We start from the raw sequence: 52,254 nt of genomic DNA on the forward strand, positions 1-52,254 counted from the left end.
ATCGGCTTCACGATGAGCGCCCACACCGCCGGCATGTACGCCCTCTCGCCCGTCTTCGGATGGCTCACCGATCGCGTCGGGGCGCGGGCGACCGTGCTCGCGGGCGCGGGCATCCTGCTGCTGTCGGTGCTCGCCAACCTGCTGCTGCCCGTCGCGCTCGCGCCCGTCGGGCTCGCGCTGCTCGGCCTCGGCTGGAGCGCCTCGACCGTCGCCGGCTCGACGCTCGTCGCCGCCGCCGTCGAGCCGCGCCTGCGGCCCGCGCTCCAGGGGCGCAGCGACCTCGTGATGGGGCTCTCGGGCGCCGCCGCCGGCGCCGCCGCCGGCCCGCTGCTGGGCCTCGCGGGCTACGGCGGGCTCAACCTCGCGATGCTCCCGGTGATCGCGACGGTCGCCGTCGCGGCGGTGCTCGCCACCCGCTCAGCACGAGCAGATAGCGTGACCGGGGCGACAGCCCCCACGACCGACTGAAGGAGCGCCGCGTGTCCAATGCAGTCCCCGGCAGGGACCCGATCACGCCCGAGGAGCTCGAGCGCGCCAAGGCCATCGTGCGGTCGATCGAGCAGTCGTTCCAGTCGACCGTCGTCGGCCAGCACCAGCTGCTGCGCTCCCTGCTCGTCGCGCTCCTGACTGGCGGCCACGTGCTCATGGAGTCGGTGCCGGGCCTCGCGAAGACGACCGCGGCCGCGACCCTCGCGCGCTCGGTCTCGGCCTCCTTCCACCGCATCCAGTGCACGCCCGACCTGCTGCCGAGCGACATCGTCGGCACGCAGATCTACGACCAGCACTCGGGGGACTTCCGCACGCAGCTCGGCCCCGTGCACGCGAACTTCGTGCTGCTCGACGAGATCAACCGCTCGAGCGCGAAGACGCAGTCGGCGATGCTCGAGGCGATGCAGGAGCGGCAGACGTCGATCGGCGGCGAGACGCACGCGCTGCCGGAGCCGTTCCTCGTGCTCGCGACCCAGAACCCCATCGAGCAGGAGGGCACGTACACCCTGCCCGAGGCGCAGCTCGACCGCTTCCTGCTCAAGGAGGTGCTCACCTACCCGTCGCCGACGGAGGAGGCCGAGATCGTGCGTCGCGCCGAGACCGGCGTGTTCGAGCGCGGCCACGACGGGCCGGTCGCCTCGCTCGACGACGTGCGGTTCCTGCAGTCGCTCGTGAAGCGCGTCTACGTCGACCAGGCGATCACGAACTACGTCGTGCAGCTCATGTACGTCACGCGGCACGCCGAGGAGTACATCGGGGCGCAGCTCGCGGGCTACATCGAGTACGGGGCGAGCCCACGCGGCTCGCTGTCGTTCTCGATGGCGTCGCGCGCGCTCGCGCTCGTGCAGGGCCGCGACTGGGTGATCCCGGAGGACGTCAAGGACCTTCGCCACGCCGTGCTGCGCCACCGCCTCATCCTCGGCTACGAGGCCGAGGCCGACGGGGTCGCGAGCGAGCAGATCATCGACGCCGTCTTCGGCGCCGTGCGCACGCCGTAGGAGCGGTCGATGGAGCGACGTCTGCGCAAGGTGAAGACCACCATGTCGATCCACGCGCACCGCCGCACCCTCGAGCTGCTCGACGGCGAGTACGCCTCGATCCACCACGGCCGCAGCCACGACTTCGACGACCTGCGCGAGTACCAGCCGGGCGACGAGGTCAAGGACATCGACTGGAAGGCGACGGCGCGCAGCCACGTGCCGCTCATCAAGCGCTACATCGCGTCGCGCCAGCACACGCTGCTGCTGGTGGTCGACTCCGGCCGCAATATGGCCGCGACCGCCGAGTCGGGGGAGTCGAAGCGCGAGATCGCCATCCTCGTCGCCGGCGTGCTCGGCTACCTCGCGACCCGGCATGGCGACCGCGTCGGGCTGCTCATGGGCGATGCGTCGCGCACCGAGAGCATGCAGGAGGGCGGCTCGGAGGCGCACCTGGAGCGCATGCTCCGCCGCGTCGACGACGCGATCGGCCTCGACGGCCCGCACTCGCACCTCGAGGTCGTGCTCGAGCACGCCGTGCGGCGCATGCGCCGGCGCTCGCTCATCGTCGTCGTCGCCGACGACCTCGCGTACACGCACGACCTCGACGTGCACCTCGGCAGGCTGCACGCCCGCCACGAGGTGCTGTGGGTGTCGATCGGCGACGCCGACCTCATGGCGCGCGCCGGCGACCACCGCGACCTCGTCGGCGTCGACTCCGGCGTCGGGCTGCCGCCGTTCCTCCGCCGCGACCGGGGGCTCCGGCGCGCGTTCGACGAGCAGACCGCGCTCCGCCGCGAGCGCCTCGAGGCGGGCCTGCGCTCGCTCGGCATCGCGTCGGTGCGCGTCGGCTCCTCGGCGTCGGCGATCGGGAGCCTCTTCCGCCTGCTCGAGAGGCACCGCCGTGCGCGCCGCTGACGCGCAGGCGCTCGCGCTGCTGCCGGCGCCCGACACGTACGGCCCCTTCGGCTACGGGCCGTGGTGGGTGCTCGGCGGCGTGCTGCTGCTGCTCGTGCTCGCCGCCTACGCCTTCGCCTGGCTCTGGACCCGGCCGCGCGGCCTGCTCGAGCCGCCGCCGCCCCCGCCGGTGCCGATCGACGTGCGGAGCGTCAAGGAGAAGTACCTGGGCCTCATCGACGAGGTGGCCAAGGAGCACGCCGACGGCGAGCTCGACCCGCGGGCGCTCGCGCAGCGGCTCAGCCTCGTGCTGCGGTTCTTCGCCCACGAGTCGACGGGCGTCGTGGCCGAGGTCATGACGCTGCGCGACCTGCGCTCGGCCGATCTGCCGACCGTGCAGGGCGCGGTCGAGCAGTACTACCCGTCGTCGTTCCGGCGCGCGGCGAAGCACGACCCCGACGCGGCGATCGCCGCCGCGCGCCAGGTGGTGGCGACGTGGATGTGACGCTGCTGTGGCCGTGGGTGCTGCCGGTCGTGCTCGTGGTCGGCATCGCCCTCGTGGTGGTGGGGCTCGTGCTGCCGCGGCGCCGTCGCGACCGCGGCCTGCCCGTCGCGCACGTCGACCGGATGACGGGGCTCGCGGCCTTCCGCGGCGCGCTCCTGCGCTACCGGCTCTGGATCGCCGGCGCCCTCGTCGCCACGATCGCCGGGCTCGCGGTCGCGGGCACGGTCGCGTCGCGGCCGTCGGGCGTGCACGCGAACCAGGAGGACGACTACAAGCGCGACATCGTGCTGTGCCTCGACGTGTCGGGCTCGATGGTCGACGTCGACGCCGAGATCCTGGGCGTCTACCAGCAGATCGCCGCGGAGCTCGACGGCGAGCGCGTCGGCATGCGCATCTTCGACGCGTCGAGCGTGATGGCGTTCCCGCTCACGAGCGACTACGACTACATCCAGGAGCAGCTGGGCCGCTACGTGCGGGCGCTGAACGGCACGCTCGGGCCCGACGAGCAGTTCAACTACCTCGCGGGCACCGCGAGCGGGCTCGGGGCGTCGCTCGTCGGCGACGGCCTCGCGTCCTGCGTGCTCGACTTCGCCGACCTGGAGGCGAGCGACCGGCCGCGGTCGATCATCCTCGCCACCGACAACGTCGTGAACGGCCAGCAGATCTACTCGCTGCCGCAGGCCGGCCAGCTCGCGGTCGACAACGAGGTGCGCGTCTACGCGATCAACCCGTTCGACTTCGGCGGCGACCAGTACTCGCAGGAGCTGCGCGAGACGGCCGAGGGCACCGGCGGCGCGTACTTCGCGCTCGACTTCGCGCAGACGGTGCCGCAGATCGTCGACCGGGTGAACGCGATCGAGGCCGGCTACATCGAGACGCCGCCGCAGATCCAGGTCGTCGACCGGCCGGGCGCCCTGCCGCTCGTCGTGCTCGTGCTCGTCGCAGGCGTCTGCCTGATCGCCTGGAGGGTGCGGCTGTGATCACGTTCCACCCGACCCTGCCGGTGCTCGTCGCCGTCGTCGGCGTCGCGCTGCTGGCGCTGTGCGCGTGGCAGCTCGTCGCGGCGCGGGGCAGGCGCATGGCGTGGCTGCGCCGCACGCTGCTCGTGGCGCTCGCGGTCGCGATGGCCTTCCGGCCCGCGCTCCCGGGCGGCGAGGTGCCGACCGCGTCGATCCAGGCGCGCGTGTTCGTGATGGTCGACACGTCGCAGTCGGTCGCCGCCGAGGACTGGGGGAGCGAGCCGCGGCTCGTCGGCATGCAGGAGGACGTCGTCGAGATCGCGCGCTCCTTCGCGGGCGCCGACATCTCGGTGATCTCGTTCGACTCGACCGCGTCCCTGCGCGTGCCGCTCACCGACGACGGCTCGGCGGTGATCGAGATGGTGCGGGCGCTGCGGCCCGAGATCGCGCAGCAGTCGCGCGGCACGTCGGTCGCGGCCGCGCACGACCTGCTGCTCGCCGAGCTCGAGCGCAGCGCCGCCGAGGAGCCCGACTCGCCCGCGATCGTCTTCTACCTCGGCGACGGCGAGCACACCGCCGAGGAGCCGCCGCAGTCGTTCGACGACGTCGCCGGGCTCGTCGACCGCGGCTTCGTGCTCGGCTACGGCACCGAGGAGGGCGGGCGGATGCGCGTGTCGAGCTTCGACCCGACCGACGAGGCGTACCTGCAGGATCCGGCGGGCGGCGACGCGATCAGCCGCATCGACGAGCAGCAGCTGCAGTCGATCGCCGATGAGCTGGGCATCAGCTACCTCCACCGGCAGCCGGGCCTGCCGCTCGCCGACGCGCTCGGCCCCATGGCCGTGCTCGACGGGGAGGCCGACCTCGACCGCACGGAGGAGGCGCGGCTCGAGGTGGCGTGGGTGCTCGCCGTGCCCATCGCGCTGCTGCTCGCCTGGGAGGGGCTCAGCCTCGCCCGCTCGCTGCGCTCGACGCGCGGCATCCTGCGGGAGGAGGCGCGATGAGGCTCCCGGGGATCCGCCGCCGCGTGCTCACCGACCGGCAGCGCCGCACCCTGCGGTGGTGGCTCATGCTCGGGCTCATCCCCGTGGCGCTCGCCGTGCTCGTGCTGTCGACGAAGCTCATCAGCGTCAACGCGCTCTCGCAGACGGCGATCGACCGCTTCGAGGGCCGCGCCTACGGCCAGGCCGCGGAGGCCGCCCGCGGGCTCGAGCTGTGGAACTGGATCGAGCCGTGGAAGGCGCCGTTCGACCTGGGCGTCTCGCTCGTGATGGGCGGCTCGCTCGAGGAGGGCAGGGCCGAGATCGAGGAGTCGCTGCAGCTGCACGGCGAGCCGGAGACGCCCGTCCAGCTGCACGAGCACTGCATCATCGTCGCGTCGCTCGTCACGGCGATCGAGAAGCAGGGCGATGTCGCCCGGGAGGCCGTCGACACGCAGGCCGCGAACGGCTTCTACGGCGAGGCGCTCGCCCTCATCGACGGCCTCCCCGAGGGGTGCCTCGACGAGCCGCGCGAGGGCGAGGCCGACACCCAGGCGCAGTTCGAGGCCGCGCAGCCGCGCATCGAGGAGAAGATCGAGGACGAGTCGTCCGACGAGGGCGACGGCGACGGCGAGGGCGAGGGCGAGGGCGAGCAGGAGCCGCAGACGCCCGAGGAGCAGCTCGAGGAGCAGAACCAGGACGCCCAGACCGAGCAGCAGCAGCAGGACCAGTACGACGAGGGCGGCGAGCAGGAGGGCGGCGGCTCGGGCGTCGAGCGGCCCTGGTGAGCCTCGCGCGCCGCCTAGACTCGCAAGGGTGATCCGCCTCTCCGAGCTCTTCTTCACCACGCTGCGCGAGGACCCGGCCGAAGCCGAGGTCGCGAGCCACCGCCTGCTGCTGCGCGCCGGCTACATCCGCCGCGCGGGTGCCGGGCTGTACTCGTGGCTGCCGCTGGGCCTGCGCGTGCGCCGCAACATCGAGCGCGTCATCCGCGAGGAGATGACGGCCGCGGGCGCCCAGGAGGTGCTGTTCCCGGGGCTGCTGCCGCGCGAGCCGTACGAGCGCACCGGCCGCTGGACGGAGTACGGCGACGGCATCTTCCGCCTCCAGGACCGCAAGGGCGCCGACCACCTGCTCGCGCCGACGCACGAGGAGGTCTTCACGCTGCTCGTGCAGGACCTCGTGTCGAGCTACAAGTCGCTGCCGCTGACGATCTACCAGATCCAGGACAAGTACCGCGACGAGGCGCGGCCGCGCGCGGGGCTCCTGCGCGCGCGCGAGTTCACGATGAAGGACGCCTACTCGTTCGACGTCGACGACGCCGGCCTCGACGCCTCGTACCAGCGCCAGCGCGACGCCTACGAGCGCATCTTCCAGCGGCTCGGGCTCGAGTACGTCATCGTCTCGGCTGACGCGGGCGCCATGGGGGGCTCGAAGTCGGAGGAGTTCCTGCACCCGACGCCCGTGGGCGAGGACACCATCGTGCGCTCGGCGGGCGGCTACGCGGCCAACGTCGAGGCGTTCGAGACCGTCGCCCCCGACCCGCTACCCGTCGAGGGCCTGCCCGCCGCCGTCGTGCACGACACCCCGGAGACGCCCACGATCGAGACGCTCGTCGCCGACGCGAACGCGCGCTTCCCGCGCGAGGACGGCCGCCCGTGGACGGCCGCCGACACGCTGAAGAACGTCGTGCTGCGCCTCACGCACCTCGACGGCTCGAAGGAGCTCGTCGTCGTCGGGCTCCCCGGCGACCGCGAGGTCGACGACAAGCGCGCCGAGGTGGCGTTCCAGCCCGCCGAGGTGACCGCCGCGGACGAGACCGACTTCGCCGCCAACCCGGGCCTCGTGAAGGGCTACATCGGCCCGTGGTCGGCCTCCGGAGCCGTGCTCGGCGAGCAGGGCTCCACGCGCATCCGCTACCTGCTCGACCGTCGCGTCGTCGACGGCACCGCCTGGATCACGGGCGCGAACGAGCCCGGCCGGCACGTGTTCGGCCTCGTCGCGGGCCGCGACTTCGCGGGCGACGGATGGGTCGAGGCGGCCGACGTGCGCGAGGGCGACCCCGCGCCCGACGGCTCCGGCCCCGTCACCCTCGAGCGGGGCATGGAGATCGGCCACGTCTTCCAGCTCGGCCGCAAGTACGCCGAGGCCCTCGGGCTCAAGGTGCTCGACCAGAACGGCAAGCTCGTCACGGTGACGATGGGCTCGTACGGCATCGGCGTGACGCGCAACCTCGCGGCCATCGTCGAGAAGTCTCACGACGAGAAGGGCATCATCTGGCCCCGGGAGATCGCGCCGTTCGACGTGCACGTGGTCGCCACCGGCAAGGACCAGGCCGCGTTCCGGGTCGCCGAGACGGTCGGGGCCGACCTCGAGGCGCGCGGGCTCGAGGTGCTCCTCGACGACCGGCCGAAGGTCTCGCCCGGCGTGAAGTTCGGCGATGCCGAGATCATCGGCGTGCCGCAGATCGTGATCGTCGGCCGCGACGCCGCCGCAGGCCTCGTCGACGTCTGGGACCGCGCGACGGGCGACCGGCAGCAGGTGCGGATCGAGGAGCTCGAGGCGGCGCTCGGCCGCTGACGGGCTAGCGGCGCGGCCGTCGGTCGGCCTCGTCGGCCGGCAGCGCCTCCCACTGGCCGGTGACCGACTCCACGCTCTCCCACACCTCGACGCCCTGCACCTCGGGGAGCATGTCGCGGGTGAAGACGGGGTCCTTGCCGGCCCGTCGCTGCTCGTCGAAGTTCTTGAGCAGCTTGAACGCGACGCCCGAGAGCAGGCCGATCGCGATCAGGTTCACGATGGCCATGACGCCCATGAGCATGTCGGCCGTGCTCCAGATGGTCGCGGTCGCCACGACCGAGCCGCCGAGCACCGCCGCCACCGCGAGCACGCGATAGGCGGTGAGGGCCGCGCGGCGCTCGGTGATGAACTCGATGTTCGACTCGCCGTAGTAGTAGTTGCCGATGATCGACGAGAACGCCAGCAGGAAGACGATCACCGAGAGCGCGACGCCCGCCCACGCGCCCAGCTGGCCGGTCACCGCGTCGAAGGTGAGCGCGATGCCGCCCTCGGCGCCGGTGAGGTCAGGGGTCGAGACGAGGATGATGAAGGCCGTGATCGAGCAGACCAGGAAGGTGTCGAAGTAGACGCCGAGCGTCTGCACGAGCCCCTGCTTGACCGGGTGGGTGACGGCGGCGGAGGCGCCCGCGTTCGGGGCGGAGCCGAGACCCGCCTCGTTCGAGAACATGCCGCGCTTGACGCCCTGCATGATGATCGTGCCGAGCGCGCCGCCCGCGACCTGCTGGAAGCCGAAGGCGCCGGCGTAGATCTCGCCGAGCACCCGCGGCACCTCGGAGATGTTCATCGCGACGATGATGATGCCGAGGATCAGGTACAGCAGCGCCATCGCGGGCACGAGCGACTCGGTCACCTTCGCGATGCGGCGCACGCCGCCGAAGACGATGAGGCCCGTGAGGGCGGCGACGAGGATGCCGACCACCCAGGGGAGCCACTCGGCCTCGGTGCCGATCGTGGACGAGACCGTCGCGACGATCGTGTTGGCCTGCAGCGACGAGAAGGCGAAGGGGAAGCAGATGATGAGGATGACGGCGAAGAGGACGCCCATCCACCGCTTCCCGAGGCCGCGCTGCATGTAGTACGCGGGGCCGCCGCGGAAGCCGTCGGCGTCGCGGTGCTTGTAGAGCTGCGCGAGCGACGACTCGATGAAGGCGGATGCGCCCCCGACGAACGCCATCGTCCACATCCAGAAGACGGCGCCGGGGCCGCCGAACGCGATGGCGGTCGCGACGCCGGCGATGTTGCCGACGCCGACGCGGCTCGCGGCCGAGATCGTGAACGCCTGGAAGGAGGAGACCGACTGCGCGTTGCCGTCGCGGTCCTTCGGCGTCCTGTCGGTCAGCACGCGGAACATCGCCGGGAGCAGCCGCAGCTGCACGACGCCCGAGCGGACGGTGAAGTAGATGCCGAGCACCGCCAGCACGGGGAGGACGATCCACGTCCACCAGAAGTCGCCGGCCGTCACGATCAGTTCGTCGAGTGCTTCCACGGGCGACCACACTAGCCGCCGGCGCGGTAGGATGGCCGGTCGGCATCCCGTGCCGTGAGCGAGCAGCAGAACAAGGAGTCCACAAGTGAAGATCGATCTGAGCGTGCTGAAGACCGTCGAGCGCGAGCGGGAGATCTCGTCGGACGACCTGATCCGCATCATCGAGCAGGCGATCCTCCAGGCCCACGTCCGCTCGGGCGAGAAGCACGACGCGACGGCGCCGCAGCCGCGCGTCGAGGTCGACCGGAAGACCGGCGAGGTCACCCTGTACGAGCCCGAGCTCGACGAGGACGGCAACCGCATCGGCGAGTCGATCGCCACGACCGACGACTTCAGCCGCATCGCCGCGACCGCCGCGAAGCAGGTCATCTTCCAGGCGCTGCGCGACAAGAGCGACGAGTCGGTGCTGGGCGCGTACAAGGATCGCGAGGGCGACATCATCGCCGGCGTCGTCCAGCAGGGCACGAACCCGCGCATGGTGCACGTCAAGCTCGGCGACGACATGGAGGCGCTGCTGCCGCCCGAGGAGCAGGTCCCGGGCGCCGAGTACAAGCACGGCCAGCGCCTGCGCGTCTACATCACGAAGGTCGAGCGAGGCCAGCGCGGCCCGCAGGTGACGGTGAGCCGCACGCATCCGTCGCTCGTCCGCCGACTGTTCGCGCTGGAGGTGCCCGAGATCGCCTCGGGCGCTGTCGAGATCGTCGCCATCGCGCGCGAGGCCGGCCACCGCTCGAAGATCGCGGTGCGCGCGACGCAGCCCGGCATCAACGCCAAGGGCGCCTGCATCGGCGAGCTCGGCGCCCGCGTGCGCGCCGTGCAGGCCGAGCTCGGCGACGAGAAGATCGACATCGTCGACTTCTCCGAGGACCTTCCCGCGTTCGTCGCGAGCGCGCTGAGCCCGGCACGGGTGTCGGATGCGTTCATGCTCGACGAGAAGACGAAGGCCGTGCGGGCGCTCGTGCCCGACTTCCAGCTCTCGCTCGCCATCGGCCGGGAGGGCCAGAACGCGCGCCTCGCGGCGAAGCTGACGGGGGCGAAGATCGACATCCAGCCCGACTCCGTCATGGAGGACTGAGCGATCTCCCTGCGTCCCGGGCGTGTCGTGCGGTACGATGGGGACATCCGAACGTGTCTTGGCTGTCGCGCGCGCACTGAACCCGCACATCTCGTGCGGATCGTCGCGCAGGGCGACGCGGCGGTCGTCGATCCCGATCGACGGCTTCCCGGCCGAGGCGCGTGGGTGCATCCGACGCAGCAGTGCGCGGAACGCGCGCTCCGCGCGCTTCCCCGGGCGCTGCGCCATCCGCACCTGGACACCTCGCCCATCGCACGATGGGCACAGGACGGGCTCGACCCGAGCCCCGACCGAAGGAATGAACGGCACATGGACAACTGATGAGCAGCTCGAAATGAGACCCGTCAGCTAATCGTCCGCCCTGTCCTGGGCGGACCAGGACAGGAGAGAAGTGGCAAACCCACGCGTGCATGAGATCGCCGCCGAGATCGGCGTCGAGAGCAAGGTCGCCATGGCCAAGCTCAAGGAGATGGGCGAGTTCGTCAAGGGACCCGCCTCGGCGATCGCACCCCCGGTCGCCCGCAAGCTCAAGGCCGCCCTCGAGGCGGAGGGGCACACCGCTGCCCCCGCGGAGCCCGCGAAGGCGCCCGCAGCCAAGGCCCCGGCGACGAAGGCTCCGGCCGCGAAGCCGGCGGCAGCTGCTCCGGCACCCGCGCCGGCGCCCGCCGAGCCCAAGGCCGACGCCGCCCCGGCGCCGTCGCCCGCCCCCGCAGCTGCGCCCGCGCCGCGCGCCGAGACGCCCGCACCTGCGGCGCCGGCAGCACCCGCGGCGCCTGCCGCGCCCGCTGAGGCCGCCCCCGGCGGCGATGCGTCGGGCAGCAGCATCCCGCGCCCGATGGCGCGCCCGGGCGCTCCCCGCCCCGGCAACAACCCGTTCGCCTCGAACCAGGGCATGGGCCGCCCCCGCGGCGGCAACAACCCGTTCACGAGCAAGCAGGGCGCCCCGCGCCCCGCGGCTCCGCGCCCCGGGGCACCTCGTCCCGGCGCACCGCGTCCCGGCGCCCCGCGCCCGGGCTCGCCCCGTCCGGGCGGCGCAGGCCGTCCCGGTGCCGGCGGCGGCGGCGCGTTCCAGCGTCCCGGTCAGGGCGCGCCCGGTCGTGGCGCTCCCGGTCGCGGCGGTCCGGCGTTCGCGGGTCGTCCCGGCCCCGGCGGCCGCGGCCGCGGCGGCACCGCCGGCGCGTTCGGCAAGGGCGGCGCCAAGGGCAAGTCCCGCAAGTCGAAGCGCACGAAGCGCCTCGAGTTCGAGATGCGCGAGGCGCCGTCGATCGGCGGCGTCAAGGTCCGGCGCGGCGACGGCACGACCGTCATCCGCATGCGTCGCGGCGCATCCATCGCCGACTTCGCCGAGAAGATCGACGCGAGCCCCGGCGACCTCGTCACCGTGCTGTTCCACCTCGGCGAGATGGCGACGGCGACGGAGTCGCTGGACGAGACCACGTTCGAGCTGCTCGGCGCCGAGCTGGGCTACAAGATCCAGATCGTCAGCCCCGAGGACGAGGACAAGGAGCTCCTGGAGGGCTTCGACATCGACCTCGAGCAGGAGCTCGAGGACGAGAGCGACGAGGACCTCGAGTACCGCTCGCCCGTCGTCACCGTCATGGGCCACGTCGACCACGGCAAGACGCGCCTGCTCGACGCGATCCGCGGCGCGAACGTCATCGACGGCGAGGCCGGCGGCATCACCCAGCACATCGGCGCCTACCAGGTCTGGCAGGAGCACGAGGGCGAGGACCGCGCGATCACGTTCATCGACACCCCGGGCCACGAGGCGTTCACCGCCATGCGCGCCCGAGGCGCTCGCGTCACCGACATCGCGATCCTCGTGGTCGCGGCGGACGACGGCATCATGCCGCAGACGATCGAGGCGCTGAACCACGCCCAGGCGGCCGACGTGCCGATCGTGGTCGCGGTGAACAAGGTCGACAAGGAGGGCGCGAACCCGGCGAAGGTCCGGCAGCAGCTCACCGAGTACGGCCTGGTGGCAGAGGAGTACGGCGGCGACACCATGTTCGTCGACGTCTCGGCGCTGGCCCGCACGGGCATCGAGGACCTCCTCGAGGCCGTGCTGCTCACGGCCGACGCCGGCCTCGACCTGCGCGCCAACCCGCACAAGGAGGCCCGCGGCGTCGCCATCGAGGCGAAGCTCGACAAGGGCCGCGGCTCGGTCGCGACCGTGCTCATCCAGTCCGGCACGCTCCGCGTCGGCGACGCGATCGTCGCGGGCACGGCCTACGGCCGCGTCCGTGCGATGGTCGACGACCGCGGCGAGCTGGTCGAGGAGGCCGGCCCGTCGATGCCCGTCCAGGTGCAGGGCCTCTCGAGCGTCCCGCGCGCCGGCGACACCTTCATCGTCACCGAGGAGGACCGCACGGCCCGGCAGATCGCCGAGAAGCGCGAGGCCGTCGAGCGCAACGCCATGCTGGCCAAGGCCCGCAAGCGCCTGTCGCTCGAGGACTTCAAGCTCGCCATGGAGCAGGGCAAGGTCGAGACGCTCAACCTCATCATCAAGGGCGACGTCTCGGGTGCCGTGGAGGCGCTCGAGGAGTCGCTGCTGAAGATCGAGATCGACGACACCGTCGACCTGCGCATCATCCACCGCGGCGTCGGCGCGATCACCGAGTCGGACGTGAACCTGGCGACGGTCGACTCGGCCGTCATCATCGGCTTCAACGTGCGCCCCGACACGAAGGCCCGCGAGCGCGCCGCCCGAGAGGGTGTCGACGTGCGGTTCTACAACGTGATCTACGCGGCGATCGAGGATGTCGAGAACTCGCTCAAGGGCATGCTGAAGCCCGAGTACGAGGAGATCCAGTCGGGCGTGGCCGAGATCCGCGAGGTGTTCCGCTCCTCGAAGTTCGGCAACATCGCGGGCTGCATCGTCCGCTCCGGCACGATCACCCGCAACGCCAAGGCTCGCGTCATCCGCGACGGCGTCGTGCTGGCCGATGGCCTCGCCATCGAGTCGCTGCGACGCTTCAAGGACGACGTCACCGAGGTCCGCACCGACTTCGAGTGCGGCATCGGCCTCGGCAGGTTCAACGACCTGCAGATCGGCGACGAGATCGAGACCACCGAGATGGTGGAGAAGCCGCGCGTCTGACGTGCGGAACGAGGTGTGGGGCGGCTGCGGTCGCCCCACACCCGTCTGAAGCGAGAGGAAGTCCCATGGCCGAGAACCCCAGGGCGAGGAAGATCGCCGACCGCATCCGCGAGATCACCGTGCGCGCGCTCGAGCGCGAGGTGAAGGACCCGCGGCTCGGGTTCGTGACGATCACGGATGTGCGCGTCACCGGAGACCTGCAGCACGCGTCGATCTTCTACACGGTGTACGGCACCGACGAGGAGCGGGCCGACACCGAGACCGCGCTCGCGAGCGCCAAGGGCGTCGTGCGCCGCGAGATCGGCAAGGGCATCAGCCTGCGGCTGACGCCGTCGATCGAGTTCATCCTCGACGCGCTGCCCGAGAGCGCGGCGTCGATCGAGCACCTGCTCGACGAGGCGCGCCAGCGCGACCTCGCCGCCCAGCAGGCGGCCGCGGCGGCGCAGTTCGCCGGCGAGCCCGACCCGTACCGCAAGCCGCGCGAGGAGGACGAGGAGGCCTAGCGGGCCTCCTCGAAGCGCAGCCGCCGCGCCGCCAGGTCGGCTTCGACCAGGCGGGCGCGGATGCGCTCGCCCGGCTCCGCCGAGGTCGCGCACGCGGCCTCGGCGGGCGGGTCGAGCAGCTGCACCGTGGCGCCGTCCTTCCGGGTCTCGACGACGACCGCATCGAAGTCCTCGCCGACCCGGTGCCGCAGCATCGCGATCTCGACCGCGTCGATCGACTCCCGCTCGAGCCGGCTCGCGACCTGCCCCGACTCCTGCATGATCTCCGGCAGCCCGACGAGGCCCTCCGACGCCCACGCCGGGATGTCGCGGCCGTTCGCGATCGCCTCGCAGTGCGCGAGCACGTACCGGTCGACGAGGCGCCGCAGCGGCGCCGTCGTGTGCGCGTACGGCGCGCCGATGGCCGCCTGGATCAGCGACGCATCCGATCCGCCGCCGGGCGCCGCCGTGCCGTCGAGCACGGTGTAGCCCGCGCCGCGGAACAGCCGCCGCGCGACCTGCAGGATCGCGAGCGTCGTCGGCTTCGAGCGGTCGAGGCGGCGCAGGAACGCGCCGTAGTGCTCGCCCTCGGCCCACTCCTCGCCGATCGCGCGCACCTCCTTGCGGAAGCGCCGCACGTCGCCCTTCGGGGGCCGCGGCATCGTGCGGAGGATGCCCCGCCCCGCGCCGAGCATGAGGTTCGCCGCCTCCATGCCCGTCATGAGCGAGACCTGCGCGTTCCAGCGCTCGACGGGCAGCAGCTCGCGGCGCTCGAGCCGGTAGTCGTCGCCGTGGCGGGCGATCTCCTCCTCGGGCATGTCGAGGCTCGCGCCGTCGCGCGCCTCCTCGAGCGCGATGCGCAGCTCGCCCGCCTCGCGAAGCAGCCCCAGCATCGCGTCGCCGCCGTCGATGCGCGCCTGCGCCTCGCGGTAGGTGAGCTGCTCGCGCGAGCGCACCCGGGCGCGCTCGAGCGTCGTCCCCGTGACGTCGCCCGACGCATCCAGCCGCATCGTCCACACGTACGCGGCGCGCTCCTGCCCCTCGAGCAGGCTCGCGGCGCCCTCGCTCACGACGGGCGGGTGCAGCGGCACCCGGCCGTCGGGCGCGTACATCGTCTGGCCGCGGCGGCGCGCCTCGGCGTCGATCGCGCCGCCGGGCTCGACGAACGCTGCGACGTCGGCGATCGCGTAGTGCACGACGAAGCCGTCGCCGTCGCGCTCGAGGTGCAGCGCCTGGTCGAGGTCGGTCGAGCCCTCGGGGTCGATCGTCACGAACGGCACCTGCGTACGGTCTGGCTCCGGCAGCCGCGGGTCGGCGGCGTACGCCGCGGCCTCGGCCTCGGCGGCGGGCGGGAACTCGGCGTCGAGGCCGAGCTCCTCGCGGATCGCGGCGAGGGCGGCGGCGAGCTCGTCGCTCGCGGCGGGACGGTCGATGAGGCGCTGGTGTCGTGCCGGCATGGCGCACAACCTAGTCGGGCAGCCTGACCGCCCCGTGCTCGCGCAGCACCAGGCCGTCGGCGGCGAGCGAGGCGACGGCGCGCTCGAGCTGCGCCGCGTCGGGCCAGAGCGGCGCGAGGTCGGCCTCGGCGAGCGGCACGTCGACGGCCCGGAGCGCCCGCAGCACCGTGCCGCGCGCCTGCCGGTCGCTGCCCGCGAACGCCGCCTGCCGAGGCGCGCGCCGGCCCTCGTAGGGCGGGTAGCCCGCCGCGCGCCACGCGCACGCGTCGGCGATGGGGCACGCGTCGCACCTCGGCGCCCGCGCGGTGCACACCAGCGCCCCGAGCTCCATGAGCGCGATGGAGACGACGGATGCGTCGGCGGGGGAGGCGGGCAGCAGGGCCTCGACGTCGGCCAGGTCGCGCTTCGCCGCCGGCGCCGCCTCGCCGCGGCCGTGCACCGCGCGGGCGACGACGCGGCGCACGTTCGTGTCGACGACCGGGTGGCGGTCGCCGAAGTGGAAGACGGCGACGGCCCGCGCCGTGTAGTCGCCGATCCCCGGGAGCGCGAGCAGCGCATCCACGTCCCTCGGCACCTCGCCGCCGTGCCGCTCGACGATGGCGCGCGCGGTGTCCTGCAGGCGCAGCGCCCGCCTGGGGTAGCCGAGCGTGCCCCACTGCCGCAGCACCTCGTGGGTGGGCGCATCGGCGAGGTCGGCGGGCGTCGGCCAGCGCTCGAGCCAGCGGTCGATCTCGACCGCGACGCGCGCCGCCTGCGTCTGCTGCAGCATGATCTCGCTCACGAGCGTGCCCCACGCGTCGAACTCCGGCCGCCGCCACGGCAGGTCGCGGGCGCTCGCGCGATACCAGGCGGCGAGCGCGGGCAGCGAGCGGCCGTCGAGCATCCCGCCAGCGTACCCAGCGCCTAGGCTGGCGGCATGGTCGACCGCGCGCTCCTCATGAAGGCGGCCTCCTGGACGCCCGAGCAGAAGGCCCTATATACGAGCCTCGTCGAGCAGCTGCTGCGGCGGAACCCGCGCGGGCGGCGGCTCATCGCGGTCGAGGGGCGCGACGGCGTCGGCAAGACGCGGTTCGCGGATGCGCTCCAGGTGGCGTTCGCGCGCGCCGGCGTCGAGGCGTTCCGCGCGAGCGTCGACGACTTCCACCGGCCGCAGGCGTTCCGCTACCGCCAGGGGCGCGACTCGTCGAAGGGCTACTACGAGGACGCCTTCGACATCGAGCTGCTCGACCGCGTGCTGCTGCAGCCGTTCCGCATGGGCGGCTCGACCGGCTTCCAGACGGCCGCCTTCGACCTCGCGACCGACCGCAGCATCGAGATGGAGTGGCAGACGGCGGGGCCGGATGCGGTGCTCATCGTCGACGGCGTCTTCCTGCAGCGGCCCGCGCTCGCGGGCAAGTGGCACGCGGTGCTGCTGCTCGAGGCCGACGACCGCGTGCGGGGAGAGCGGATGCGCGCGCGGGACGGCGCGCACCCCGACGTCGCGCACGAGTCGCACCGCCGCTACCGGGAGGCGCACGAGCACTACGAGCGCACGGTCGTGCCGCGCAGGCGAGCCGCGTTCATCGTCGACAACACCGACTGGCGGGTGCCCCGGCAGAGCTTCGCCGACAGCTGCTAGGCGAGCCGGCGCACCGCCGACGCGGGCAGGAAGCGGCCCGTCCGCTCGACCTCGTGCACGAGCTCGACGAGCGCGGCGTTGACGGGAGCCTCCCGCCCCAGGCGCGCCGCCGCATCCACCACCGCGCCGTTGATCAGGTCGACCTCGGTCGGCTGCCCGCGGCGGATCGACTGCTGCGTCGAGCCGAGGTTCGGCACGTCGCCGAGCCGGTCCCTGATGCGCAGCGGCACCTGCTGCGCGATGCGCCGCGGCGCGAAGGCCACGAGCCGCACGAGCAGCGGCGTGAGCCCCTGGAGCGGCTGGAAGCGCACGCCCGACGCGAGCCCGATGCGCGCCGTCTCGCGCATCGACGCGAGCATCACGCGCCGCAGCCCCGGGTCGCGGATGACGTCCTGCACCGAGTGGCCGACGATCGCCGGCAGGGCGTTGACCATGTTGATGAGCAGCTTCGTCCACTGCGCGCCCTCGATCGAGGGGGTGAGCGACGTGGGCAGCGCCTCGCCGAGCAGCGCCGCGAAGCGCTCGCCCTCGGCGCCGCCGACGATCGTGTCGCCGGCGGCGGTGACGGTGACGACGCCGGGCTCCATGGAGTTCGCGGCCATGAGCGCGATGCCGCCGGCGACCCGGTCGTGCCCGAGCAGGCGCGCGGCGGCCCGCTCGCCGCCGAGGCCGTTCTGCACGACGAGCAGCGGCACGTCCGCGAGCGCCGCCCGGCTCGCCTCGAGCGCCGCCGCCGTGCCCGTCGCCTTGGTGGCGAGGATCGCGACGTCCGGCGCCTCGGCGAGCGACTCGAGCGCCGTCACGCGCGCCGTGTGCGCGCCGTACGCGCCGCGCAGGCGCAGCCCGTGCTCGCGGATCGCGGCGAGGTTCTCGCCGCGCGCCGTGACCGTCACGTCGTGCCCGATCGCGTCGAGCCGCGCGGCGATCGTGCCGCCGATCGCGCCCGCGCCGATCACCGCGACGCGCTGCCGCGCCGTCGCATCCGCCGTGCCCGCAACCGCCATGTCGAGGAGGCTATCGGCGGCTAGGCTCGTCGGGTGCCCGACGCCCCACCCGCCCCCGACGGCATCCTGCTCGTCGACAAGCCGCAGGGCATCACGAGCCACACCGCCGTGAGCCGCGCGCGCCGCGCCCTCGGCACCCGCAAGGTCGGCCACGCCGGCACGCTCGACCCGATGGCGACGGGCCTGCTCATCCTGGGCGTCGGGCCTTCTACTCGCCTGCTCACCCACATGGTCGGCCTCGACAAGACCTACACCGCCACCATCGCGCTCGGCGCCGCCACGAGCACCGACGACGCCGAGGGCGACGTCACGAGCACGGCGGATGCGTCGCACCTGTCGGGCGACGACCTCGCGGCGCCGATGGCGCGCCTCACGGGCGACATCGAGCAGGTGCCGTCGAGCGTGAGCGCCATCAAGGTCGACGGCGAGCGCGCGTACGCCCGGGTGCGGGCGGGGGAGCAGGTCGAGCTGCGGGCCCGCCCGGTCACCGTCGCGCGCTTCGAAGCGCTCGCCTTCCGGCCGGGCCCCCTCGCCGAGGTCGACGTGGTCGTCGACTGCTCGAGCGGCACGTACATCCGCGCGCTCGCGCGCGACCTCGGCGCCGCGCTCGGCGTCGGCGGGCACCTGACGGCGCTGCGCCGCACGCGCATCGGGCCGTTCGACGTGGAGGGGGCGCCGATCGCCGACGCCCTGCCCGAGCAGGGCGCGAGCGCGCTGCTGCTGACCCCGGCCGAGGCGGCGTCCCGCATCCTGCCGGTCGCGCGGCTCGACGACGAGCGCGCCGCGAACCTCGCGAGCGGCCGCCGCACCGTCGCGCTCGAGGGGGAGGCCGGCATCGTCGCCGCCGTCCACGGCGACCGCCTCGTCGGCATCGCGCGCATCGACGGCCGGCGCATGCTGCCGGTGACCAACTTCCCGACGGGCGCCGCGGCCGAGGCGGCACGATGATCAGCTGGGTGATGCTCGCGCAGGCGATCGGCCTGGGCGTGATCGGCGGCGTCGTCGCGATCGTCGGCCTCACGAGGCGGCCGTTCGGCGACGGGGTCCTCGCTGCCGCGGCGCTCACGCTCCTCACCCTCGTCGTGCAGACCGTCGCATCCGTCGTCGCCCCGATCATGGGCGCGGGCCCCACCGGCGACCTGCTCGAGTACTGGACCTACCTCATCACCGCGCTCGTCATCCCGCCGGCGGCGGTCATGTGGGCGCTCGTCGACAAGAAGGGGGAGTGGTCGACCCTCGTCGTGGGCGTCGGCATCCTCGCGGTCGCGGTGATGGTCTACCGGATGCACCAGATCTGGTTCGTGCAGCTGGCCTGATCGCGGCGATTAGACTCGCTTCCGATGAGCGAGCGCAAGCATGCCGGGATCGGGCGGGTCCTCATCGCGGTGTACGCGGTGCTGGCGATGGCGGCGACCGGTCGCTCGTTCGTGCAGATCGTGCAGCGCTTCGACGAAGCGCCGCTCGCCTACTCGCTGAGCGCCGTCGCCGCGGTCGTCTACCTGCTCGCGACGGTCGCGCTCGCGATGCGGGCGGATGCATGGCGGCGCGTCGCGCTCGCGGCCGTCTGCTTCGAGCTCGTCGGGGTGCTGGTCGTCGGCACCCTCTCGCTCGTGGCGCCCGAGCTCTTCGCGCACGACACCGTCTGGAGCCGCTTCGGGATGGGCTACCTCTTCATCCCCGCCGTGCTGCCGTTCCTGGGCCTGTGGTGGCTGCGCGCGAGCCGCGAGCGGGTGGCGGCGTGAGCGGCGACGGCGGGGCCGGCATGGACTGGATCGACGCGCTCGAGGCCGTGCCGAGCGCGGTCACGATCGGCAAGTTCGACGGCGTGCACATCGGCCACCAGCGCATCATCGAGCAGCTGCGCGCGCTCGCCGAGCCCGAGGGCCTCGCGACCACCGTCGTCACCTTCGACCGCAACCCGCTCGAGATCGTGCGGCCCGACCGCGCGCCGCTGCCGCTCGTGTCGCTGCCGCACAAGGTGGAGCTGCTGCGCGCCGCGGGGGCCGACCGGGTCGTGGTGGTGCCGTTCACGGCCGAGACGGCGGCGCAGCCCGCCAAGGAGTTCGCCGAGCGCGTGCTGCTCGACGGGCTGGGCGCGCGCGTGCTGCTCGTCGGCGACGACTTCCGCTTCGGCCACCGCGGCGCCGGCGACGCGGCCATGCTGCGCGCGCTCGCCGAGCCGCGCGGCGCCCGCGTCGAGTCGATCGACGACATCTGCTTCGCCGACGGCCGGCGCGTGTCCTCCACGTGGATCCGCGAGGCGCTCGAGCTCGGCCGCGTGCAGGAGGCCAACGGCATGCTCGGCCGCCGGCACGTGCTGCGCGGAGACGTCGTGCGCGGCTTCCAGCGGGGGCGGGCGCTCGGCTTCCCGACCGCCAACCTCGGCGCGCCCGTCGAGGGCTTCGTGCCCGCCGACGGCGTCTACGCGGCCCTCGCCCACGTCGACGCCGGCACGTTCCCCGCCGCCGTCTCGATCGGCGACAACCCCACCTTCGACGGCGTCGCCGCGAAGACCGTCGAGGCGTACCTCCTCGACGTCGACCTCGACCTCTACGACCGGCCCATCAGCCTCGAGCTCGTCGACTTCGTGCGGCCCATGCACCGCTTCGAGAGCCTCGACCAGCTCATCGCTCAGATGTCGCGCGATGTGGACCGCACGCGCGAGCTCGTCGCGACCGCCACGGCCTGACCTGTCCGGACAGGGCTCCCGCGGCCGGTAGACTGCCCAGCACGCCGTACGCCGCGACACACCTGGCGGACGACCGCACCGCGGCGGGAAGAAGGATCAGCGTGACCACACCCAGCGCAGCGCTCGCGCCCGCAGAGCGCGCCGTCCAGCTGCTCGGCGGCGACCTCTCCGAGGTCGCACTCCGCCGACACCTCGAGGGCCTGCCGGCCGTCGACGCCGTGGGCCTCGAGGCCCGCGCCGCATCGCTCGGCACCCGCTCCATCAAGACGAGCTCCAAGCAGGCGGCGCTCGACCTCACGATCCGCATGATCGACCTCACGACCCTCCAGGGCAACGACACCCGGGGCAAGGTGCACTCGCTCGTCGCGAAGGCGCTCGTGCCCGACGCATCCGACCCCTCGACGCCGCGCCCCGCGGCCGTCTGCGTCTACGGCGACATGGTCGGCAACGCGGTCGAGGCGCTCGGCTCGGCCTGGAGCAACGGCCGCGACGACGGCATCAACGTCGCTGCCGTCGCAACCGCGTTCCCGTCCGGGCGCGCGAGCCTGCCGGTCAAGCTGCAGGACACCCGCGACGCGGTCGCTGCCGGCGCCGACGAGATCGACATGGTCATCGACCGCGGCGCGTTCCTCGAGGGCAACTACGGCAAGGTCTTCGACGAGATCGTCGCCACCAAGGAGGCGTGCCGCCGCACCGACGGCACCTTCGCGCACCTCAAGGTCATCCTCGAGACGGGCGAGCTCGTGACGTACGACAACGTGCGCCGCGCCTCGTGGCTGTCGATCCTCGCCGGCGGCGACTTCATCAAGACCTCCACCGGCAAGGTGCAGCCCGCGGCCACGCTGCCGGTGACGCTGCTCATGCTGCAGGTCGTGCGCGACTGGGAGCGGCTGACGGGCGAGCGCATCGGCGTGAAGCCCGCGGGCGGCATCGCCACCGCGAAGGACGCCATGAAGTACCTCGTCACGGTCGCCGAGACCTGCGGCGAGGCGTGGCTCGACCCGCACCTGTTCCGCTTCGGCGCCTCGAGCCTGCTGAACGACGTGCTGCTGCAGCGCCAGAAGCTCACCACCGGCCGCTACTCCGGCCCCGACTACGTCACGATCGACTGAGGCTCCCCATGGCATTCCTCGACTACGCGCCGGCTCCCGAGTCGACGTCCATCCTCAACCTCCGCGACGAGTACCGGCTCTGGATCGGCGGCGAGTGGGTCGCGGGCGGCGGCGCGAGCTTCGCCTCCGTCTCGCCCTCGACCGAGCAGCCCATCGCCACGTTCGCGACCGCCGACGAGGGCGACGTGGATGCGGCGGTCCGGGCCGCGCGCACCGCGTTCCGCACCGTCTGGGGCCCGATGTCGGGCCGCGACCGCGGCAAGTTCCTCTTCCGCATCGCGCGCATCCTGCAGGAGCGCGCGCGCGAGCTCGCCGTCGCCGAGTCGCTCGACAACGGCAAGCCGATCAAGGAGACGCGCGACGCCGACGTGCCGCTCGTCGCCCAGTGGTTCTTCCACTGCGCCGGATGGGCCGACAAGCTCGACTACGTCGGCCTCGGCGCCGCGCCGCAGCCGCACGGCGTCGCCGCGCAGGTCATCCCGTGGAACTTCCCGCTGCTCATGCTCGCGTGGAAGGTCGCGCCGGCGCTCGCCGCCGGCAACACCGTCGTGCTGAAGCCGGCCGAGACGACGCCGCTCACGGCGATGCTCTTCGCCGAGGTGTGCGAGCAGGCGGGCCTGCCCGCCGGCGTCGTCAACCTCATCACGGGAGCGGGCGAGACGGGCGCGGCGCTCGTGCGCCACCCCGACGTCGACAAGGTCGCCTTCACGGGCTCCACCGCGGTCGGCCGCGAGATCGCGAAGGCGCTCGCCGGCACGCCGAAGCGGCTGACGCTCGAGCTGGGCGGCAAGGGCGCGAACATCGTCTTCGACGACGCGCCCCTCGACCAGGCGATCGAGGGCATCGTCAACGGCATCTTCTTCAACCAGGGCCAGGTGTGCTGCGCGGGCAGCCGCCTGCTCGTGCAGGAGAACGTGCACGACGCGGTGCTCGAGCGCCTCAAGGAGCGCATGGCGACGCTGCGCCTCGGCGACCCGCTCGACAAGAACACCGACATCGGCGCGATCAACTCCTCCGAGCAGCTCGCGCGCATCACGCGCCTCGTCGACCAGGGCGAGGCCGAGGGCGGCGAGCGCTGGGCGCCCGACTGCGAGCTGCCGGCGAAGGGCTACTGGTTCCCGCCGACCGTCGTCTCGGGCGTCGAGGCGTCGTCGACGATCGCCCGCGAGGAGATCTTCGGACCCGTGCTGTCGGTGCTCACCTTCCGCACGCCCGACGAGGCGATCGCGAAGGCGAACAACACCCCCTACGGCCTCTCGGCCGGCATCTGGAGCGACAAGGGCTCCCGCGTGCTCGCGGTCGCCGACAAGCTGCGCGCCGGCGTCGTCTGGGCGAACACGTTCAACAAGTTCGACCCCGCGAGCCCGTTCGGCGGCTACAAGGAGTCCGGCTACGGCCGCGAGGGCGGCGTGCAGGGCATGCAGGCGTACCTGAAGGCAGGCAAGTGATGGCGACCACGACGAAGACCCCGGCCCGCACGGCGACGCGCCTCGACGTGCCCAAGACCTACAAGCTCTTCATCGGCGGCGCGTTCCCGCGCAGCGAGTCCGGGCGCGTGACCGAGGTGCTCGACAAGCGCGGCGCGTTCGTCGCGAACGTCGCGAAGGCCTCCAGGAAGGATGCGCGCGACGCCGTCCGCGCGGCCCGCAAGGCCCAGCCCGGCTGGGCGGGCGCGACCGCGTACAACCGCGGCCAGGTGCTGTACCGGGTCGCCGAGGTGCTCGAGGGCCGCAAGGCGCAGTTCGTCGACGAGCTGCAGCGCACCGAGGGCCTGACCGCCGCGCGGGCGCAGCAGCAGGTCGAGGCCGCGATCGACCTGTGGGTGCTGCATGCCGGCTGGACCGACAAGGTCGCCCAGATCGGCGGCCACGCCAACCCCGTCGCCGGCCCCTACTTCAACCTGTCGGTGCCCGAGCCGACCGGTGTCGTCGCGATCATCGCGCCGCAGGAGCAGGGCCTCCTGGGCCTCACGTCGGTCGTCGCGCCGGCGCTCGTGACGGGCAACGCGGTCGTCGTGGTGCCCGCCGCGGCCTCGCCGCTCGTCGCGATCTCGCTCGCCGAGGTGCTCGCGACGAGCGACCTGCCTGGCGGCGTCGTGAACGTGCTCACGGGCGACCCGGCCGAGCTCGCGCCGTGGCTCGCGGGCCACGCCGACATCAACGCGCTCGACCTCACCGGCGCCGGCGACCTCGACTGGGTCGAGCTCGAGGTGATCGCGGCCGACACGCTGAAGCGCGTGCTGCGTCCCGAGCCGGGCCTCGCGCCCGAGACGCCGCAGCGCATCCTCGCCCTCACCGAGACGAAGACGGTCTGGCACACGAAGTCCCGCCTCTGACCGCCTGAGCGGCGCCCTGCGCAGGGCGCCGCTCGGCCGTCTGCGCCTCAGCCGAGCGCCGCGACGAACCCGGCCCACGGCATCCGCTCCACGACGCCCTCGGCGGCGGCCGCGAGCTCGGGGTCGTCGGTGACGAGCGCGTCGGCCTGCAGCGACGCGACCGCGAGCGGCTCCGCCCGCGTCGCGTCGTCCCAGCCGAGCCGCGCGGCGTGCCGCCAGGCGACCGAGCGCGAGACGCGGTCGGCGAGCAGCCGCACCTTGAGCGACGCGAGCGCCTCGAGCTGCGCGCGCCCCTCGGGCTCCGGCAGGTCGCCCGCGCGCACCTCGGCCCACAGCAGCGGCATGACCTGCGAGCGCAGCGCCCCCGCGCCGACCAGCTGGTGCTCGCCCACGTCGACGCGCTCGCGCACGATCCGCAGCGCGGTGGGAGCGTCGATCGCGAACCGCGCCATCAGCAGCTCGACTCGATGAGGTCGGCGTACCAGCGGCAGCCGCCCAGCCACGTGTCGACGCGGATGCGCTCGTCGCGCGCATGCAGGGTGAGGCGCTCGTCGCGGGTCATCGCGAAGGGCGCGAAGCGGTAGACGCGGTCGGTGATGCGATGCGTGTGCCGGCCGTCGGTGCCGCCGAGCATCACGTACGGCACGGTGAGCACGTCGGGCCGCAGCCGCGCGATCGCCGCCGCGACGTCGTCCCAGCCGGGGCCCGCCGAGGGGCTCTCGGGGCTCGGTCCGTGGCCGTGCAGCACCTCGAGCGACACCTGCGGGTCGGCGACCGCCCGCCGCACGTGCGCGACCGTCTCGTCGACGCTCGAGCCGAGCGCGATCCGCGCGTTCACGACCGCGACCGCCTCCTCCGCGAGCGCGTTGGGCGCGGCCGCGCCCGAGAGCTGCGTGACGACCGCGGTGGTCGAGAGCATCGCCCGCGTCTCGTCGCCGCGCGCCAGGATGCGCTCCACGAGCGGCCGCGCGCGCCGCACCCGCCGCAGCACCGCGCCCTGCGGCCCCGACGCATCCGCCCCCAGCAGCTCGAGCATGCGCAGCGCCGGCTCCGGCAGCGAGCGCGGGAAGGGGGCGCGGTCGAGCCGCCGGATCGCGCGCGCGAGCCGCGACGTCGCCGGCAGCCTCGGCGGGGTCGACGCGTGCCCGCCCACCTGCGCCACGCGCATCCGGATGTTGGCGAAGCCCTTCTCGGCCACGCCCACCACCGCCACGTCGCGCGCGACGCCCGCGACCGGCGGCTCGATGATCGCGCCGCCCTCGTCGAGCGCCCACGCGGGTCGCACGCCGCGGGCGTCGAGCTCGGCGATGGCCGACGCGGCGCCGGTGCCCATCGTCTCCTCGTCGTGCCCGAAGACGAGCCACACGTCGCGCGCGGGCGCGAAGCCCGCCGCGAGCAGCGCCTCGACGGCGACGCAGATGCCGACGAGCGAGCCCTTGTCGTCGAGCGTGCCGCGGCCCCACACGTGCGTGGCGTCGCGGTGCCCGGCGTAGGGCGGATGCGTCCACCCGTCGGGCGGGGCCGGCACGACGTCCTGGTGGGCCATGAGCAGCGCCGGCGCACCCGCGCCGCGCCCAGGCCACCGCGCGAGCAGCGTCGCGCCGATCGACTCGACCTCGAGCGAGGCGAACAGCCGCGGGAAGCGCTCGCGGAGCGCCGCCTGGAAGGCGGGCAGCTGGGCCGCCTCCTCGGTCGGCACGCGCACGAGCGCGATCAGGTCGTCGACGGCCGCGTCCGGGATCTCCACCACGCCGCCAGCGTAGGGCGGCCGGGCCGATGGCGGGCGCCGCGGCGCGTTACCGTGGAGGCGAGCCGAAGGAGGCCCCGTGCCCGTCGAGGACAACACCCGCGAGATCGAGTCGACGATCGTCACCGACCTGCGCGAGCGCATGAGCTACGGGTCGTACCTGGGGCTCGACACGCTCCTCGCGTCGCAGCACCCGCGCAGCGAGCCGGAGCACCACGACGAGCTGCTGTTCATCATCCAGCACCAGACGACCGAGCTGTGGCTCAAGCTCGTCATCCACGAGCTCGACGACGCCCGCCGGCTGCTCGCCGCCGACGACCTGGGCGCGGCCCTCAAGCGCATCGCGCGCGTGAAGCACATCCAGGAGGTGCTGACGCAGCAGTGGTCGGTGCTCGCGACGCTCACGCCCACCGAGTACGCGCAGTTCCGCGGCGCGCTCGCCAACGCCTCGGGCTTCCAGAGCGCGCAGTACCGGCTCGTCGAGTTCGCGCTCGGCAACAAGCACGAGCGCATGCTGAAGGTCTTCGAGTCGAGCCCCGACGACCACGCGGCGCTCGCGGCCGAGCTCGAGCGGCCGAGCCTCTACGACGAGTTCCTCCGGCACCTCGCCCGCCGCGGCCACGCCGTGCCGACGGCGGTGCTCGAGCGCGACGTGCGGAAGGCGCACGTCTACTCCGAGGAGCTCGTGCCGGTCTTCCAGCGCATCTACGAGGGCGCCGACGACAACTGGCGCGCCTACGAGACGTGCGAGGAGCTCGTCGACCTCGAGGACAACTTCCAGTTCTGGCGCTTCCGGCACCTGCGCACCGTCACCCGCACGATCGGGCGCAAGACCGGCACGGGAGGCTCGAGCGGCGTCGACTTCCTGCAGCGCGCGCTCGACCTGACGTTCTTCCCCGAGCTCTACGCGGTCCGCACGCGGATCGAGGAGTGAGCGCCCCGCGGCTCGTGCGCGTCGCGCACGCGCGCGTCGACGGCGCGTGGCATGCGGATGCGGTGCTGCGGCTCGGCGACGACGGGGTCGCCCTCGCGGACGGCGACGAGGCCGCGGCCCGCGACCTGCCGAGGCTCGACCTCGCGCTGCTCCCGCCGCTCACCGACGCGCACGTGCACCTCGCGCTCGCCGACCTCGGCGGGCTCGAGGGGAGCCGCATCGCCCGGGTCCTCGACCTCGGCGCCGACCCGGCCGCCGTGCCGGGCCTCGCCGACGCGGCGCGGGCGACGCATCCGGCCCTCGACGTGCGCTTCGCGGGCGCGTTCCTCACCGCGCCGGGCGGCTACCCGTCGGACCGCGCGTGGGCGCCGCCCGGCGGCGTCGTCGAGGTCGCGGGCGGCGCGGCGGCGGCCGCGGCGGTGCGCGCCCAGGCGGCGGCAGGCGCGAGCCTCGTGAAGCTCGTGTCGAACACCGACGACGGGCCGGCCCTCGACGACGAGGCGCTCGCGGCGGCGGTGGCCGAGGCGCACGCGCTGGGGCTCCGCGTCGCAGTGCACGCGCAGGGCGGGGGCCAGCCGGAGCGCGCGATCGCCGCGGGCGCCGACGTGCTCGCGCACACGCCGTGGACGCATCCGCTCGCCGACGACGTCGTGCGCCGCGCCGCCGGGCGCACGGTGTGGATCTCGACCCTCGGCATGCACGCGCGCGACGGCGACGACGAGGCCTTCGCACGCGCCACCGACAACCTCGCGCGCTTCGCGGCGGGCGGGGGAACGGTCGCCTACGGCACCGACCTCGGCAACGGCTCGAGCCGCCTCGACCTCGACGAGGCGGAGGTCGCGGCGCTGCGGCAGGCCGGGGTCGAGGGGGAGGCGCTCGTCGACGCGCTCACCGCGGCCCGGCTGCTGCCCGGCGGCCCCGTCGCGAGCGCCTTCCCGCCCGACGTCGACGGCGACGCCGCCGCGCTCGCATCCCTGCACCGGTCCCGGCCCGTGCGCATCACCGACCTGGAGGCCCCTCGATGACCGACACCGCCCGCCTCGCCGCCGAGCTCGACGCCGCCGACCCGCTCGCCGCCCACACGGGCGCGTTCGTGCGCGACCCCGGCGTCGTCTCCTACCTCGACGGCAACTCGCTCGGCCGCCCGCTCGCGTCGCTCGAGGAGCGCTTCGCGCGCTTCGTCGGCCACGACTGGGGCAGCCGCCTCATCCGCGGCTGGGACGAGGGCTGGATGCGCCTGCCGTACGAGCTCGGCGACCGCATCGGCGCGCTCGTCGGCGCGGCGCCGGGGCAGACCGTCGTCGGCGACTCGACCACGGTGCTGCTGTACAAGCTCATCCGCGCCGCGGTCGACGCGCCGCGCAGCGCCGCCCGCACCGAGATCGTCATCGACGACGACAACTTCCCGACCGACCGCTTCATCGTCGAGGGCGTCGCCGCCGAGCGCGGCCTCACGATCCGGTGGATCGAGGTCGACCGCACCGCCGGCGCGACGCTCGAGCAGGTCGAGGCCGCCGTCGGCGAGCGCACCGCGCTCGTGGTGCTGAGCCACGTCGCCTACCGCTCGGGGTTCCTCGCCGACGTCGCTGGCGTCACGCGCGCTGTGCACGACGCGGGCGCGCTCGTGCTGTGGGACCTGTGCCACTCGGCAGGCGTCATCCCCACCGAGCTCGACGCGCACGGCGTCGACCTCGCGGTCGGCTGCACGTACAAGTACCTGAACGGCGGGCCCGGCTCGCCCGCCTTCGCCTACGTGCGGCGCGAGCTGCAGGGCCAGCTGCAGCAGCCGATCCAGGGCTGGATGGGCGCCGCCGACGTCTTCGCGATGGCGCCGCGCTACCGGCCCGCGCCCGACCTGGCCCGGTTCCTGAGCGGCACCCCGCCGGTGCTCGCGACCGTCGCGCTCGAGGCGATGGTCGAGCTCGTCGAGCAGGTGGGCGTCGCCGCCGTGCGCGAGAAGTCGATCGCCCTCACCGGCTTCGCCGAGCAGGCGCTCGCCGCGCACGTGCTGCCGCACGGGGCGGTGCTCGCGAGCCCGCCCGCCGGGCCGCGCCGGGGCAGCCACCTCACCGTCGCGCATCCGTCGTTCCGCGAGGTCAACGCGAGGCTCTGGGAGCGCGGCGTCATCCCCGACTTCCGGGCGCCCGACGGCATCCGCATCGGGCTGTCGCCGCTCAGCACGACGTTCGCCGAGGTCGAGCTCGGCGTCGCGGCGCTCGGGGAGGAGCTCGCGCGCGCTACTCGCGGATGAGGTCGTGCACGGCGACCGCGGCGTCGACCGCCTGCTGGCCCGTGAACGCCGCCTCGCCGCCGTCCCAGCCGACCGAGACGGTCTCGAACTGGTCGAAGGTGTTCACGGTGCCCGAGAACGTCTCGCTCAGCACCGGGGGCTCGCCCACGCCCATCACGAACAGGCCGCGCTCGTTGGCGCCCGGGTCGGCGACGGTGAGGCGCGAGCTCGCGAGCGCGATGAGCTCGTCGGGCGCGAACGTGATGCCGCTGAGCGTGAGGCGCAGCGTGCTGCCGCCCGCCGTCCACGCGCACTGGCGCTCGACGGCGATGTCCTCCTGGTCCTGCGCGTCGCTCGCGGCCTGGTCGAAGTCGAGGCCGCCGGTGAGCTCGGCGACCGCGCCCTCGAGCGCCGCGCACTCCGGGAACTCGGTCGGCGGCTCGATCGGGTAGCCCTCGGGGGCGTCCGGGTCGCCCTCGGCGGTCACGGGCGACTCGGATGCGGCGGGGTCGGATGCGGCCGGCTCGCTCGCGGTCGGCTGCGGGCCGGCGGCGGTGGGCTCGGGCGTCTCGTCGGGCGCGGCGGAGCCGCAGCCGGCGAGCGCGAGGGCGGAGACGACGGCGAGGGGGAGCAGGAGTCGGGGCACCAGGGCAGGGTACCGGCACCGCGGACCCTCCCCGGCTAGGCTCGTCAGCGGCGGGCGACCCCCGCATCCGCACACCTCCCAGGCCCACCAGGCGCTGGGCCACCGACGGCGATGGAGCCCGCATGACCGACACGCCCCAGTACAAGCTCGACCCGGCCCCGCAGGGCGAGCACCACTACACGGGTCCGACCCGCCTCGAGCGAGACTCGCTCGGCGAGCTGCCGGTCCCCGCCGACGCCTACTGGGGCATCCACACCGAGCGCGCGCTCATCAACTTCCCGATCACCGGCCGCTCGATCTCGGTCTACTCCGACCTCGTCAACGCGCTCGCGGTCGTCAAGCAGGCCTGCGCCCGCGCGAACCGCGAGATCGGGGTGCTCGACCCCGAGAAGGCCGACCTCATCGATCGCGTCTGCCGGCGCATCCGCGGCGGCGAGCTGCACGACCAGTTCAAGGTGGGCGTCATCCAGGGCGGCGCCGGCACCTCGACGAACATGAACACGAACGAGGTCATCGCCAACGCGTGCCTCGTCGAGCTCGGCTTCCCGAAGGGGTCGTACGAGCACTTCAGCCCCATCGACGACGTCAACCGCTCGCAGTCGACGAACGACACCTACCCGACCTCCATCAAGGTCGCGATGTCGTTCACGCTGCGCCGCCTGCTCGACGAGCTGACCCGGCTGACGGATGCGTTCGACGCGAAGGCCGACGAGTTCCGCGACGTGCTGAAGGTCGGCCGCACGCAGCTGCAGGACGCCGTGCCGATGACGCTCGGCCAGGAGTTCCACGGCTTCGCCGTGACGCTGCGCGAGGACCGCGACCGGCTCGAGGAGACCATCAAGTGGCTGAGCGAGGTCAACCTCGGCGCCACCGCGATCGGCACGGGCATCACCGCCGACCCGCGCTACGCCGAGGCCGCCTGCCGGCACCTCGCCGAACTCACCGGCCTGCCGATCATGGCCGCCGCCGACCTCATCGAGGCGACGAGCGACACCGGCGTGTTCATGACGCTCTCGGGCACGCTCAAGCGCTGCGCGGCGAAGCTCTCCAAGATCTGCAACGACCTGCGGCTGCTCTCCTCGGGCCCGCAGGCGGGCTTCGGCGAGATCGCGCTGCCCGCGAAGCAGGCCGGGTCGTCGATCATGCCCGGCAAGGTCAACCCGGTCATCCCCGAGGTCGTGAACCAGGTCGCGTTCGCCGTCATCGGGTCGGATGCGACGGTGACGGCGGCGTCGGAGGCCGGGCAGCTGCAGCTCAACGCGTTCGAGCCGGTGATCGCGCACTCGATCCTGCAGAGCCTGCACTGGATGACGCAGGCGTGCCTGACGCTGCGGGTGAACTGCGTGGTCGGCATCGAGGCGAACCGCGAGCGGCTCGACCTCATGGTCGGCACGTCGGTCGGCGTCGTCACGGCGCTCACGCCGTACCTCGGCTACGCCGAGTCGGCGAAGCTCGCCCACGAGGCGCTCACGAGCAGCAAGTCGATCGCCGACCTCGTCGTCGAGGCGGGCCTCATGGAGCGCGAGCGGGTCGAGAAGCTGCTGCAGCCGGCGCGCCTGTCGGGCCTGCAGCCCGTGACGCAGGCGATCCCGGTCATCCCGCTGCCCGACGCCGAGCGCTGAGGCGCGGCGCGGCACGGCTCGGTACGCTCCTCGGGTGACCGCCACCGCACCGCTCTCGCCGCTCGCGCGCCGACGGGAGGGCCCGAACGTCGGGCTGATCGTCGGCATCATCGGCATCGCGGTGCTCGCGCTCGCCTCGTTCGGCGTGATCTTCGTGCTCGGCGGGGCGATCGGCAACCCGCTGCTGGTCGCCGTCTCCGGCGTCATGGCGCTCGTGCCGCTGGGCTTCGTCATCTGGGCGGTCGTCGCGATCGACCGGTGGGAGCCCGAGCCGCGGGTGGCGATGTGGTTCGCGGGCCTGTGGGGCGGCGTCGCGGCGGTGCTGCTGACGCTCGCGCTCAACGAGTGGGTGCTGCAGCCGCTCGTCGTGCCGCTGCTGCGCTCGCAGGAGGAGTTCGAGTTCTACGCGACCGTCATCCAGGCGCCGGTGGTGGAGGAGCTCTGGAAGGCGATCCCGGTCGTCATCATGTTCCTGTTCTTCCGGCGCACGTTCGACGGACCGGTCGACGGCGTCGTCTTCGCGGCGCTGTCGGCCGCGGGATTCGCGTTCACCGAGAACATCCTCTACTTCGGCACGTCGCTCGCCGAGTCGGGCGACGGCTCGTTCATCTTCTTCCTGCGCGGCATCATGAGCCCGCTCACGCACGCGATCTTCACGGCGGTCGGGATCGGGCTCGCGCTCGGCTTCGCGGCGCGGCTGCGCAGTCGGTGGTGGATCCTCGTCGCCTTCCCGGCGGGCTGGCTCGTGTCCGCTGCGCTGCACGCGCTGTGGAACTCGGCGAGCTGGTGGGTGCCGGGCGGCACCGTCGGCTTCTTCGTCTACTACCTCGTCGTGCAGGTGCCGCTGTGCGCGCTCGCCGCGGTCGCCGTCTGGCTTCTGCTGCGCCAAGAGGTGCGGCTCACGCGGCTGCGCCTCGACGACTACGGGCGCGCCGGCTGGTTCACGCGCGAGGAGGTCGAGCGGCTCTCGAGCGGCGACGGCCGCGCCTCGCTCATGGACTGGGCGAAGCGCCGCGGCGTGCGGCGGTCGATGCACCACTACATCCAGACCGCGACGAAGCTCGCCAACCACCGCCAGCGCGCGCTCGTCGGCCGCATGGGCTCCGGCCACGCCGCCGACGAGACGGCGCTGCTCGGCGACCTCATGCACCACCGCCGCTCGATGGCGGCCGCCGCGATCGGGCAGCCGGTGCAGCTGTCGCACGGCCAGGCGGTGGCGGCCCCCGTCGGCGGCCGCGTGCAGCGCTTCGGCGAGCTCGACGCCCGATGGCCGGTGCGCCGCTGACCTGGTAGTCTTGGCCGGTTGCCGTACATCGGCCGCGGACAGAGAGCGCTCGTGCATCCCGCACGGGCACCGCGCTGTGAGCAGAGAGGGGTCCACATGAGCCTGAACGCAGAGGTCAAGAAGGCCATCATCGAGGAGTACGCCACGCACGAGGGCGACACCGGGAGCCCCGAGGTGCAGGTCGCGATGCTGTCGCGCCGCATCAAGGACCTCACGGAGCACCTGAAGGAGCACAAGCACGACCACCACTCGCGTCGTGGCCTGCTGCTGCTCGTCGGTCAGCGTCGTCGTCTGCTCGGCTACCTGTCCGACGTCGACATCGAGCGCTACCGCTCGCTGATCGAGCGCCTCGGCCTTCGCCGATAGCCTTCCCCAGCGTTCCCGAAGGGCCGTCCCGCGAGGGGCGGCCCTTCGTCATGCCGGGCGCGCCTCGGCGCCTTCCCTGGCGGCTCGGGGCCCGGCTGATAGCATCGTCGCGGCTGCAGCAGTTCTTCGCAGCCGATCGCGCATCCGCAGACGAGAGCCACGGGGCTGGTCGTTGGTGGAGGATGCCGAAGCGGAGCTTCGACCTCCTCCACTGATGACCACCTCCTCGCCCGTCGATCGCGATATCGACAGCGCGTCCGCGCGCCCACGAGAGGAGTGACCCTATGGAGGGTCCAGAGATCACATTCGCCGAAGCCGTCCTCGACAACGGCCGCTTCGGCACCCGCACCGTCCGCTTCGAGACCGGCCGCCTCGCGCAGCAGGCGCAGGGCGCAGCGGTCGCGTACATCGACGAGGAGACGATGCTGCTGAGCGCCACGAGCGTCTCCAAGCAGCCGAAGGACCACTTCGACTTCTTCCCGCTCACCGTCGACGTCGAGGAGCGCATGTACGCCGCGGGCCGCATCCCCGGCTCGTTCTTCCGCCGCGAGGGCCGCCCTTCGACCGACGCCATCCTCACGTGCCGCCTCATCGACCGGCCGCTGCGCCCGTCGTTCGTGGAGGGCATCCGCAACGAGGTGCAGGTCGTCGTCACCGTGCTCGCCATCGAGCCCGACGAGATCTACGACGCGCTCGCGATCAACGCCGCGTCCATGTCGACGCAGCTCTCGGGCCTGCCGTTCGACGGCCCGATCGGCGGCGTGCGCGTCGCGCTCATCGACGGCCAGTGGGTCGCCTTCCCCAAGCACTCGCAGCTCGAGCAGGCCGTGTTCAACATGGTCGTCGCCGGCCGCGTGGTCACCGACGCCGCCGGCGTCGAGGACGTCGCCATCATGATGGTCGAGGCCGAGGCCACCGACAACGCCTGGGAGCTCATCCAGGGCGGCGCCGTGAAGCCGACCGAGGAGATCGTCGCGCAGGGCCTCGAGGCCTCTAAGCCGTTCATCAAGCAGCTCGTCGCCGCGCAGGCCGAGGTCGCCAAGACCGCCGCCAAGGAGACGCAGCAGTACCCGCTGTTCCCGCCGTACTCGGAGGAGGCGCTCGTCGCCGTCCGCGAGGTCGCGCAGGAGCGCCTGTCGGAGGTCTACCGGATCGCCGGCAAGCTCGAGCGCCAGGACGCCGACGACCAGCTCAAGGAGCAGGTCAAGCAGGAGATCAACGCGCGCATCGAGCGCGGCGAGCTGGAGGCCGTCGTCGCGACGCAGGTCTCGGGCGCCTACAAGGCCGTGACGAAGGAGGTCGTCCGCGGACGCATCCTCTCCGAGCAGGTCCGCATGGACGGCCGCGGCCTCGCCGACATCCGTCCGCTCGACGCCGAGGTCGCGGTCGTGCCGCGCGTGCACGGCTCCGCGATCTTCCAGCGCGGCGAGACGCAGATCATGGGCATCACGACCCTGAACATGCTGAAGCTCGAGCAGCAGATCGACTCGCTGAGCCCGGTCACGTCGAAGCGCTACATGCACAACTACAACTTCCCGCCGTACTCGACGGGCGAGACGGGCCGCGTCGGCAGCCCGAAGCGCCGCGAGATCGGCCACGGCGCCCTGGCCGAGCGCGCGCTCGTGCCCGTGCTGCCGAGCCGGGAGGACTTCCCGTACGCGATCCGCCAGGTCTCGGAGGCGCTGGGCTCGAACGGCTCGACGTCGATGGGCTCGGTCTGCGCGTCGACCCTCGCGCTGCTGAACGCCGGCGTGCCGCTCAAGGCGCCCGTCGCGGGCATCGCGATGGGCCTCGTCAGCGACACGGTCGACGGCGAGACCCGCTACGCGGCGCTCACCGACATCCTCGGCGCCGAGGACGCGCTCGGCGACATGGACTTCAAGGTCGCCGGCACGCCGGAGTTCATCACGGCCATCCAGCTCGACACGAAGCTCTCGGGCCTGCCGGCCTCGGTGCTGACGAGCGCGCTGACGCAGGCGAAGGAGGCGCGCACGAAGATCCTCGAGGTCCTCAACGCCGCCATCGACGCCCCCGACGAGATGGCGCCCACCGCGCCGCGCGTCATCAGCGTGCAGATCCCGGTCGACAAGATCGGCGAGCTGATCGGCCCGAAGGGCAAGACGATCAACCAGATCCAGGACGACACGGGCGCGCAGATCTCGATCGAGGACAACGGCACCGTCTACATCGGCGCCGTCGACGGGCCGTCGGCCGAGGCCGCGCGCTCCGCGGTCAACGCGATCGCCAACCCCTCGAACCCCGAGGTCGGCGAGCGCTTCCTCGGCACCGTCGTGAAGATCGCGTCGTTCGGCGCGTTCGTCTCGCTGATGCCGGGTCGCGACGGCCTGCTGCACGTGACCGCCATGCGCGCGCTCAACGGCGGCAAGCGCATCGAGAGCGTCGAGGACGTCGTCTCGGTGGGTCAGAAGATCCAGGTCGAGATCACGAAGATCGATGACCGCGGCAAGCTCTCGCTCGAGGTCGTCGACGAGTCGGCGCCGGTCGCCCCCGTCGCCGCGGACGGCTCCGCGGAGTCGTCGGTCTCGGCAGACTCGGCCGAGTAGCGCACGGCGACGGATGCCCCCACCCCGCCGGGTGGGGGCATCCGTCGTCTCCGGGCGGCTCGTAGACTGGACGGATGCCTGCCGTCGCCCTCCCGCTCGAGACCCCCGAGATCGCCATCGCCGCCGCCGGCGGCGCCGTCGTGCGCCGCAGCGTGCTGCCGAGCGGCGTCCGCGTGCTCACCGAGCAGGTGCCGGGCGCGCTGAGCGCGTCGGTCGGCTTCTGGGTGCCCGTCGGGTCGCGCGACGAGCCGGGCGACGCGCGCGGCGCGACGCACTTCCTCGAGCACCTGCTCTTCAAGGGCACCCCGACGCGCACCGCCTTCGACATCGCGGTGGCGTTCGACGAGGTCGGGGGCGAGCACAACGCGCTCACGGCCAAGGAGCACACCTGCTACTACGCGAAGGTGCGCGACCGCGACCTGCCGATGGCCATCGACGTGCTCGCCGACATGGTCACGTCGTCGCTGCTCGACGCCGACGAGTTCGAGCACGAGCGCGAGGTCATCCTCGAGGAGCTCGCGATGGCCGACGACGACCCGGGCGACGTCGCGGGGGAGCGCCTGAGCGAGCTGGTGCACGGCGAGCAGGCGCCGCTCGGGCGCCCCATCGGCGGCACGCCCGAATCCATCCGGGCTGTCTCGCGCGACCGCGTGCACGAGCACTACCGCGAGCACTACGCCGCGCGCGACCTCGTCGTCACCATCGCAGGCGCCGTCGACCACGACGCGGTCGTCGAGCAGCTCCAGCTCGCGCTCACCCGCTACGGCTGGTCGCTCGCCGACGCCGCCCCGCGGCCCCGCCGCACGGGCGACGGCGAGGGCTACGCGGCCGGCGGGCTCGCGCTCGTGCAGCGGCCGCTCGAGCAGGTCAACCTCATGCTCGGCACGCCCGGCCTCGTGGCCACCGACGAGCGCCGCAGCGCCATGGCGGTGCTGAACGCGGTGCTCGGCGCCGGCATGTCGTCGCGGCTGTTCCAGGAGATCCGCGAGAAGCGCGGCCTCGCCTACTCGGTCTACTCGTTCGCCTCCGGCTACGCCGACGCGGGCCTCATGGGCATGGCCGCGGCGTGCGCGCCCCGCAAGACGCTCGAGGTCGCCGGCCTCATGGTGGGCGAGCTCGAGCGCCTCGCCGAGGGCGTCGACGACGACGAGCTGCGCCGCGCGAAGGGGCAGCTCGCGGGCGGCTCCGCGCTCGCGCTCGAGGACACCGACACGCGCATGTCGCGCCTCGGCCGGGCAGAGCTGACGCTCGGCGAGTTCCTCGACATCGACGCCACCCTCGAGCGCATCGAGCGCGTCACCGACGCCGACGTGCGCGCCCTGGCCGCGCAGCTCGCATCCGGACCACGCTCGATCGCGGCCGTCGGCCAGGTGCCGGACGGCCTCGACGCGCTCGCCGTGTCCCCCACGGCGGGTAGGGTGGATGGAGCGGCGGCGGCCGCTCACTGACAGCGAACGACGGCGCGTCCGCGCGCCCACGACGGGGCGCGATGCTGCGCCCGCCGGAGGAACGATGGCGCACCTGCTCTACCTGGTCCGACATGGGGAGCAGCTCGATGCGGAGCACGGCGTCGAGGACGGCCGGCTCTCCGGGCGCGGCGTGCGGCAGGCCCACGCGATCGCGCAGCGGCTCTCGGGCGTCGACTTCGACCACGCGTGGACCTCGCCGCTGCAGCGCGCCACCGAGACCGCCGCGATCATGGGGGAGCGGCTGCCCGCGGTCGAGTTCGAGCGCTCGTCGCTGCTGCTCGACTGCATCCCCTCGGGCCTCGAGCCCGACACGCCCGTGGGCTTCCACCGCTTCCTCGAGAGCGTGCGTCCCGCCGAGGCCGAGGCGGGTGCCGCGCAGATGCACGACGCCGCCGAGCACTGGCTGCGCCCGTCGCGCGGCGACCTCAACGAGCTGCTCATCACCCACAACTTCGTCATCGGCTGGTTCGTGCGCGAGGTCATGCAGTCGCCCAGCTGGCAGTGGATGGGCCTCAACCAGGCCAACTGCGGCCTGACGATCATCCGCCGCCGCTCGGGCAAGCCGCCGCAGCTCGTCGTGCACAACGACCTCGGCCACCTGCCGCCGGAGGACCGCACGGGCCTCCCGATCCCGCAGCCGTACTAGCCGCGGCGCCCGCGCCGCCGAGTGGCGCCTCCCGCGATCGAGTGGCGCCTCGCGCGATCGAGTGGCGCCTCGCGCGATCGAGTGGCGCCTCCGGCGATCGAGTGGCGCCGCCGGCGATCGAGTGGCGCCGTGCGCGATCGAGTGGCGCCGTGCGCGATCGAGTGGCGCCGTGCCTGGTGCCGCTCCGACCGAGGGAAGCGAGCCGCCACTCGATGACGGGAGCCGCCACTCGATGCTGGAAGCTGCCACTCGATGGCGGCCGCGGCGCCTCAGCCCAGGGGCTTCAGGAACCAGGTGGTCGCGTTCGGGTTGTCGTTGTAGGCGGGCACGGATGCGTAGCCGCGGGTCGTGTAGAGGCGGTTCGCCACCTCGAGCGCGCTGTTCGTGTCGAGCACGACCTCCGTCGCGCCGAGCTCGGCGGCGCGCGCCTCGAGCGCCGCGAGCAGCGCGGCGCCGGTGCCCTGCCCGCGGCCGACGGGGGCGACGTAGAGGTGCTTGACCTCGAAGCGCGACGGTCCGAGCCGTCGCAGCGCACCGCATCCGACCGCCTCGTCGCCGCTCCAGGCGACGAGGAAGGCCCCGTCGGGGGCGCGGAGCGTCGCGGGGTCGGCCGGCTTCGGGCGGTACTGCCCGCCGACGAAGGTGATGGCCCGGTCGGCGAAGTAGGCGTCGAGCAGCCCCTGCGCGACGGCGGAGGCGGGGTCCTCGGGAGCGATCGTGACTGCCACGGTGCCACTCTACGGGCGGGCCGGGCGCTCCTCGCCGTAGGCTGGAGGGCATGGCAGGCCCCACCCGCATCGGCATCGCAGGCTCCACCGGCAGGCTCGGATCGCTCGCGCTGCGGCTCGCCCAGGAGGCCGACGACCTCGAGCCGGTCGAGCTCGACGTGCGCGAGGGGCTCCACCTCGACGGGCTCGATGTCGTCTTCGACGCGACCGTGCTCGGCGCGAGCCAGCAGCTCGTCGAGGCCGCGGTCGCCGCGGGCGTGCCGGCGGTGGTCGGCACGAGCGGCTGGACCCACGAGCGCATCGAGGCCCTGCGCGCCCGCGGCGCCGAGCGCATCCGCATCGTCCCCAACTTCTCGCTCGGCAGCGTGCTCGAGACGCACCTCGCGACGATCGCCGCGCAGCACTTCGGCGCGGTCGAGGTCGTCGAGGCGCACCACGACCGCAAGCGCGACGCGCCGAGCGGCACGGCCACGCGCACCGCGGAGGCCATCGGCGCCGTGCGCGGCTTCCACCCCGCGACGCCCGACGAGCCGGGCCGTGGCGCGATCGTCGCGGGCGTGCCGGTCCATGCGATCCGGCTGCCGGGCGTCGTGGCGCGTCAGGAGGTCATCTTCGGCGGCGTCGGCGAGACCCTGACGATCCGTCATGACACCACCTCGAGCGACTCCTACTCGGCCGGCATCCTGCTGGCGCTGCGCGCCGAGGCGCGACCCGGCGTCACCGTCGGCATCGGCGACCTGCTGGGGCTCGCGTGACCGAGCGCCCCGCGGCTCGCACCGCGACGCGCAAGTGGGCCGCGCTCGCGATGGCCGCCGTGCTCGCGCTGTACGTCGTGCTCGCCGGCGACCGCGCGGTGCGCTTCCTCGCCTCGGGGGAGCCCGTCGCGATCGCCGTCGGCGTCGCGCTCGTCGTGACGTTCCTCGTCGGCGCGTGGGCGCTCGTGCGCGAGGTGGTCTTCGGGCTGCAGCTCGAGCGCGCCACCCGGCAGCTCGCGGACGAGGGCGGCATGCCCGCGCCGCTGCCGGGCACGCCGTCGGGTCGCGCCGAGCGCGACGCCGCCGAGCAGGCGTTCCCGGGCGCGAAGGCCGACGTCGAGGCGCACCCGGAGTCGTGGCGCTCGTGGCTGCGCCTGTCGATGGCGTACGACGCGGCACGCGATCGGCGGCGCGCGCGCATGGTTGCGCGGAAGGCCATCGCGCTGCGGAAGACTGAGAGCCTGGAGGCACGATGACGCACCCCTACGAGGAGCTCCTCGCCGACGTGCTCGCGCACGGCGAGCACAAGAGCGACCGCACCGGCACCGGCACCCGCTCGGTGTTCGGCCGCCAGCTGCGCTACGACCTGTCGGAGGGCTTCCCGCTCATCACGACGAAGCGCGTGCACTTCAAGTCGATCGCGCTCGAGCTGCTGTGGTTCCTGCGCGGCGACTCCAACGTGCGCTGGCTGCAGGAGCGCGGCGTCACGATCTGGGACGAGTGGGCGGATGCGGACGGCGAGCTGGGCCCCGTCTACGGCGTGCAGTGGCGCTCGTGGCCGACGCCCGACGGCGGCACCATCGACCAGATCCAGCAGGTGATCGACGAGATCCGCCGCAACCCCGACTCGCGGCGCCTCATCGTCTCCGCGTGGAACCCGGCCGACATCCCCGAGATGGCGCTCGCGCCGTGCCACGCCCTGTTCCAGTTCTCCGTCGCCGACGGCCGGCTCTCGTGCCAGCTGTACCAGCGCTCGGCCGACATGTTCCTCGGCGTGCCGTTCAACATCGCCAGCTACGCGCTGCTCACGCACCTCGTCGCCGACCAGACGGGGCTCGAGGTCGGTGACTTCATCTGGACCGGCGGCGACTGCCACATCTACGACAACCACGTCGAGCAGGTCACCGAGCAGCTCTCGCGCGAGCCGCTCCCGCTCCCGACGCTGCGCCTGAAGACCCACCGCGCGTCGATCTTCGACGTCGAGTACGACGACCTCGAGGTGGTCGGCTACCAGCACCACCCGGCCATCAAGGCACCGGTCGCCGTCTGATGCTCGGCATGATCTGGGCCGAGGCGCGCGGCGGCGTCATCGGCGAGGCCGGCGACATGCCGTGGCGGCTGCCCGAGGACATGGCGCGCTTCAAGGCGATCACGATGGGCCACCCGGTGGTGATGGGGCGACGCACCTGGGAGTCCTTCCCGCAAGCGTTCCGCCCGCTGCCCGGCCGCGACAACATCGTCATCACGTCCGACCGCGACTACGTCGCTCCCGGCGCCCGCGTCGTGCCGAGCCTCGAGCGCGCGCTCGAGGTCGCCGCAGAGCTCGGCGACGAGGCGTGGGTCGTCGGCGGCGGACGCGTCTACCGCGACGCCATGCACCTCGCCGACCGGCTCGAGATCACCGACGTCGACCTCGACGCATCCGGCGACACGACCGCGCCCGACGCCGCGACGGAGGGTGCGGATGCGTCGTGGCGGCTGGTCGCGCGCGATCCGGCGGAGGGGTGGCACGTCAGTCGCACGGGCCTGCGCTACCGCTACCGCACGCTCGAGCGCGTCCGCTGACGCCGCTCAGCGGAGTGTGACAGACCAGGGAGCCTCGGCCGTCACTGCGATCACCGACGGTCCGGCATGCATTGAGCCTGCGCCCGTGTACGCATCGCAGCAGTTCGAGATCGGCCACCCCATCCAGCCATCCCCGTAGAGCTCGCGAACCTCGAAGAGCCCCTCGCCCCGGTGCGATCCCTCGATCGTGCGTGCTGATCCGCCGTACAGGTATACGCCGTCCGTGGTGCCGCTGGCCGAGCTCGACAGCACCGGCGCGCTCGTGAGATCGCGCACCTCGATCGTCCAGGAGCCCCGCGACTTCACCTCCAGGTAGCGGGCCGGGCTGTCCTCGCTGTAGGTGGCGAGCAGGCTGGTGCCCGAATACGAGCCCCAGAACGAGAGCGGGAGGTCCACCATGTCCCGACCTGCGTCGAGCGCGGTGATCTGGTTGATGTCGTCCGCAGGCATGGTCGCGCGGATCTGTCCATAGGCGATGCCCATGCCGAGGTCGATCACGCGATCCCCGCTGCCGCTGAAGGTACGAGCCGAGAAGCGGCCGTACTCGTCGCCGATCAGCTCGGGCAGCGTGCGCGGACATGGCTGCAGCGAGAGCGCGTGATCGCTGACGGTGGCGCCGCTGCCCAGGCCGATGACCTGGCTGATCCCGCGCTCCGCGGCCTCGCCGCTCAGCATCGACACGACCTGTGCGTTGCAGGCGTCCGGAGTCAGGTACATGGGGATCCCACGAAGCGCGGCGTGGACGGCGCCTGCAAGCGCATCCGGGAAGTTCTTGCCGGTCGCCAGCAGCATCGTGGGCTCGGCCGGGTACTGCGCGAACGCGTCGTTGATCGCGCGCGCCGTCGTGTAGCGGCTGTCGCCTGCGTACCTGGTCACCGATCGAACGCCGCTCGATCGGATGCCCGTCTCGTCAGCTGCGCTGACGGACGGTGCGCCTCCGGCGATGTTGACGTCTCTTCCGCCCACATACGGTGCGACGGCCTCGAGCCAGCCGCGCGCCGCGGCGGTCGAGCTGCCGTGGTGATCCAGCACGACGGCGGCACGTTCGCGACCCGCCACGGAAGCGGCGACGAGCGCGTCCGGGAAGTTGAAGCCGGACGCCACCCAGACCGTCTCGACCGGGCCCGTCTCGAGCAGCCGATCCATCAGCATGAGCGAAGTCTCGACGCGGTTGGCGCCGCCGATGCGCGTGAGCGTCGCGCCGCTGATGGCCGCGGCGCTCGCGGCGACGCCTGCTGAGACCGACGCCTCGGAGCCCACGACCACGACCTCCGACGGGGCGATCTCCGCGATGCGCTGCGCGACGATCGACGGCAGCTCGTTCGGCTTGGTGAGCAGCAAGTGCCCACGCTCCGCAGCGACCACCGGGCCGGCGGAGAGCGCGTCCGGGAACTTCTGCCCATTGGCGAGGAAGACGATCGCTCCCGCGTCGGTGTTCCGTGAGATGGTCACGCTCGTCGCGTAGCGATCCGAGCCGGCGTATCGATCGGTCGTGACCGCCTCGGCGGGCGCCGCCGCCGTGGTCAGGCCGGTCGCGACGAGCGCGAGGGAGGCGGCGAGGGCGACGAGAGCGCGCATGGCTGTCCTAGCTGCGAGGGGCAGCATGGGGGCTGCACGACGGGGGTCAGCGCGATCCTATGAAGAACCCTCAGCTGTGCGGGGCTCGGCGCGGTAACGATTCGGTCACGCAGGCGGGCCGCACCCGTCGATCAGCACGGCCCGAGGCGCAGCGCCGCATCGCTGAGCGCCGCGGCGCTGCCGAGCCCGATGGTCGCGGTGTAGCCCTGGTTGGAGGCGACCGACGCGAGCAGCGGCGTCACGCTGCCGCTGCACTGCGAGGGGCTCAGGTACAGCGGGGTCCCCGCGAGCGCCGAGAGCACGGCGCCCGACAGCGCGTCGGGGAAGCGCTCGCCGGTCGCCAGCAGGATCGAGCTCGGATCGCCCGCCGGCGGGAACGCCCGGTTGATCGCGATCGCGGTCTCGTAGCGGTTCGCCCCAGCCAGGCGCACCGTGTCGAGGGCGCCGCGAGCCTCCAGCAGCGCCACGTCGGACGACGGCACCGACGGCGTCCCGCCCGCGACGACCAGCGGCACGCCGATCACGTACGGCGCGAGCCGATCGGCCCAGGCGGCGGCGTCTCCGGGGCCGGTGCCGTGCCAGCTGAGCACGATGCCGCCGCCCGTGGCGCCGGCCACGGATGCTGCGACGAGCGCATCCGGGAAGTCGCGGCCCGAGACGAGCCATGCGCGCGTCATCGGGTCGGCCCGCTCGAGGCGCTCGAGCAGCAGCAGCGACGTCTCGACCCGGTCGCGACCGCCGATGCGCGTCAGCCGCGCCCCGGTGCTGTCCCACAGCTGCTGCCGCACCGCGTCGGAGATGGACGCCTCCGACCCCACGATGACGATCTCGGCGGGCTCGAGCCTCGCGAGCTCGCGCATGACGGAGTCGGGCACGCGGTCCGGATGCGTGAGCAGCAGGTGGGCGCGCTCGCGGGCCGCGACGGGGGCCGCGGCGAGCGCGTCGGGGAACTTGACGCCCGACACCAGGAAGACGACCTCGTTGCGGGCCGGGGTGGCGCGGGAGACCGCGACGCTCGTCGCGTAGCGATCCGCGCCCGCGAGCCTCGACGTGGAGACCGCCGCCTCCGCCCGGGAGGCCGGCGCGACCGCCGGGGCGACGATCGAGGCGGCCACGAGCGCGGCGGCGGCGAGGAGCAGGACGGGGGAGCGCGAAGACCGTGGCACGGTCCTTCCTCGGTTCGGCTGGCGGGCCAGCGGAGGTCCTCGGCGACGAGGTGACCGCATCCTATGCGCCCACGCGTTAGCCTGGGGGAGTGAATCCCAATCCCTTCGGCCAGGTGCTCGTCGCGCTCGTGACCCCGATGGGCGCCGACGGCGAGGTCGACTGGGACGACGTCGAGCGGCTCATCGACGACGTCGTCACCCACGGTGCCGACGGCATCGTCGTCTCCGGCACCACCGGCGAGACCTCCACGCTCACCGACCCCGAGAAGATCAAGCTCGTCGAGGTGGCGAAGGCCGTCGCCGGCGACCGGGCGAAGGTCATCCAGGGCGGCGGCTCCAACGAGACCGCCCACGCGATGGACCTCTACCGGCAGGCGGAGCAGGCGGGCGCCGACGGCGTCATGATCGTCACGCCGTACTACAACAAGCCCACGCAGGCGGGCATCCTCACGCACTTCCGGATGATCGCCGACGCGACCGACCTCCCGGTCATCCTGTACGACATCCCCGGCCGCGCAGGCATCCCGATCCGCTACGAGACGCTGCTCCGCGCGGCGAAGCACCCGAACATCCTCGCCGTGAAGGACGCCAAGGGCGACTTCGCCGAGGTGAGCCGCGTGCTCAACCAGACCGACCTGCTCTACTTCTCGGGCGACGACGCCAACGTGCTGCCGCACCTCGCGATCGGCGCCTCCGGGCTCATCGGCGTCACCGCCAACATCGCACCGCGCCCGTACCGCACCATGATCGACGCGGTGAACGAGGGCGACCTCGCCACGGCCCAGGCGCAGCACAAGGCGCTCGAGCCGCTCGTGCGTGCGACGATGACGCACGTGCCCGGCACCGTCGCGACGAAGTACATCCTCCACGGCCTCGGCCGCATCGGCAGCCCGCGCGTGCGCCTGCCGCTCGTCGGCCCCGAGGACACCGAGGCAGCCCTCATCGAGGACGAGATCGCCCTCGTCCGGGGCGTCGACGGCCTCGACCTGAGCCGCTTCCGGCCCGACCGCAACGCGGCGGCCGGCGGCGCGCTGCCCAAGGTGCACGGCACCACCCGATAGGGCCACGGCCCACGCAGACCACAGAGCGCGCGAGGTGCGCGCACCCCACCACATCCGCTCGACCCCGGCACACCGGGGGCGAGTCCCACATGAAGGAGGCCCATTGACGGCCATCACCCAGCCCGCCCCGCTCGAGGCAGGCACGCTCCGCATCTTCCCGCTCGGCGGCCTCGGCGAGGTCGGCCGCAACATGACGGTCTACGAGCTCGACGGCAAGCTGCTGATCGTCGACTGCGGCGTGCTCTTCCCCGAGGAGCACCAGCCCGGCGTCGACCTGATCCTGCCCGACTTCGGCCCCATCCGCGACCGCCTCGACGACGTCGTCGGGCTCGTGCTCACGCATGGCCACGAGGACCACATCGGCGCCGTGCCGTACCTCCTGCGCCTCAAGGCCGACATCCCCCTGCTCGGCTCGCAGCTCACGCTCGCGCTCGTCGAGGCGAAGCTCAAGGAGCACCGCATCAAGCCCTATACGCACACGGTGCGCGAGGGCGAGAAGGAGCAGCTCGGCCCGTTCGAGACCGAGTTCATCGCGGTCAACCACTCCATCCCCGACGCCCTCGCGGTCGCGATCCGCACCCGCGCGGGCCTCGTGCTCCACACGGGCGACTTCAAGATGGACCAGCTGCCGCTCGACGACCGCATCACCGACCTGCGCGCCTTCGCGCGCCTCGGCGAGGAGGGGGTGGATGCGTTCCTGGTCGACTCCACGAACGCCGACGTCCCCGGGTTCACGGCTCCCGAGCGCGAGATCGGCCCCGTCATCTCGCAGGTGATCGCGAAGACGACCGGCCTCGTCGTCGTCGCGTCGTTCTCGAGCCACGTGCACCGCGTGCAGCAGGTGCTCGACGCCGCCGCTGAGAACGGCCGCAAGGTCGCGTTCGTCGGCCGCTCGATGGTGCGCAACATGGGCATCGCCGCCGACCTCGGCTATCTGAAGGTGCCGGACGGCATCGTCGTCGACCAGAAGAAGGCCGAGGGGATGCCGCGCGAGCAGGTCGTCTTCATGTCGACCGGGTCGCAGGGCGAGCCGATGGCCGTGCTCAGCCGCATCGTCAACGGCGAGCACCGCATCGAGGTGGGGGAGGACGACACCGTCATCCTCGCCTCGAGCCTCATCCCCGGCAACGAGAACGCCGTGTTCCGCATCATCAACGGCCTCATGCAGCTCGGCGCGAAGGTCGTGCACAAGGGCTCGGCCAAGGTGCACGTCTCGGGCCACGCCTCCGCCGGCGAGCTGCTGTACTGCTACAACATCCTCGGCCCGCGCAACGTCATCCCCGTGCACGGCGAGTACCGCCACCTGCATGCGGCCGCGCAGCTCGCGATCGACACCGGCGTACCGCGCGAGCGCGCGATGGTCGGCGAGAACGGCACCGTCTGGGATCTCAAGGACCACGAGATCCGCGTCGCCGGACAGCTCGAGATCGGCTTCGTCTACGTCGACGGCTCCTCCGTCGGCCGCATCGACGAGGCCGACCTGAAGGACCGCCGCATCCTCGCGGAGGAGGGCTTCATCTCGATCTTCATCGCGCTCGAGCCGCAGACGGGCAAGGTCATCGTCGGGCCCGAGATCCACGCGCGCGGCTTCGCCGAGGATGACAAGGTCTTCGACGACATCCGCCCCAAGATCATCAAGGCGCTCGCCGAGGCCGGCGAGCAGGGCGTGCGCGACACGCACCAGTACCAGCAGGTCGTGCGCCGCACCGTCGGCCGCTGGGTGGGCACGCGCATCCGCCGGCGCCCGATGATCGTGCCGGTCGTCATCGAGGCGTAGCAGCGCCGGACTGCTGCTGCTTCGCGGACCCCTTCGGGATCGCGGGACCCGTTCGATCGGGTCTCCGCATCCCGGAGGGGTCCGGCGCTTGCTGCAGCGGGTCCCCGGTTCCAGGAAGGGTCCGCGCAAGGGGTCTCCGCACGGGGCTCGCTCCCTCGTCCGCTCGCGCGGCCGATCTCATCCGACAGGATGAGTGCCGGATGCGCATGGTTGCCCTAGGTTGGCAGGCAGGGCGCCGACGCACCACGGCGCTGCCATTCCTCCGCAGGAGGCAGCCGAGAGGACCACGCCGTGGCCGAGCAGCATGACGACGCGCACCCGCTGACCGCCGAGCACATCCCTGCGCGTTCACGTATGGACGAGGCGTTCGCACCCGCCTCGCACGCTGCGATGAGCCCCCGCGAAGCGCGGCGACAGGCTAAGCAGCAGCACCGGCTCGAGGCGCTCGAGCGCAAGCAGCTGCACCGCGCCGAGAAGGCCGCCCGCGGCCCGGGCGCCTGGCGCACCTGGGTGCTGCCGATGCTGAAGATCGGCGTCGCCGCGATCATCGCGATCGCGCTCGTCAAGCTCGCCTTCTTCCCCTCCGGGGAGCCGGCGGTCGCCGACGACCCGATGGCCGGCGCCATGTTCGACGAGCCGGTCGCGATCGTCGAGCGCGGCTCGATCGAGAACGCGGTCTCGATCGACGGCACCGTCGTGCCGGTCGAGGCGGTGCCCATCCGCTCGACGCAGACGGGCATGGTCTCCCGGGTCTACTACGACGACGGGCTCGAGGTCGCCGAGGGCGACGTGCTCTTCACGGTGCGGGTCGAGTCGGAGCCCGAGCCCGATGCCGACGGCAACCTCGGCGAGCCGACGGCCGCCATCTGGAACATGCGCGCGCCCGCGACCGGCACGCTGGTCGGCTTCGACCTGCTCGCCGGGCAGATGATCGACCTGGCCGGCGAGGCGGGCGCGGTGCAGCCGCCGCAGCATCTGGTGCGCGCCTCCGTCGGCGCCGCCGACCAGTACCGGCTCACGAGCCTGCCCGAGTCGGCGACCGTCACGATCGACTCCGGCCCCGCGCCCTTCGAGTGCGCCGACGTCGCCATCCGCCAGCCGACGGGGGAGGAGGCTGCCAGCGGTGCGAGCGCGACCCTCACGTGCGCGGTGCCGGCCGACGTGCGCGTGTTCGTGGGCCTGTCGACGAAGCTCGAGCTCGCCGCCGGCTCGGCATCCGACGTGCTGGTGCTGCCGACGACGGCCGTGCTCGGCAGCGCCGACGCCGGCATCGTCTACCGGCCGACGGTCGGCAGCGACGGCACGCCGGGCGAGCCCGAGGAGGTCCGCATCGAGCTGGGCATCAGCGACGGCTCCGTGGTCGAGGTGCGCGCGGGCCTGTCCGAGGGCGACGAAGTGCTGCAGTTCGTGCCCGGCGCCGTCGATCCCTGCGCCGACCCTGCCACCGCCGACCCGGCCGTCTGCGGGTTCTGATGCCGCTGCTGCACCTGCGCGGCGTCACCCGGCAGTTCGCCACCATCGACGGGCCCGCCCTGCAGATCCTGAAGGGCGTCGACCTCGACGTCGCTGCCCACGACCGGGTCTCGATCGTGGGCCGCTCGGGCTCGGGCAAGTCGACGCTGCTCAACATCCTCGGCCTGATCGATCAGCCCACCACGGGCATCGTCGAGCTCGACGGCGAGCCCGTCGCGCTCATGGGCGGGCGGATGCGCGACCGGCTGCGCGGCGCGACCGTCGGCTTCGTGTTCCAGCAGTTCAACCTCATCGAGGGCCTCACCGCGGCCGAGAACGTCGCGGTGCCGCTGCACTACGGCGCGGGCAGGCGCTACTGGCAGCGCCACCGGCTGGCGAGCGAGATGCTCGACCGCGTCGGCCTCAGCCACCGCATCCACACGAAGGCGACGCACCTCTCCGGCGGCGAGCAACAGCGCGTCGCGATCGCCAGGGCGCTCGTGCGCAGCCCCCGGCTCATCCTCGCCGACGAGCCCACCGGCGCGCTCGACATCGAGACCGGCGGGCGCATCATGGATCTGCTCGACGAAGTCGCCGTCGACGCGGGCGCCGCGCTCGTCACCATCACGCACGACGTCGCCGTCGCCGCGCGCGCCCGCCGCATGCTGCGCATCGTCGACGGCCGGCTCGAGGCGACCGAGCAGGTGGCGGCGTGACCGACGTCGTCGCCGCCATCCAGGACGCCTGGACCGAGCTGCGCATCCACCGCGGCCGCGTGCTGATGAGCCTCATCGGCGTGACGGTCGCGATCGCCGCACTCACCGCATCCGTCGCCATCGGCGAACTGGCCCGCTCGACGCTGCTGGTCTCGTTCGAGTCGCAGAGCGGCCGTGCGGCCACGCTGTCGGTGAACATGTGGCAGGACCAGCAGCCGGGCGGCGACCCGTTCGCCGGCCCCGGCGCCCCCTCGAGCGCCGACTCGCTCGCGATCATCGACGCGATGGATGCTGCGGTGGAGCGCTACGAGATCGAGTACTCGAGCGTGGTCACGGATGCGCAGGTAATGTTCCAGGGCGTCTCCGGCACGCAGGGCGTCGGCGTGCAGGGCGTCGAGCCTGACTACGCGCTCATGCGCCACCTGAGTGTCGCGGAGGGCCGCTTCCTGATCGAGAGCGACCGCGCCCGCCTGGCGCCCGCCGTGGTCGTCAACCGCGGCATGCTCGCCGCGATCGGTGGCAGCCTCGAGGCTGCGAGAACGGTCGAGATCGGCGGCGCGACGGCCGTCGTGGTGGGCGTGGTCGACCGCGGCATGCAGGACGAGTGGCCGCAGGCGTGGATGCTGCCGCGCGACCTGCTGCGCATGCCCGACGCCAGCGGGCCTATGTCGTACGTCAACCCTCCGCGCCTGGAGGCCTGGGTGCCGATCGAGCTGGCCGACGACGGCAAGCGGATGCTGAACCAGGACCTCACCGGGGCGCTGCCGGGCTGGAGCGTCGACACGCAGCGCAGCGACTGGCAGGCGTGGGGCGACGACTACGACCCGTTGCTGCCGCTGCAGCTCACGCTCGTCGGCACCGCCGCGGTGATCCTGCTGCTCGGTGCGCTCGGCCTCATCACCGTCGCGGTGGTCTCGATCCGGCAGCGGGTGCGCGAGTTCGGCATCCGCCGGGCGTTCGGCGCCAGCCGCGGCCGCATCTTCGTCGCCGTGATGCTCGAGTCGGTGGTCGGCACCGTGGTCGCCGGTGGCATCGGCATCGCCATCTGCATCTTCGCCTACCGGCTGCCGGTCGTGCAGGAGCTGCTGACGCAGGGGCTCGCAGGCGCGGCGCTGCCGGGCTTCCCGATGGCCGCCGCGATCACGGGCCTGCTCGTCTCGGCCGCCGTCGGCGCGCTCGCCGGCAGCATCCCCGCGACGATCGCGGTGCGCTCGAAGGTGATCGAGGCCATCCGCTTCTGAATCCCGCGCGCCCGCGCGGATTCCACGGGATTCGGAGTGCCTCCGGCCGCCTGTCGGCGCCGCGATTTAGGGTGTGCGCATGTCGAGATCCACGCCGACGCGCCCCACGGCGCCCAAGACCGCTCCCAAGAGCCGTGCGAAGGCCTCGTCGGGCGGTGCCTCGACCGGCGCCACCACCAAGGTGCAGCGGCAGAGCCGCGGCGCGCAGGCGCAGCCCGTGTTCGAGGACGACAGCCCCGGCATCGGCCAGCGCGCCTGGATGGGCCTCGCGCACGCCACCGGCGGCGCGGCCCGCGTGTTCGGCCGCGAGTCGCTCGCGAAGGACGAGCGCCGCGACGGCGTGCCTTTGTTCCTCACCATCCTCGCCGTCTTCGGCGCGATCGTCGAGTGGATCCTGCCCGCCAACCCGGTCGCGCAGGCGATCTCGGCCTACACCTTCGGCGGACTGTTCGGCCAGGTGGCGATCGCGCTCCCGGTGGTGTTCGTGCTGCTCGCGCTGTGGATGTTCCGCCACCCGGCCTCCGTCAGCGACAACGGCCGCGTCGGCGTGGGCCTCGCCCTGCTGCTGATCTCGGTGGCGGGCCTGTGCCACGTGGTGCTGGGCATGCCGGATGCGTCGCAGGGCATGCCGGCGCTCGCCGACGCGGGCGGCATCCTCGGCTGGGTCGCCTCAGCGCCGCTCGCCGCGCTGCTGACCCCGATCGGCGCGGGCATCGTCTGCGGCCTCGTGGCCCTGCTCGCCGTGCTCGTCATCACCCGCACGGCGCCCAACCGCATCCCCGAGCGCCTCGTCGAGCTCTACGGCTACCTCTTCGGCGTCGAGACCGCGAGCGCCGAGGAGCGCGAGGAGGCCCGCCGCGCGCGCAAGGAGGCGAAGGAGCTCGCCCGCGCCGAGGCGGCCGACGCCGCCGACGACGAGCCGGTCGACGACGATCCCGACGCGCTGCCGTTCTGGCGCCGCAACGCCACCGGGCGCGAGGTCGACCCGGCCTACGACACGCCCGTGCTCATCGACCGCGACCAGCCGACCACCCGCGTCGACGAGGTGCCGGCGGCGACGCCCGAGCCGCTGCCCGCGGCGACCCCGGCGCCCGACGAGCACGACGACTACGCGACCGCCGTGCTCGCCTCGCTCGAGCAGGCGGAGGAGGCGGTGCGCCGCCACACCGGCGAGGTCGCCGAGGCGCCGGCGGCGCCGCCCGCCGCGGCCCCCGCCCCCGCGCGCGAGCGCCCCTACCGGCTCCCGTCGATCGCGTCGCTCGGCCAGGGCGACCCGCCCCGCGCGCGGTCGCAGGCCAACGACGACATCGTCGCCGCGATCACGCAGGTGCTCGGCTCGTTCAACGTCGACGCGAAGGTCACAGGCTTCTCGCGCGGCCCGACCGTCACGCGTTACGAGATCGAGGTCGCGCCGGGCGTCAAGGTGGAGCGCGTCACCGCCCTGTCGAAGAACCTCTCGTACGCCGTCGCCTCGAACGAGGTGCGCATCCTCTCGCCCATCCCCGGCAAGTCGGCGATCGGCATCGAGATCCCGAACCCCGACCGCGAGACCGTCAAGCTCGGCGACGTGCTGCGCTCGCGCGCGGCCGCCGACTCGAAGCACCCGATGACGATCGGCATCGGCAAGGACGTCGAGGGCGGCTACGTCGTCGCGAACCTCGCGAAGATGCCGCACCTGCTCGTGGCCGGCTCCACCGGCTCCGGCAAGTCGTCGTTCGTCAACTCGATGATCACGAGCCTGCTGATGCGGGCGAGCCCGGCCGACGTGCGGATGGTGCTCGTCGACCCGAAGCGCGTCGAGCTCACCGCCTACCAGGGCGTGCCGCACCTCATCACGCCCATCATCACGAACCCCAAGAAGGCCGCCGAGGCGCTGCAGTGGGTCGTGAAGGAGATGGACATGCGGTACGACGACCTCGCGTCGTTCGGCTACAAGCACATCGACGACTTCAACAAGGCGGTGCGCGCCGACGAGATCGTGCTGCCCGCCGGCAGCCAGCGCACGCTCAAGCCCTACCCGTACCTGCTGGTCGTCGTCGACGAGCTCGCCGACCTCATGATGGTGGCGCCGCGCGACGTCGAGGACTCCATCGTGCGCATCACGCAGCTCGCGCGCGCGGCCGGCATCCACCTCGTGCTCGCGACGCAGCGCCCCTCCGTCGACGTGGTGACCGGCCTCATCAAGGCCAACGTGCCCTCGCGCTTCGCGTTCGCGGTCTCCTCGGTGACCGACTCGCGCGTCATCCTCGACCAGCCGGGCGCCGACAAGCTCATCGGCCAGGGCGACGGGCTGTTCCTGCCCATGGGCGCGAACAAGGCGATGCGCGTGCAGGGCGCGTGGGTCGACGAGGCCGAGATCCAGCGCGTCGTGCAGCACGTCACCGGGCAGGCGCAGCCCGAGTACCGCGACGACGTCGCCGAGGTCGCCGAGAAGCGCGAGATCGACAGCGACATCGGCGACGACCTCGAGGACCTCTGCGCGGCCGCCGAGCTCGTCGTCTCGACCCAGTTCGGATCCACCTCCATGCTGCAGCGCAAGCTGCGCGTCGGCTTCGCGAAGGCCGGTCGCCTCATGGACCTGCTCGAGTCCCGCGAGATCGTCGGCCCGTCCGAGGGCTCGAAGGCGCGCGACGTGCTCGTGCCGCCGGACGGCCTCGCCGCCGTGCTCGCCTCGCTGCGCGGGGAGGGCCCGGCGCCGGCCGCCGCGCCGGCCGCACCCGCCGCGCCGCCCGCCGCGGCCG

The 52,254-nt window shown here is 73.1% G+C and carries 49 protein-coding genes (1 of these 49 cut by a window edge); 39 read left to right on the plus strand and 10 right to left on the minus strand.

The window, feature by feature from the left end; translation table 11 throughout:
* The 8 genes in view from FQ330_RS10375 to FQ330_RS10410 are tightly spaced (at most 28 nt apart) and all read left to right on the plus strand, a layout consistent with a single transcriptional unit that may run on beyond the window.
* A protein-coding gene (locus FQ330_RS10375; protein WP_146357333.1) for an MFS transporter crosses the window boundary here: on the plus strand, positions 1–468 show its 3' end. It extends 789 nt beyond the left edge of the window; 468 of the gene's 1,257 nt are visible here — the last part of the coding sequence; the start codon falls outside the window, past its left edge; its stop codon occupies positions 466–468.
* Between the two features lie 11 nt (positions 469–479).
* Positions 480–1,487 (plus strand): AAA family ATPase, encoded by a 1,008-nt coding sequence (locus FQ330_RS10380; RefSeq protein ID WP_146357335.1) that lies wholly within the window; start codon positions 480–482, stop codon positions 1,485–1,487.
* A gap of 9 nt (positions 1,488–1,496) precedes the next feature.
* Entirely contained in the window at positions 1,497–2,384 is an 888-nt protein-coding gene (locus FQ330_RS10385) for a DUF58 domain-containing protein (protein ID WP_146357337.1), read from the plus strand.
* Positions 2,371–2,868, plus strand: a complete 498-nt coding sequence (locus FQ330_RS10390; protein WP_146357339.1) for a hypothetical protein — start codon at positions 2,371–2,373, stop codon at positions 2,866–2,868. Before FQ330_RS10385 ends, FQ330_RS10390 begins: the two co-directional genes overlap by 14 nt.
* A complete protein-coding gene (locus FQ330_RS10395; protein WP_146357341.1) occupies positions 2,859–3,848 on the plus strand; it encodes a vWA domain-containing protein in 990 nt (329 codons plus the stop codon). Before FQ330_RS10390 ends, FQ330_RS10395 begins: the two co-directional genes overlap by 10 nt.
* A complete protein-coding gene (locus tag FQ330_RS10400) occupies positions 3,845–4,831 on the plus strand; it encodes a VWA domain-containing protein (protein ID WP_146357343.1) in 987 nt (328 codons plus the stop codon). The genes FQ330_RS10395 and FQ330_RS10400 overlap by 4 nt, the downstream gene beginning before the upstream one ends.
* Entirely contained in the window at positions 4,828–5,595 is a 768-nt protein-coding gene (locus tag FQ330_RS13595; protein ID WP_146357345.1) for a hypothetical protein, read from the plus strand. Before FQ330_RS10400 ends, FQ330_RS13595 begins: the two co-directional genes overlap by 4 nt.
* 28 nt (positions 5,596–5,623) lie before the next feature.
* On the plus strand, positions 5,624–7,387 hold the full coding sequence (locus tag FQ330_RS10410; protein WP_146357347.1) for a proline--tRNA ligase: 1,764 nt from the start codon (positions 5,624–5,626) through the stop codon (positions 7,385–7,387).
* Positions 7,388–7,391: 4 nt separating this feature from the next.
* Here the strand turns inward: FQ330_RS10410 and FQ330_RS10415 are convergent, their stop codons facing one another.
* On the minus strand, positions 7,392–8,873 hold the full coding sequence (locus FQ330_RS10415) for an alanine/glycine:cation symporter family protein (RefSeq protein WP_146357349.1): 1,482 nt from the start codon (positions 8,871–8,873) through the stop codon (positions 7,392–7,394).
* An 85-nt stretch (positions 8,874–8,958) separates the two neighbouring features.
* Here FQ330_RS10415 and nusA point away from each other — a divergent pair, with 85 nt between their 5' ends.
* From nusA to rbfA, 4 genes are all read left to right on the plus strand, one after another.
* Positions 8,959–9,948: a transcription termination factor NusA gene (gene nusA, locus FQ330_RS10420; RefSeq protein ID WP_128190517.1), complete on the plus strand. Its 990-nt coding sequence runs from the start codon at positions 8,959–8,961 to the stop codon at positions 9,946–9,948.
* Positions 9,949–9,975: 27 nt separating this feature from the next.
* Positions 9,976–10,269 (plus strand): YlxR family protein, encoded by a 294-nt coding sequence (locus tag FQ330_RS13720; RefSeq protein WP_205649682.1) that lies wholly within the window; start codon positions 9,976–9,978, stop codon positions 10,267–10,269.
* 70 nt (positions 10,270–10,339) lie between these two features.
* A complete protein-coding gene (gene infB / locus FQ330_RS10430; protein WP_192575922.1) occupies positions 10,340–13,048 on the plus strand; it encodes a translation initiation factor IF-2 in 2,709 nt (902 codons plus the stop codon).
* 65 nt (positions 13,049–13,113) lie between these two features.
* Positions 13,114–13,551: a 30S ribosome-binding factor RbfA gene (gene rbfA, locus FQ330_RS10435; protein ID WP_128190689.1), complete on the plus strand. Its 438-nt coding sequence runs from the start codon at positions 13,114–13,116 to the stop codon at positions 13,549–13,551.
* Here rbfA and FQ330_RS10440 read toward each other — a convergent pair.
* Together FQ330_RS10440 and FQ330_RS10445 are read right to left on the minus strand one after the other, a co-directional pair.
* Complete coding sequence (locus FQ330_RS10440) at positions 13,548–14,987, minus strand: RNB domain-containing ribonuclease (RefSeq protein WP_146357351.1); 1,440 nt, start codon at positions 14,985–14,987, stop codon at positions 13,548–13,550. The two genes, rbfA and FQ330_RS10440, sit on opposite strands and share 4 nt — an antisense overlap.
* A gap of 10 nt (positions 14,988–14,997) precedes the next feature.
* Positions 14,998–15,870, minus strand: coding sequence for an HhH-GPD family protein (locus FQ330_RS10445; protein ID WP_146357353.1), 873 nt, complete (start codon positions 15,868–15,870; stop codon positions 14,998–15,000).
* Positions 15,871–15,903: 33 nt separating this feature from the next.
* On the opposite strand from FQ330_RS10445, the gene FQ330_RS10450 reads away from it, so the two are divergent.
* Positions 15,904–16,605 carry a nucleoside/nucleotide kinase family protein gene (locus FQ330_RS10450; RefSeq protein WP_146357355.1) on the plus strand — a complete coding sequence of 234 codons (702 nt, stop codon included), beginning with the start codon at positions 15,904–15,906 and terminating at the stop codon, positions 16,603–16,605.
* Here the strand turns inward: FQ330_RS10450 and FQ330_RS10455 are convergent.
* On the minus strand, positions 16,602–17,609 hold the full coding sequence (locus FQ330_RS10455; protein ID WP_146357357.1) for a ketopantoate reductase family protein: 1,008 nt from the start codon (positions 17,607–17,609) through the stop codon (positions 16,602–16,604). The two genes, FQ330_RS10450 and FQ330_RS10455, sit on opposite strands and share 4 nt — an antisense overlap.
* Before the next feature lie 33 nt (positions 17,610–17,642).
* On the opposite strand from FQ330_RS10455, the gene truB reads away from it, so the two are divergent.
* The 7 genes from truB (at position 17,643) to FQ330_RS10490 (ending at position 23,745) form a co-directional block, all read left to right on the plus strand.
* Positions 17,643–18,557 carry a tRNA pseudouridine(55) synthase TruB gene (gene truB / locus FQ330_RS10460; RefSeq protein WP_146357359.1) on the plus strand — a complete coding sequence of 305 codons (915 nt, stop codon included), beginning with the start codon at positions 17,643–17,645 and terminating at the stop codon, positions 18,555–18,557.
* Positions 18,554–18,925 carry a hypothetical protein gene (locus FQ330_RS10465; protein WP_146357361.1) on the plus strand — a complete coding sequence of 124 codons (372 nt, stop codon included), beginning with the start codon at positions 18,554–18,556 and terminating at the stop codon, positions 18,923–18,925. Before truB ends, FQ330_RS10465 begins: the two co-directional genes overlap by 4 nt.
* 24 nt (positions 18,926–18,949) lie before the next feature.
* Positions 18,950–19,351 (plus strand): hypothetical protein, encoded by a 402-nt coding sequence (locus FQ330_RS10470; protein WP_128190166.1) that lies wholly within the window; start codon positions 18,950–18,952, stop codon positions 19,349–19,351.
* Positions 19,348–20,298: a bifunctional riboflavin kinase/FAD synthetase gene (locus FQ330_RS10475; RefSeq protein ID WP_225792807.1), complete on the plus strand. Its 951-nt coding sequence runs from the start codon at positions 19,348–19,350 to the stop codon at positions 20,296–20,298. Before FQ330_RS10470 ends, FQ330_RS10475 begins: the two co-directional genes overlap by 4 nt.
* A gap of 101 nt (positions 20,299–20,399) precedes the next feature.
* A complete protein-coding gene (deoC, locus tag FQ330_RS10480; RefSeq protein ID WP_146357363.1) occupies positions 20,400–21,410 on the plus strand; it encodes a deoxyribose-phosphate aldolase in 1,011 nt (336 codons plus the stop codon).
* 8 nt (positions 21,411–21,418) lie between these two features.
* Positions 21,419–22,858 (plus strand): aldehyde dehydrogenase family protein, encoded by a 1,440-nt coding sequence (locus FQ330_RS10485; protein ID WP_146357365.1) that lies wholly within the window; start codon positions 21,419–21,421, stop codon positions 22,856–22,858.
* Positions 22,858–23,745, plus strand: a complete 888-nt coding sequence (locus tag FQ330_RS10490; protein ID WP_128190169.1) for an aldehyde dehydrogenase family protein — start codon at positions 22,858–22,860, stop codon at positions 23,743–23,745. Before FQ330_RS10485 ends, FQ330_RS10490 begins: the two co-directional genes overlap by 1 nt.
* A gap of 47 nt (positions 23,746–23,792) precedes the next feature.
* On the opposite strand, the gene FQ330_RS10495 is transcribed toward FQ330_RS10490, so the two are convergent.
* Together FQ330_RS10495 and FQ330_RS10500 are read right to left on the minus strand one after the other, a co-directional pair.
* Complete coding sequence (locus tag FQ330_RS10495; RefSeq protein WP_146357367.1) at positions 23,793–24,197, minus strand: hypothetical protein; 405 nt, start codon at positions 24,195–24,197, stop codon at positions 23,793–23,795.
* Positions 24,197–25,495 (minus strand): M20/M25/M40 family metallo-hydrolase, encoded by a 1,299-nt coding sequence (locus tag FQ330_RS10500; protein ID WP_192575923.1) that lies wholly within the window; start codon positions 25,493–25,495, stop codon positions 24,197–24,199. Before FQ330_RS10500 ends, FQ330_RS10495 begins: the two co-directional genes overlap by 1 nt.
* A gap of 76 nt (positions 25,496–25,571) precedes the next feature.
* On the opposite strand from FQ330_RS10500, the gene FQ330_RS10505 reads away from it, so the two are divergent.
* The 3 genes from FQ330_RS10505 to FQ330_RS10510 are packed head-to-tail and all read left to right on the plus strand — an operon-like array spanning position 25,572 to position 28,677.
* On the plus strand, positions 25,572–26,426 hold the full coding sequence (locus FQ330_RS10505; RefSeq protein WP_128190172.1) for a tryptophan 2,3-dioxygenase: 855 nt from the start codon (positions 25,572–25,574) through the stop codon (positions 26,424–26,426).
* On the plus strand, positions 26,423–27,451 hold the full coding sequence (locus FQ330_RS13355; RefSeq protein WP_192575924.1) for a hydrolase: 1,029 nt from the start codon (positions 26,423–26,425) through the stop codon (positions 27,449–27,451). Before FQ330_RS10505 ends, FQ330_RS13355 begins: the two co-directional genes overlap by 4 nt.
* The gene (locus tag FQ330_RS10510) at positions 27,448–28,677 is read left to right on the plus strand and encodes a kynureninase (protein ID WP_146357371.1); all 1,230 of its coding nucleotides are present in this window, start codon (positions 27,448–27,450) and stop codon (positions 28,675–28,677) included. The genes FQ330_RS13355 and FQ330_RS10510 overlap by 4 nt, the downstream gene beginning before the upstream one ends.
* On the opposite strand, the gene FQ330_RS10515 is transcribed toward FQ330_RS10510, so the two are convergent.
* Complete coding sequence (locus FQ330_RS10515) at positions 28,664–29,302, minus strand: hypothetical protein (protein ID WP_146357373.1); 639 nt, start codon at positions 29,300–29,302, stop codon at positions 28,664–28,666. The two genes, FQ330_RS10510 and FQ330_RS10515, sit on opposite strands and share 14 nt — an antisense overlap.
* A gap of 122 nt (positions 29,303–29,424) precedes the next feature.
* Here FQ330_RS10515 and FQ330_RS10520 point away from each other — a divergent pair, with 122 nt between their 5' ends.
* From FQ330_RS10520 to FQ330_RS10545, 6 genes are all read left to right on the plus strand, one after another.
* Positions 29,425–30,924 carry an aspartate ammonia-lyase gene (locus tag FQ330_RS10520; RefSeq protein WP_146357375.1) on the plus strand — a complete coding sequence of 500 codons (1,500 nt, stop codon included), beginning with the start codon at positions 29,425–29,427 and terminating at the stop codon, positions 30,922–30,924.
* Between the two features lie 34 nt (positions 30,925–30,958).
* Positions 30,959–32,209 (plus strand): PrsW family intramembrane metalloprotease, encoded by a 1,251-nt coding sequence (locus FQ330_RS10525; RefSeq protein ID WP_146357377.1) that lies wholly within the window; start codon positions 30,959–30,961, stop codon positions 32,207–32,209.
* Between the two features lie 96 nt (positions 32,210–32,305).
* Positions 32,306–32,575 carry a 30S ribosomal protein S15 gene (gene rpsO, locus FQ330_RS10530; RefSeq protein WP_128190649.1) on the plus strand — a complete coding sequence of 90 codons (270 nt, stop codon included), beginning with the start codon at positions 32,306–32,308 and terminating at the stop codon, positions 32,573–32,575.
* A gap of 284 nt (positions 32,576–32,859) precedes the next feature.
* A complete protein-coding gene (locus FQ330_RS10535; protein ID WP_128190648.1) occupies positions 32,860–35,139 on the plus strand; it encodes a polyribonucleotide nucleotidyltransferase in 2,280 nt (759 codons plus the stop codon).
* 74 nt (positions 35,140–35,213) lie between these two features.
* Positions 35,214–36,587 (plus strand): M16 family metallopeptidase, encoded by a 1,374-nt coding sequence (locus FQ330_RS10540; RefSeq protein ID WP_146357379.1) that lies wholly within the window; start codon positions 35,214–35,216, stop codon positions 36,585–36,587.
* A 64-nt stretch (positions 36,588–36,651) separates the two neighbouring features.
* Positions 36,652–37,254, plus strand: a complete 603-nt coding sequence (locus FQ330_RS10545) for a histidine phosphatase family protein (RefSeq protein ID WP_128189571.1) — start codon at positions 36,652–36,654, stop codon at positions 37,252–37,254.
* A 269-nt stretch (positions 37,255–37,523) separates the two neighbouring features.
* On the opposite strand, the gene FQ330_RS10550 is transcribed toward FQ330_RS10545, so the two are convergent.
* Positions 37,524–37,982, minus strand: coding sequence for a GNAT family N-acetyltransferase (locus FQ330_RS10550; protein ID WP_225792808.1), 459 nt, complete (start codon positions 37,980–37,982; stop codon positions 37,524–37,526).
* 50 nt (positions 37,983–38,032) lie between these two features.
* Here FQ330_RS10550 and dapB point away from each other — a divergent pair, with 50 nt between their 5' ends.
* The 4 genes from dapB to FQ330_RS10570 are packed head-to-tail and all read left to right on the plus strand — an operon-like array spanning position 38,033 to position 40,522.
* Positions 38,033–38,737 (plus strand): 4-hydroxy-tetrahydrodipicolinate reductase, encoded by a 705-nt coding sequence (dapB, locus tag FQ330_RS10555; protein WP_146357381.1) that lies wholly within the window; start codon positions 38,033–38,035, stop codon positions 38,735–38,737.
* Positions 38,734–39,213 carry a hypothetical protein gene (locus FQ330_RS10560; protein ID WP_225792809.1) on the plus strand — a complete coding sequence of 160 codons (480 nt, stop codon included), beginning with the start codon at positions 38,734–38,736 and terminating at the stop codon, positions 39,211–39,213. The genes dapB and FQ330_RS10560 overlap by 4 nt, the downstream gene beginning before the upstream one ends.
* Positions 39,210–40,007: a thymidylate synthase gene (locus FQ330_RS10565; RefSeq protein ID WP_146357383.1), complete on the plus strand. Its 798-nt coding sequence runs from the start codon at positions 39,210–39,212 to the stop codon at positions 40,005–40,007. The genes FQ330_RS10560 and FQ330_RS10565 overlap by 4 nt, the downstream gene beginning before the upstream one ends.
* An 8-nt stretch (positions 40,008–40,015) precedes the next feature.
* A complete protein-coding gene (locus FQ330_RS10570) occupies positions 40,016–40,522 on the plus strand; it encodes a dihydrofolate reductase (protein ID WP_318655694.1) in 507 nt (168 codons plus the stop codon).
* A 6-nt stretch (positions 40,523–40,528) separates the two neighbouring features.
* Here the strand turns inward: FQ330_RS10570 and FQ330_RS10575 are convergent, their stop codons facing one another.
* A complete protein-coding gene (locus tag FQ330_RS10575) occupies positions 40,529–42,127 on the minus strand; it encodes a cell wall-binding repeat-containing protein (protein WP_146357387.1) in 1,599 nt (532 codons plus the stop codon).
* A 104-nt stretch (positions 42,128–42,231) separates the two neighbouring features.
* The gene (locus tag FQ330_RS10580) at positions 42,232–43,266 is read right to left on the minus strand and encodes a cell wall-binding repeat-containing protein (protein WP_192575926.1); all 1,035 of its coding nucleotides are present in this window, start codon (positions 43,264–43,266) and stop codon (positions 42,232–42,234) included.
* An 89-nt stretch (positions 43,267–43,355) separates the two neighbouring features.
* On the opposite strand from FQ330_RS10580, the gene dapA reads away from it, so the two are divergent.
* The 6 genes from dapA to FQ330_RS10610 all read left to right on the plus strand — a co-directional run.
* Entirely contained in the window at positions 43,356–44,327 is a 972-nt protein-coding gene (gene dapA / locus FQ330_RS10585; protein ID WP_128189564.1) for a 4-hydroxy-tetrahydrodipicolinate synthase, read from the plus strand.
* Between the two features lie 103 nt (positions 44,328–44,430).
* Complete coding sequence (locus tag FQ330_RS10590) at positions 44,431–46,104, plus strand: ribonuclease J (RefSeq protein WP_263970132.1); 1,674 nt, start codon at positions 44,431–44,433, stop codon at positions 46,102–46,104.
* A 291-nt stretch (positions 46,105–46,395) separates the two neighbouring features.
* On the plus strand, positions 46,396–47,577 hold the full coding sequence (locus tag FQ330_RS10595) for an efflux RND transporter periplasmic adaptor subunit (protein WP_146357391.1): 1,182 nt from the start codon (positions 46,396–46,398) through the stop codon (positions 47,575–47,577).
* Complete coding sequence (locus FQ330_RS10600) at positions 47,577–48,272, plus strand: ABC transporter ATP-binding protein (RefSeq protein WP_146357393.1); 696 nt, start codon at positions 47,577–47,579, stop codon at positions 48,270–48,272. Before FQ330_RS10595 ends, FQ330_RS10600 begins: the two co-directional genes overlap by 1 nt.
* Positions 48,269–49,513, plus strand: coding sequence for an ABC transporter permease (locus FQ330_RS10605; protein WP_146357395.1), 1,245 nt, complete (start codon positions 48,269–48,271; stop codon positions 49,511–49,513). The genes FQ330_RS10600 and FQ330_RS10605 overlap by 4 nt, the downstream gene beginning before the upstream one ends.
* Positions 49,514–49,592: 79 nt before the next feature.
* A partial coding sequence (locus tag FQ330_RS10610; protein ID WP_146357397.1) for an FtsK/SpoIIIE family DNA translocase occupies positions 49,593–52,254 on the plus strand: 2,662 nt, incomplete at its 3' end.

The sequence above is a fragment of the Agrococcus sediminis genome (genome assembly GCF_007923295.1).
In the GTDB taxonomy this organism is placed as follows: Bacteria; Actinomycetota; Actinomycetes; order Actinomycetales; family Microbacteriaceae; genus Agrococcus; species Agrococcus sediminis.

What these genes read in the sequence shown, in the direction of transcription:
- FQ330_RS10385 (WP_146357337.1), top strand. Translation starts at nt 1,497, where the DNA reads ATGGAGCGACGTCTGCGCAAGGTGAAGACCACCATGTCGATCCACGCG.
- FQ330_RS13595 (WP_146357345.1), top strand. Translation starts at nt 4,828, where the DNA reads ATGAGGCTCCCGGGGATCCGCCGCCGCGTGCTCACCGACCGGCAGCGC.
- rbfA (WP_128190689.1), top strand. Translation starts at nt 13,114, where the DNA reads ATGGCCGAGAACCCCAGGGCGAGGAAGATCGCCGACCGCATCCGCGAG.
- FQ330_RS10440 (WP_146357351.1), bottom strand. Translation starts at nt 14,987, where the DNA reads ATGCCGGCACGACACCAGCGCCTCATCGACCGTCCCGCCGCGAGCGAC.
- FQ330_RS10445 (WP_146357353.1), bottom strand. Translation starts at nt 15,870, where the DNA reads ATGCTCGACGGCCGCTCGCTGCCCGCGCTCGCCGCCTGGTATCGCGCG.
- FQ330_RS10450 (WP_146357355.1), top strand. Translation starts at nt 15,904, where the DNA reads ATGGTCGACCGCGCGCTCCTCATGAAGGCGGCCTCCTGGACGCCCGAG.
- FQ330_RS10455 (WP_146357357.1), bottom strand. Translation starts at nt 17,609, where the DNA reads ATGGCGGTTGCGGGCACGGCGGATGCGACGGCGCGGCAGCGCGTCGCG.
- FQ330_RS10465 (WP_146357361.1), top strand. Translation starts at nt 18,554, where the DNA reads ATGATCAGCTGGGTGATGCTCGCGCAGGCGATCGGCCTGGGCGTGATC.
- FQ330_RS10470 (WP_128190166.1), top strand. Translation starts at nt 18,950, where the DNA reads ATGAGCGAGCGCAAGCATGCCGGGATCGGGCGGGTCCTCATCGCGGTG.
- FQ330_RS10485 (WP_146357365.1), top strand. Translation starts at nt 21,419, where the DNA reads ATGGCATTCCTCGACTACGCGCCGGCTCCCGAGTCGACGTCCATCCTC.
- FQ330_RS10490 (WP_128190169.1), top strand. Translation starts at nt 22,858, where the DNA reads ATGGCGACCACGACGAAGACCCCGGCCCGCACGGCGACGCGCCTCGAC.
- FQ330_RS10495 (WP_146357367.1), bottom strand. Translation starts at nt 24,197, where the DNA reads ATGGCGCGGTTCGCGATCGACGCTCCCACCGCGCTGCGGATCGTGCGC.
- FQ330_RS10510 (WP_146357371.1), top strand. Translation starts at nt 27,448, where the DNA reads ATGACCGACACCGCCCGCCTCGCCGCCGAGCTCGACGCCGCCGACCCG.
- FQ330_RS10520 (WP_146357375.1), top strand. Translation starts at nt 29,425, where the DNA reads ATGACCGACACGCCCCAGTACAAGCTCGACCCGGCCCCGCAGGGCGAG.
- rpsO (WP_128190649.1), top strand. Translation starts at nt 32,306, where the DNA reads ATGAGCCTGAACGCAGAGGTCAAGAAGGCCATCATCGAGGAGTACGCC.
- FQ330_RS10535 (WP_128190648.1), top strand. Translation starts at nt 32,860, where the DNA reads ATGGAGGGTCCAGAGATCACATTCGCCGAAGCCGTCCTCGACAACGGC.
- FQ330_RS10540 (WP_146357379.1), top strand. Translation starts at nt 35,214, where the DNA reads ATGCCTGCCGTCGCCCTCCCGCTCGAGACCCCCGAGATCGCCATCGCC.
- FQ330_RS10545 (WP_128189571.1), top strand. Translation starts at nt 36,652, where the DNA reads ATGGCGCACCTGCTCTACCTGGTCCGACATGGGGAGCAGCTCGATGCG.
- dapB (WP_146357381.1), top strand. Translation starts at nt 38,033, where the DNA reads ATGGCAGGCCCCACCCGCATCGGCATCGCAGGCTCCACCGGCAGGCTC.
- FQ330_RS10565 (WP_146357383.1), top strand. Translation starts at nt 39,210, where the DNA reads ATGACGCACCCCTACGAGGAGCTCCTCGCCGACGTGCTCGCGCACGGC.
- FQ330_RS10570 (WP_318655694.1), top strand. Translation starts at nt 40,016, where the DNA reads ATGATCTGGGCCGAGGCGCGCGGCGGCGTCATCGGCGAGGCCGGCGAC.
- FQ330_RS10575 (WP_146357387.1), bottom strand. Translation starts at nt 42,127, where the DNA reads ATGCTGCCCCTCGCAGCTAGGACAGCCATGCGCGCTCTCGTCGCCCTC.
- FQ330_RS10600 (WP_146357393.1), top strand. Translation starts at nt 47,577, where the DNA reads ATGCCGCTGCTGCACCTGCGCGGCGTCACCCGGCAGTTCGCCACCATC.